This window comes from Bradyrhizobium sp. (genome assembly GCF_030654605.1).
Lineage (GTDB): Bacteria > Pseudomonadota > Alphaproteobacteria > Rhizobiales > Xanthobacteraceae > Bradyrhizobium.
In genome coordinates, this window is sequence record NZ_JAURXB010000188.1 from 1 (window position 1) to 56,788 (window position 56,788).

Here is a 56,788-nt window from a genome sequence, read left to right on the forward strand (position 1 = left end):
TATGGTCGCGCAATTCCTTCAGCTTGGCGCGCAGCTCACGCTCCTGCGCCATCAGTAGCGGAGTCGATCCCGGGGCGATGACCTCCGTGGGCTGGACCGGCACCGGCGCATCGTTGCTTCGGCTGACGCGGCCCTTCTTGCTGACGATCTGCGGCGCCATGATCGCGCGCTCGACCCTGGCGGACCCGCAAACCGGGCAGTTCACCAGCTTGCGCTTCTCCTGGCTCTCATAGGCCGACGAGCTCTGGAACCAGCTTTCGAAGCTATGGCCGCGATCACAATGCAGGCTGTACCGGATCATGCAGATGATCCCCGCACCAGATGCAGATGTTCGGGGCCGGCCTTGGGGTCGGCGACGCTGAAACGCCTGCCATGCTGCAGCGACGGCACGGTTTTCCGCGCGGTCTCCACCAAAGCGGGATCGATTTTCGCCATGATGATGCCGGTCTCGGTGCCCGAACCCTCGGCGAGGATTTCGCCCCAGGGTGCGATGATCAGCGAATGGCCGTAGCTCTGGCGTTTGCTCTCATGGGTGCCGGCCTGCGCCGCGGCGAAGACGAAGCAGCCGTTTTCGATGGCGCGAGCGCGCAGCAGCGTATGCCAGTGCGCTTCGCCGGTCCGCACCGTGAAGGCGGACGGCGCGGTCAGGAACGCGGCGCCGGTCTCGGCCAGCGCGCGGTACAGCGCCGGAAAGCGCATGTCATAGCAGATGGTCAGCCCGATGCGGCCCCACGGCAGGTCCGAGATCACGGCCGTCTCGCCCGGCTGGTAATTGGCGGATTCGCGATAGCTTTCGCCGCCGGGCAGGTCGATATCGAACATGTGGATCTTGTCGTAACTCGCCAGCACCAGGCCGTCAGGCCCGATCAGGAACGAGCGGTTGACGGCCTTCTCGGGCGAGAAGCGCAGCGCCAGTGAACCGATATGGAGATGGATTTTGAGTTCAGCCGCGAGCGCACGATAGGCTTTCAGCGACAGATCGTCTTCCTCGGACGCGAGATGCTCGAACAGCGCCTTGCGGTTGGCTTGGATCATGTTGCTGACCTCGGGGGTCTGCACATAATCGGCGCCCTCCGCGGCGGCCTGCCGGATCAGCCTGGTGCCCTGCTCGAGATTGGCCTCGGGCAACAGCCCGCTGCACATCTGCACCATTGCAGCGGTGAAGGTTGGCTCGGTGCTCATCAACTGGCCTTCTCGCCCGCGAGCAGGGAATCGAGCTTGCCCGCGCGGTCGAGGGCATAGAGCTCGTCGCAACCACCGACATGGGTCTCGCCGATCCAGATCTGCGGAAAGGTCGCGCCCATGCCGGCGCGATCCCACATCTGCTGGCGAAGCGCCGGATCGATGGCGACATCGTGTTCCGTGAACGCGGCTTTTTTGCGCGTCAGCAGCGATTTGGCGGCGGTGCAATAGCCGCAGCCCGGACGGGTATAGATTTCGATGGCAGCGGTCATGTCGCGCGCTCTGTTGTTGCAAGTAATTGCTGCAAGTAGTTGCTGCAAGTAATTGTTGCAGGTCAGCCGGCTCGAAGTATCTGATTATATGGGGGCTTTGAAGGTGTCCACAACCCGCGCGAACACCAGCACGTCGACCGAAGCAGCTTTCGCGCGCAACAGCGCCCGTGCGCAGGCATCGGTCGTCGCTCCCGTGGTCAGGACGTCGTCGATCAGCACCACGCGGCGGCCGTGAACCTCGGCGGCACGGTCGGGCGCGACCTTGAAGGCGCCCTGCACGTTGCTGGCGCGCTGCGACCGCGACAGCCCGATCTGCTGCTGGGTCGGCCGCACCCGCCGCAGCGCCTCGGACGCCAGTTTGACGCCGGTCTGCCGTTCGATCACCCGCGCCAGCGCGCCGGACTGGTTGTAGCGGCGGCTCCAGCCCCGCCGCCAATGCAGCGGCACCGGGACCAGCACGTCGGCCTCGCCGAGCAGTTCGCGGCCGGCCCGCGCCATCCAGCGGCCCATCGCCGGCGCGAGATCGGTGCGGTCCTGGTATTTCAGCGCATGCACCAGCGTGCGCGCGATGTCGTCATAGCGCACCGCGGCGCGGGCCCGCGCATAGGCCGGCGGATTGGCGATCGCCTCCATCGACAGCAGATCCGGGCCGGGATCGTAGACGAAGGGAATGCCGAGCCGCGGGCAATAAGGCGGCGCGATGAACGACAATTTGGCCCAGCATTGCGCACAGACGCCCTCGCCGTCGACCGGCTCGCGGCAGGCGACGCACAAGGTCGGCAGCGCGAGGTCGAGCGCAAGCTTTGAGGTCAGTTGCCAGGCGCCGCGGCACGCCTTCAGCGCCCCGCGCAGATGGCTGGCGATGAAGCGGGATGGGGGTGCCTGGGCGTCCATGGATGGGGAGGCTAACGTTGGCTCTATCGACTCTCAAGCAACAAAGCCGCTCGCGTGCCCCGGACGCAGCGCAGCGCGCCGCACTTGCGGCGTGGTGCGCTGCAGAGCCGGGGCCCATGCCGCATCTGGGTCCCGGCTCTGCGGAGCAGCGCAAGCGCGCCGCACCGCGTCCGGGACACGGGGCCCCATGAAGCACCCCGTTAACTACCCCCAGCGGTCCTGGTGGCGACCGTGCCCGCAACGGCGCAAAATGATCGCATCGAGGGAGTTGCGTCATGGCACAGTTCGCCGACATCGAGTGCCTGCGGCAGGCCACCAGTCTCCAGACTGAACTGGTGTGGCGCGAGGTCAGACTGGCCGAAGACGCCATCAGACGCGGCCGCATTGCCGCCATTGCAAAAGATAGCGAAGGCCGCCCCAAAACCTTGCATGTCCCCGATCGACGCCCAACCGCGGTCATCCTGCCATTTCCGCGGGGTGCTCGCCACCGCCGAGGCTGAGCGCCGGATTGCCAGAACCGACTGCTTCGGCGTACCAACCCCGCCATGGCCCCGAGCCCGACCGCAGCCCCCGTTTTGTTCGACCGCGCCTTGCTGCGGGCGCGGCAATCGCGCGCGGCTGCATTGGGCGCGGCGACGTTCCTGCTCGATCGCGTCGCCGAGGATATGTCGGAGCGGCTGCACGCGGTGCTCCGGGAGTTCAGGACGGCGGCTGATATCGGCACTGCGGGCGAACAACTCCGCAACGTGCTGGCCGGTCGCGTCGATCAGCTTACGCCCGTCGCGCTGCCCGACCTCGAATCCGAGCCGCTGCGGCTTTCGCCTGATATCCTCGATCTCGCAGTGTCCGCGCTGGCGCTGCAATTCGTCAACGATCTGCCCGGCGTGCTGGCGCAGATCCGCCGCGCGCTTAAGCCGGACGGGCTGTTGCTGGCGGCGATGATCGGCGGCGATACGCTGACCGAGCTGCGGCAAAGTTTTGCCGCCGCGGAAGCCGAATGCGAGGGCGGCGTGTCGCCCCGCGTGGCTCCATCAGCCGACCTGCGCGAGATCGGCGCGCTGCTGCAGCGTACAGGTTTCGCGCTGCCGGTCATCGACGTCGACCGTGTCGTGGTACGCTACGACAGCGCCTTCGCACTGATGGCCGATCTCAGGCGGATGGGCGCCACCAATATCCTGGTCGAGCGGCGGCGGACGCCGACCCGCCGCGCCACGCTGTTGCGGATGGCGCAGATCTACAGCGAGCGTTTTGCGGATTCCGACGGCCGCATCCGTGCCACCTTCGATGTGATCTGGCTGTCCGGCTGGGCGCCGCATGCGAGCCAGCAGCAGCCGCTGAAGCCGGGTTCGGCGAAGGCGAGCCTGGCGGAGGCGGTGAAGCGGCTTGCGCCGGAATGATCTGTCTCAGCGCAATATGAGGTATTTTGATACCCTCAACCTTACTGCGCATGGGGTTGTTTTCGAGATTTTTGTCCAGGCCCCGCTGCGCCCCGCCGATGGTACGCTTTGTCGGGTCACATCAGCAGATCGATCAGATGCGGGATCAGCGGGATGTCCGCCGGCGGCATCCGGTAGTCGCGCAGTTTGTTGGCGCGGACCCAGGCCAGTTGCTGGCCCTCGCGCGCGACCACCACGCCGTCCCAGCGCCGGCAGATGTAAAGCGGCATCAGCAGGTGAAAATCATCATACGCGTGGCTGGCGAAGGTCAGCGGCGCCAGGCAGTCCGCCTTCACGGTGATGCCGATTTCCTCGTGCAGCTCGCGGATCAGGGTCTGTTCCGGCCGCTCGCCGCGCTCGAGCTTGCCGCCGGGAAATTCCCACAGCCCCGCCAGCGCCTTGCCCTGCGGACGCTGGGCGATCAGCACGCGCTTGTCGGCATCGACCAGCGCGCAGGCGACCACGAGGGTGAGCTTGATGTCGGTCATATCAGGCGGATGCTTTGGAAAGCCGGTTCGGCGATTTGCCGCTCCTTCGGAAAGGTTTCATTAACCAGCAATGTGCTTACCGCCAACCTGTTTGTTTGCCCCGTTTTTCTGCGATCGGGATAAGCCAACCTTAATGCGCCGCGCCTAGATTTCACGGGATTTTGAACCGGTCAGGCACCCCTTCATGCGCAAGCTCCTTCGTGAAATCGGCCGCTTTCGCAGTGACAGATCCGGCAACGTCGCGGTGATCTTCACGCTGGCGCTGTTGCCGATCCTGTCGGCGATCGGCTGCGCGGTCGATTACAGCCGGGCGACGCAGCTCAGGAGCAAACTGCAATCGGCAATCGACGCCGCCAGCGTCGGATCGGTCGCCAAAAAGTCGCCAGCCTTCATTGCCGCGGGCGCGATGACCGGGGACGGCGCGATCGCGGTCGGCGTCACCGACGCGAAGGCGATCTTCGACGGCAACATGTCCGGGGTGACCGGCTATACGCTCAACAGCGTGACTCCCGCCGTGAGCAAGACCGGCATGGTCATCACCTCCACCGTGACATTCTCGGCCAATGTCCCGACGGTATTTCTCACCGTCATGGGCAAGACCACGATGACGGTCACCGGCAGCTCGACCTCGGTCTCCAAGATGCCGCAATACATCGATTTCTATCTGCTGCTCGACAATTCGCCGTCGATGGGCGTGGGCGCGACCCCGGCCGACGTTACGAAGATGGTCAACAATACGTCGGACAAGTGCGCCTTCGCCTGTCACGATGTCAATGACAACAACAACTACTATAAAAAGGCCAAGGCCCTCGGGGTGACGACGCGGATCGACGTGCTGCGCACGGCGACACAGCAATTGATGGACACCGCGTCTGCCACGCAGACCTATACCAACCAGTTCCGGATGGCGATCTACGACTTCGGCGCGTCGGCCAGCACCACCGGCCTGCGGACGTTGTTTGCGTTGTCTTCATCCTTGAGCAGCGCCAAGACCGCCGCCGGCAACATCGATCTGATGACCGTCCAGGGTCAGAACCAGAACAACGACATGGATACGCAATACACCAACATTTTTCCGGCGATGAACAGCGCGGTCACCAATCCGGGAACCGGCACCTCCGGGTCACCGCTGAAGTATCTGTTCTTCGTCTCCGACGGCGTCGCCGACGAACAAAACAGCGGCTGCCTCAAACCAAAGGCGTCGAGCAATCGATGCCAGTCGCCGATCAATCCCTTGCTCTGCAAGCAATTGAAGGACCGCGGCATCAAGGTCGCGGTGCTGTACACCACCTATCTCGATCTGCCGACCAACTCCTGGTACAATACCTGGATCAAGCCGTTCAATGCCGGGCCGTACGACCCCGCCTCGGTGAACAGCGAGATCGCGACGAAGATGGAGGAGTGCGCGTCACCGGGCTTCTACTTCGAGGTCACCCCGACCCAGGGCATCTCGGAGGCGATGAATGCGCTGTTCCAGAAGGCCATCTCCGACGCCCGCATCAGCAACTGAGGGCTGCTCGCCTGCACCATCCCCCGGCCGTCATCCCCGGGATGAACGCGATTGCGTTCACCCCTGAGGTGCGCGCCTTCTCAGGCGCGCCTCCAGCGACAACGGGAAGCCGTTGCGCGGGGATGACGGTTGTGCACCGTGTTACGACCGGTAGTCGCCGTTGATCGCGACATATTCCTTGGTGAGGTCGCAGGTCAGCACGCGGTCGCGGCCCTTGCCGAGGCCGAGCGCGATCCTGATCTGGATCTTCGGGTTCTTCATCGCCGCGGACACTTCCGCCTCGTCATAGGACGGATCGCGCGCACCGCTCCTGGCGACGCGGATGCCGTTGAACGAGATCGACAGCCTGTCGCGGTTGGCGGGCTCGCCGGCCTTGCCGACCGCCATCACTACGCGGCCCCAATTGGCGTCCTCGCCGGCGACCGCGGTCTTCACCAGCGGCGAATTCGCCACCGACATCGCGATTCTTCGCGCGGATTTCTTCGTCGTAGCACCCTCGACGATGATCTCGACCAGCTTGCGCGCGCCTTCGCCGTCGCGGGCTATCTGTTCGGCGAGATCGGCCAGCACCGCGTGGAACGCCTTGGCAAACGCCTTCAGGCGCGGGTCGCCGGCCCGGCTGATCTTCGGCGCGCCGGCGGCACTCGCGGCCCCCGTGGCGAAGGCGAGCAAGGTGTCCGACGTCGAGGTGTCGCCGTCGACGGTGACGGCATTGAAGGTGTCCCCGACGCCGCTCTTGAGCAGCGATTGCAGCGCGCCCGCGCTGAGCGGCGCGTCGGTGAACACGAAGGCCAGCATGGTCGCCATGTCGGGCGCGATCATGCCGGAGCCCTTGGCCATGCCGTTGATGGTGACCTTTGCCTTCCCGAGCTTCACGGTTGCGGTCGCGACCTTCGGAAAGGTGTCGGTGGTCATGATCGCTTTGGCGGCGGCCATCCAATCGCCCGGCGCGGCCGTTTCCGCCAGCGTGTCGAGCACCCCGTTGAATTTGCTGGCGTCGAGCGGTTCGCCGATCACGCCGGTCGAGGCGAGAAATACCTCATTGAGGCTGCATCCGGCCGCCTTGGCGGCGATCGAGGCGGTCAGCGCGGTCGACTGCCGCCCGGTCTTGCCGGTGAAGGCATTGGCGTTGCCGGAGTTCACCACCAGCGCGCGGGCAACCCCGCGGCCCAGTCTGGCCCGGCACCAGTCGACCGGCGCCGACGGGCATTTCGATTGGGTGAAGACGCCGGCAACGGCGGTGCCCTTGTCCATCAACGCCAGCAGCACGTCGGTGCGGCCCTTGTAGCGGATCCCCGCGGCAGCGGTCGCGAGCCTGACGCCCGCGATCGCGGGCATCTCGGGGACATCGGTCGGGGCGAGGGGGGAGACAGCAAGGGACATGAGGGCTTCCGGCTATGAGGCGAGGGAAGCGCTCTGTATCACTTTCACCGTTGCGACGGGAGAGGGCACGCCGCCCGATCACGTTCCGCCCGTCGTCCCGGCCTTGAGCCGGGACGACGGGAAAACTTACTTCTTCGCCGGGGGCGCCATCTTGGAGTCGGCGGGCTTGGCGGCATCCGGCTTGGCGTCGGTCTTGGTATCCGTCTTGGCCGCCTCGGCGGGCTTGTCCATGCGCTCGACCTTGGCGGCTTCGCGCAGCTTCGCCACGTACTCGGCCTGCGCCTTGCGCGTCACATAGGTCTCGATCTGGGCCTTGACCTGTTCGAACGCCGGGGCCTGCCGGTTGCGCTTTTCCTCGACCTTGATGATGTGCCAGCCGAACTGCGACTTGACGGGATCGGAGATCTTGCCGGGCTCCAGCGTGAAGGCGACGGCGGAGAATTCCGGCACCATCTGGTCCTTGGTGAAGAAACCGAGATCGCCGCCGTCGGAAGCGCCGGGATCCTTGGATTTCTTCTTGGCGAGCTCGGCAAAATCGGCGCCCTTCTTCAACTCGGCGGCGATCGCCTTGGCGTCGTCCTCGGACTCGACCAGGATATGCCGGGCGTGAACTTCCGCTTCGCCGGTGATCTGCTTGGAGGCGTCCTCATAGACCTTCTTCATGGCCTCGTCGGTGGTCGCGGCCTTGCCCTCGGTCGCCAGCAGGCTGTCCATCAGCAGCCGGTTGCGGGTAAACGCCAGCCGCTTCTTGAAGTCCTCGTTGTTTTCGACCTTCTTGTCCTCGGCGGCCTTGGCGACGATCTTCATGTCGATCAGGAAGGCCAGCACGTTTTCCCGCTTGGTCGACGGGTCCATCTGCGCGAGGCTCGGTCCCAGTTCTTCCTCGGCCAGCGTGAGGTCGCTCTGGCGGATTTCGGCGCCGTTGACCTTGGCGAGCACGGGGTTGGCGTCCTGCGCCCGCACCGGCAGGGCGGCCAGCAGCACCATGGCGAACGCGCCGGTTAACGCGGCAGTGGCGACGCTGAGACGCAGGCCGGGTTTCATTTCCGGGAACGACGTGGTCATGGAAAATCCTTATCTTCAAAGCTGGGGGCTGTTCGGGGCCGCGGGACACTCGCCCAATCGGCCAGCCTTGGCAACGCGAAAACGGTGTCAGAATGATGAAATCCTTGAGAGTTCGCGCCGTTGACAAGCCTCTGGCACAGCCATATCTCTGCAAAACCGGGTCAATGGCGATGGCGCGTATTTGGCTGCGTTTTGGCCATTGAACCTTGGATTGCTGAATTCCCACTCATTGGGCGGATGCTCCCCGGATCGGGTCCGCGCCGCGATGCGTCACGATGAGTTGATAGGCACCCCGGTGGACCATCTCACGGCGGCAACGCCGAACGGTAAAGACAGGAATTTGGCATGATCGGCGCGCTCGCCCGCAAGTTTTTCGGCTCCGCCAACGACCGGCGGATCAAGGGATATCAATCCCGCGTCGATGCCATCAACGCACTGGAACCCGAGATCGCGGCGCTCTCCGACGAGGCGCTGAAAGCCCGCACCGTCGAATTCCGCGCCCAGCTCGCCGGCGGCAAGACGCTGGACGACATTCTGGTTCCCGCCTTCGCCACCGTGCGCGAGGCGGCCAAGCGCACGCTCGGCCAGCGCCATTTCGACGTGCAGCTGATCGGCGGCATGGTGCTGCACGAGGGCGACATCGCCGAGATGAAGACCGGCGAAGGCAAGACCCTGGTCGCGACGCTCGCGGTCTACCTCAACGCGCTGGCCGGCAAGGGCGTCCATGTCGTCACCGTCAACGACTACCTCGCCAAGCGCGACTCCGAATGGATGGGCCAGATCTACGGCTTCCTCGGCCTCACCGTCGGCGTGATCGTGCATGGGCTGGATGACGGCGAGCGCAAGAACTCCTACGCCTGCGACATCACCTACGGCACCAACAACGAATACGGCTTCGACTATTTGCGCGACAACATGAAGTACCGGCTCGAGGACATGGTCCAGCGCGGCCATTCCTACGCCATCGTCGACGAAGTCGACTCGATCCTGATCGACGAGGCGCGCACGCCGCTGATCATTTCCGGTCCGCTCGACGACCGTTCGGAATTCTACAACACCATCGACACCTTCCTGCCGAAGCTCGACAAGGCCACCGACTTCGAGGTCGACGAGAAACAGCGCACGGTGACGCTGACCGAAGCCGGCATGGAAAAGATCGAGACCCTGCTGCGCGACGCCGGGCAGCTCAAGGGCGACTCGCTCTACGACGTCGAGAACGTCTCGGTGGTGCACCACATCAATCAGGCGCTGCGCGCGCACTCGCTGTTCCAGCGCGACAAGGATTACATCGTCCGCGACGACGAGGTCATCATCATCGACGAGTTCACCGGCCGCATGATGCAGGGCCGCCGCTATTCCGAAGGCCTGCACCAGGCGCTGGAAGCCAAGGAGCACGTCCAGGTCCAGCCGGAAAACCAGACGCTGGCCTCGATCACGTTCCAGAACTACTTCCGGATGTACACCAAGCTCGCCGGCATGACCGGTACGGCGCTGACCGAAGCCGACGAACTATTCGACATCTACAAGCTCGAGGTGGTGGAAATCCCGACCAACGTACAGGTCGCCCGCCTCGACGAGGACGACGAGGTTTACCGCACCCAGAACGAGAAATACGCCGCGATCCTGGCCGAGGTGGAGCGCGCCAATGCACGGCTGCAGCCGGTGCTGGTCGGCACCGCCTCGATCGAGAAGTCCGAGGTGCTCGCCGATTACCTCAAGAGCCACGGCTACAAGCAGCTCGACTTCGAAAGCCCGAAGTCGATGCAGAAACTGTACGACGCCGCCCGCGCCGGAAAACCGGCAAAACTGTTCGCGGTGCTGAACGCGCGCTTCCACGAGCAGGAAGCCTATATCGTCGCCGAGGCCGGCGTGCCCGGCGCGATCACGATCGCGACCAACATGGCCGGCCGCGGCACCGACATCAAGCTCGGCGGTTCGCTGGAAATGCGGATCCTGCACGAGACCGCCGATATTACCGACGAGGCCGAGAAGGCCGCGAAGATCGAGCAGATCAAGGCCGACGTCGAACGCTTCCGCGAGATCGTGCTGAAGGCCGAGGACGTGGTCGAGATCGAACCCGCCAAGGGCTCGAAGCCGGCCAAGACCGTTACAAAGCCCGGCGGGCTCTACATCATGGGCTCCGAGCGCCATGAATCGCGGCGCATCGACAACCAGCTGCGCGGCCGCTCCGGACGCCAGGGCGATCCCGGCCGCTCGAAATTCTTCCTGTCGCTGGAAGACGACCTGATGCGGATCTTCGGCTCCGACCGGCTCGACAGCATGCTGACGCGGCTCGGCCTGAAAGAGGGCGAGGCCATCATCCATCCCTGGATCAACAAGGCGCTGGAGAAGGCGCAGCAGAAGGTCGAGGCCCGCAACTTCGACATCCGCAAGAATCTGCTGAAGTTCGACAACGTCCAGAACGACCAGCGCAAGGTGATCTTCGAGCAGCGCGTCGAGCTGATGAAGAGCGAGAGCGTGGCCGAAATGGTCTCGGACATGCGCCGCGACTTCGTCGACGACGTCGTCGCCAAGCACGTGCCCGAGCACGCCTATGCCGAGCAGTGGGATGTCGCCGGCCTCAAGGAAGAACTGAAGCGGGTGCTCGACATCGACCTGCCGGTCGACGAATGGGCCAAAGAAGAGGGCATCGCCGACGAGGAGTTGCTGACCCGCATCGAGCAGCGCGTCGACGAGCACATGGCCGCCAAAGTGGCGCAGTGGGGCCCCGACGTGATGCGTTACGTCGAGAAGACCATCCTGCTGCAGACGCTGGATCATCTGTGGCGCGAGCATCTGGTGATGCTCGATCATCTGCGCCAGGTGATCGGCCTGCGCGGCTACGGCCAGCGCGATCCGCTGCAGGAATACAAGTCGGAAGCCTTCGCGCTGTACGAGGCCATGACCGCGCATCTGCGCGAAGCGGTGACGGCGCAGCTGATGCGCGTCGAAATCGTGCCGCCGGACGAGCAGCCGCCGCTGCCGGCGATGGAAGCGCACAAGCTCGATCCCAATACCGGTGAGGACGAGATGGCGTTCGCCGGTGCCTCGCTGGTGCCGACCGCCGCCGCCGATCGCGACCCGAAGAACCCCGCGACCTGGGGCAAGATCGGCCGCAACGAGGATTGCCCCTGCGGCAGCGGCAAGCGGTACAAGCACTGCCACGGCAAGTATGCGTGAGGCGGTAGCTTCGTGAATTCTTAGGGTGGGCAAAGGCGCTCTTGCGCCGTGCCCACCATCCCTACAATGCAAACATCACAAGGGTGGGCACGGCGCGAAGAGCGCCTTTGCCCACCCTGCGATTCTGTGCGTGTTCCTACTTCGCCGCCGAGAAGCGGCTGTCGAACGAGCTCGCCGGCACGATCGGCTGCGAACCGGCAACCATCGGGGCGGACGCTGACGTATCCGACAGCGAGGGCTTCAGCGCCGGCCTGGCGTCGGCCGGTTTTGGTGCTGCGGCGGCTTTCGGCACCGATGCTTCGGGGCGTGGCGGTTCGTGGCGCCGGGTCTCGATGACCTTCGGCTTGGCCGGTGCGGGCACGGGCGCCGGCTTGGCCGCTGGCTTGGTGGTCGCGGTGGTTTCCGCGCCGCCGATGCCGACCTTGCGGGCCAGGCTGGAGAAGAAGCCGCCGGATTTTTCGGGCGGCGCCGCCGACGCCACGCGGGTTGCCGGGGCCGGAGCGGCCTGAGCCGCCATGGAGGCTGCCAGCGGCTCTTCGGGCGACGACACCGAGCCGCGCGGCGGATTGACGTGGGCCGGAATGGTGCCGGGCGCGCGGGAAATCGCTGCCAGCGACAGGCCCTGGCCGTCGCCGCCTTCCGACAGGCCGGTCGAGGCCTCGGGCAGCTTGGCGGCGAACACCCGGTGCATGCCGCCGTCGATACCGGTATTCATCCGCGCGACCGGTGTTCCCTTCGAAATCAGCTTGGCGGTCTCGACCTGGTCATGCTGCTGCTTTTCGCGCACGGCGTCGGCGATGTCGTCGGAGATCGCGTAAACCGGGCATTTGGCCGAAGCGTCGAACACCGGATCCCGCTTGGCATCCGGCGCCTTGATGGCGTCGAACACGTATTTCCTCTCGCAGAAATCGACCTTCGGCTCCTGCCGCGTCACCTCGAAATGATCCCAGCCCTGCTTGATCATTTTCCAGAACGGCATGTTCGGGTTGTTGCGATGCTTCGCCATGTTGACCGGCGTCATCTTGAACGGATAGGCCTGCAGCTGGAACGCGCGCTGGCCGCCGAAGAAGGATTCCCGCCCCAGCGAATAGATTTCCGCGATCTGTTCGTCGGTCATGGCGTAGCAGCCGCGCGACGAGCAGTCGCCATGCACCATCAGCTGCGAGCCGGTGCGGCCCAATGCCTTGTCGAAGGCGTTGGGATAGCCGGTATTGAACGACAGGTAGAACGACGATTGCGGGTTCATCTGCGCCGGGCTGATGGAATAGAAGCCTTCCGGGGCCTGGCGGTCGCCCTCCTTGACCTTGGGTCCGAGGTCGCCCGACCAGCGGCAGATCGGATAGGTCTTCAAGAGCGCAAAGCGGCCGGAGCGATCCTGCTTCCAGACCTCGAGTTCGGCTTCCTGCTTGAAGATCCGGACCAGCATCGGCGACTGCAGGTCCATGTCCTTCGCCGTCATGTCGGCGATCAGCTTGGGCGGGACCGGCTGGTTGGCCTTGGCGTTGTTCGCCAGCGAGATCTGGTCGCTGTTGCAGCCGGCCAGCAGCACGCCAGCCGTGAGCGCGGCCGAGGTGATGAGCGCGCGAACCAGCGAGCGGTAAATCAATGCCAAGCTCCACACCCCAGCGGCCATTCAAAGCGCAATTTTCGCACCCCAAACATAGCGTACATGCCCTGAAGCCATTGACTAAAATACTACCCTTTGGGTCCCCCGGTCGCAAGCCGACGAGGGCCTCCCGGAGGGGTCCCCGTCAGGCATGGTCAATAGAGGTTAAATATCGGTGTCCGGGCCTAATTGGGGCGGAAATGGCGGAAAGTTGAAAAAGCTGGGACGTTAACGATTGGGCGGCCGCCCGGGGGCCGCTTTCTTACCCTCCAGGGGAGGGTAAGATCAGGCCAGCTTGCGGCCGATATCGAGGAACTTCTGCCGGCGCTGCTGGCGAATCATGCCGGGGTCGAGGTTGCGCAATTCGTCGAGGGCCTGCCCGATGGCGTCGCCGGTGGTCGCGATCATGGCGGCGGGATCGCGATGGGCGCCGCCGGCCGGTTCCTTCAGGATCTGGTCGATCACGCCGAAGCGCAGCATGTCCTGCGCCGTGATCTTCATGCTGGTGGCGGCTTCCTGCGCCTTGGTGCCGTCGCGCCACAGGATCGAGGACGCCGCCTCCGGCGAGATCACGCTGTAGATGGCGTGTTCGAACATCAGCACGCGGTTGGCCGTCGTGATCGCGATGGCGCCGCCCGACATGCCTTCGCCGGTGATGATCGCGACATTGGGCACGCCCAGCGCCAGGCAGGCATCGGTGGAGCGCGCGATCGCCTCGGCCTGGCCGCGCTCCTCGGCGCCGATGCCGGGATAGGCGCCGGCGGAATCGACCAGCGTCAGCACGGGAATGCCGAACCGGTCGGCCATCTCCATCAGCCGGACCGCCTTGCGGTAGCCCTCCGGGCGCGCCATGCCGAAATTGTGCTTGATGCGGGATTCGGTGGTGGCGCCCTTTTCCTGGCCGATCACGCAGATGCTCTCGCCGCGGAAGCGGCCGAATCCGCCGACCAGCGCCTCGTCCTCGCCGAACTTGCGGTCGCCCGCGAGCGGGGTGAATTCGGTGATCAGCGCGTTGATGAAATCGGTCAGATGCGGGCGCTGATGGTGCCGCGCCACCAGCGTCTTCTGCCATGGCGTCAGATTGGCATAGAGGTCGGTCAGCGCCTGCGCAGCCTTCTCCTCGATCCGCGAAATTTCTTCGCCGATGTCGCTGCCGGTGGCCGCCAGCGCGCGCAGTTCGTCGACCTTGGAGTCGAGTTCGGCGACGGGCTTTTCGAAATCGAGATAGGTGCTGCGCATGTGATCCGGCATCTGGACAATATAGGGACGAAGCGGCGTGGACGCGAAGCGGTTTCCAGGCGTGCGGAGAAAGCACGCAAATTCAATCGTTTAGCGTGCAGTCCGACGCAAATCGGGGTCCCGTTTCGCAGTTCGCGCGGAGGGGTCGCGGGCGGGAAATGGCTGTTTCGGGGGAGAAGGCGCCGAAGTCAAGGCGGGCAACGGGGCGGTCCCTGTAACCCTCCCCCACCGGCGAGGGTAAGGGTTGCATCGCCGGCAGTTGGGCATCGTCAGCACTGCCCCTAGAGTAGGCCGACGGCATTTTTTCTCCCATCCGGAAATCCCCCATGAGCGCCCTGTTTTCTCCGATCACGCTGCGCGGCCTGACGCTTTCCAATCGCATCATGGTGGCGCCGATGTGCCAGTATTCCGCCGGGAACGGCGAGGCCAATGACTGGCACTTCACGCATATCAACTCGCTGGCGCTGTCGGGGGCGGCGGTGTTCTGCATCGAGGCCACCGCGGTGGAGCCGATCGGGCGCATCACGCCGGGCTGTCTGGGCTTGTGGAACGACGCCACCGAGGCCGCGCTGAAGCCGGTGCTGGCCTCGGTGCGCAGGCATTCGAAGGCCGCCGTGGTGATGCAGCTCGCTCATGCCGGCCGCAAGGCCTCCAGCCACAAACCGTGGGACGGCGGCCAGCTGATCCCGATCGCCGAAGGCGGCTGGCTGCCCGAGGGTCCGTCCGATGTGCCGCACAAGGAGAGCGAGGCGCCGCCGCGCGCGCTCGACGTAACAGGCCTGAAACGCATCCGCGACGCCTTCGTGGCGGCGGCGCGGCGCACCGCGCGGCTCGGCATCGACGGCATCGAGGTTCATTGCGCCCACGGCTATCTCCTGCATCAGTTTCTCTCGCCGATATCCAACAAGCGCACCGACCAGTATGGCGGCTCGCTCGAAAACCGCATGCGGTTTCCGCTCGAAGTGTTCGACGCGGTGCGCGCGGCGTTTCCGAATGACAAGCCGGTCGGCTTGCGGGTCTCCGCCACCGACTGGATCGAGGGCGGCTGGGATCTTCCGCAGACCATCGAATTCGCGCATGAGCTGAAGAAGCGCGGCGTCGACTGGATCGATGTGTCCTCCGGCGGCGTGTCGCCCTTGCAGAAAATTCCGCTCGGGCCCGGCTACCAGGTGCCGCTGGCGCAGGCGGTGAAGGAAGCCACCGGCGTCACCACCATCGCGGTCGGCCTGATCACGGAAGCGAAGCAGGCCGAGGAGATCGTGGCCTCCGGCAAGGCCGACATGGTGGCGCTGGCGCGCGGCTTTCTCTACGACCCGCGCTGGGGCTGGCACGCCGCCGCCGAACTCGGCGGCGAGGTGTCGGCGCCGCCGCAATACTGGCGCTCGCAGCCCTCGACGCAAAAAGCGCTGTTCGGCGCCACCAGTTTCGGGACGCGGTAGGTACTCCGTCGTCCCCGCGAACGCGGGGACCCATAATCCCGGGCGTCCGTTGTTGCGGAAGGTATCTAACACCGGCGCCTCACTGACAGGCCGCGGCGTATGGGTCCCTGCGCCCCGTGCGCAATTGCGCACTAGGCAGGGACGACGCAAGAGTTTTTCAAGACAGCAACCACACCTCCGCCATCTCGCGGCGCGATGCGTCCGAGGTTTGCGTGCGTCGCCTCGCCCTCGATAACGAGAGGGCGCAGGGAAAGCCGGGTGCGCGCTGCACCCGCGGTCTCGTGTGCGATGGTGGAAGAAGCAGTCGGCACACGAGCATACAGGTGAAGCGGAAGCATCCGGCTTTCCCTGCGCAGTGGTTTAAGGCTTATACGTGCTCTCCTCGGTGAGCCCTGCACTTTTGCCACCGTCGCCCGCGCTGCCTTAAGCTACGAACTTGACACCTGCCATTGGGGTGTCGGGACCACACGATTTCGCCATCCGCATCAGGCGTCCTCGTCAGAAGCGCCATTCGCGTCCACCGCTTCCCCGCCCCGCGCTGGTACGTTGCGCAACGCCCCTCTCGATGGGACGGGATGCCGGGATATATAGCGCGGTTGTCGCTTCTGGAAAACAGAAATATTTTTGTCGAGGGGGCTTGACACGATTTCTGGTAATCGGAAGTGATTTGCCCGTCGGGGTGGATTTGTTGAAATGGTTCGATAATCCGGCTTTGGTGCGCCAACCGCAAAACTCCGTCGCCCCGGCCTCCGAGCCGGGGCCCATACGCCGCGGCCTCACGATGCGGCACGAAAGGCGGACACCTCGCGAAACATGTCCGCCGGTGGCTATGGGTCCCGGCTCGGGGGCCGGGACGACGGCTGTGGGTGTGCCGGACTTGCGCGCCACCCATCACGCCCCGTCGTCCTGCTTCGCATCATCGGCCAGCCCGGGAGCGGGCGGGGTCTCCAGCGGCACCGCCTCGTACCGCGCCGGCATGTTCACCGGCTGGTACGTCCTGTCCTGCGCGATCTTGTCGAGCGCGGACTGGTGGATCAGCGCGCCCTCGGGAATCAGCCGCGGCTCGCAACACGGGATGTAAAAGCCGAACATCGATTTCCGCTCCGGCCATTCCCTGTACTTGTCCTTCTTCGGGATCGCCTCGAGCGCGCGCCAGCCGGCGTTCATCGAGTCGTGCGGCTGCCAGGCGGCGGACTTAGGGTTGTCGGGATAGGGCAGGAAGTCCGGCGCGACATAGTCGAACGGGCTGCCCTTGCGCTTGCGGCCCCAGCCGAGCTGGTTGACGGTGCGGCGGTCGACTTTGAGGCCGTGCTTGACGGCTTGCTCGATCATCCACAGCAGCGGATATTTCGACAGCGCCGATTGCTTTTCCGGATAGCCGCCGCCGATATCGGAATGCACCCCGGCGAACCAGACCTGCACGCTGTCCTGGTCCGTCCATTTGGATTCCGGGGCGTAGCGGTGCGGCCGGAATTTGCCCGCGTCCCAGGGCTGCGGCCGGAACATGCGGCGCCGCTCGTCGATCGAGATCGCCTGCCGAAAAACCTCGATCGAGGGATTTTCCCGCACGAAGGCCAGCTCCTCCAGGCTCCACGGGCTGAACTGCCCCTTCAGCGGATTGATGCGGTCCCAGCGCGGCACGATCACGCTGGCGACGGTGTCCCACACGCCGACGAACTTGATGGTCGGCCACTTCACGGACAGGATGCGCGCATACTGCGCCGCCGGGTCGTCTTTCTGGTCGGGGGCGACGTGGTCGGTGGAAAACTGCTTGTAGGCGGTCAGGCCCGAGCCGGCGAGATTGTTCTGCGGCAGCGAGATCAGTCCGATCTTGTGGATCAGCGCCGCCAGCACCCGCACCGTGTAGGCGCCGCGGGAAAACCCGAACAGATAGATGTCGTCGCCCTCGCGGTGGTTCTCGACGATGAACTGGTAGGAGGCGAGCACGTTGTCGTCGAGCCCGTAGCCGAACGCCAGCCCGATCACCAGATTGAAGTTCTGCTTGAATCGATGGAACGGATCCGGCCGCTCCAGCGTGCCGACGCCCGGATCGTAGAACACCAGCTGGTTCGGATGCGTCTTCTCGGTCTTGCGCAGCGTCCGGTACAGCTTGAGGACGTTGGAAATATTTTCGGAGATTTCGTTGCCGGTGCCGTCGCAGCAGATGACGATGTGTCGCTTTTCGGGTTTGGATTCGGGTGTTTCGGTCATGGATGTGATTTCCCCTGCCTGCAGCCGGAAGTTTAGCGGGGGGAAGGGGAGATGGCGAGGGGGATTGGGGCAGCCTCAGGTTCTACACCAAACGAGCCGCGCAACGCGAACGTAAGTCTACGATTGCAGAAAGTCATAAAGGTCGACAGCGCTTCTTACGCGCTCGACCATGTCTGAAAAGGCCTCGGTCAAATCCCCTGGTGCCATATACGTCGCGATGCTCTGATATTCGCGGTGAACGGCGATCCGATTGAGGCGCCGCAATCGGATCTGCCGAAGTGCAACCATTTCTGGCCGGTCAACTCCTTCTCGCACGGCCGCTCCGAGCGTTGTCAACGCAATGGGCACCACGAGTTCCAACGGAAAAAGCGTCGCGTAGAGCTGCGGAAGGATTCCATAGAGATACGCGAACTCTGGGACAATTCGCAAAACGAATTCGCGCGCAGTTTCGCATTTCCCAAGCCGGTTTGGTGCGGTCCCGGCGAGCTGCTCTAAGGCTGCGAGCGTCGTCCCATTCATCCAGGCAGGCAGTAGGCGCTCGAACTCTCCGATGGCGTACAATCCCTTATCTTTGTCACTGTCGAGCTTCTTGTATTTGCTGCCGAAGATGCCTTCCAAGCTTTCCCGCCTTATCAGTTGGGGAATATCCTCCGCATTGGCGCGCAGCCACGCGAGCATCCATGCGCGCCAACCTTCGGTCGTAGGCGTCGTCACGCTCGCAGTGGCAAGAAGGTGTTGGGATAGCTTCGTCAGTATGCGAGCTGAAATTCCCGACGCAGCCGCAATTTGGTCAATCCAAGAATTCGTGATGTCGGGGTCGGCATTACGAAGTTGAATGGCGGCCGCCGCGCGCGACTCAATCCATTGGGCGTCACCCCGCACCCGAGCGCGGTAAGCACCGAAAGATCGTGACAATAGTTCGTTTGCTGAAGCGTCGGCCCCAGCCGGATCGGATGTGTTGCCCTGCGGCAATCGACTAAGTAGATACTTCGCCGCCGCCGATATCGGGCCGGTCGCGGCATGAACCTGATCCAACAACGATACGAACGGGTCGTCGATAACCAGACACTGATCGCTTTGTGAAAAGATTGCTTGTAGATCTGACCAGTGGCTGTGAATTTGATTGGTGCTGCTCTGGAAATCGACAACCTTACTCGGAACAATCAGGACGAATCCCTGCGACACGTCACCGGCTCGCCCAGCGCGGCCTGCTGCATTGAGAAGCTCGTGGGCCTCCAGGCGTTCCATTCGATCGGCATCTTGATTAAAGCGGCTGTCGCCCGCGATAATTACGACTTCACTAGGCAAGTTCATTCCTTGTGCCAACGTCGAGGTCGCTACTAGAACGTTTATGCCGTCAGCGCGGCGAAATAGATCTTCGTGCAATTGCCGTTCCTGCAGTATCAACAGGCCGTGGTGGCAAGCACTTGCGTCAGCAAGCTTTCCCTCCGGTGTCATTGCCAGATAGAGATACTCAGCGCCGCCAGCTTCTTCAACAGCGACACGGTAGAGCGTCTGCTCGTCGTCGGTGAGAGGAAGCGCTTGCGGTCCAGATAGCTCATTGACGGCGTCGGAGGTGCTTTTGCAGAGCGGGATGGTTTGAGCGAAGATCAGTGTCTTCAGGCGCTGCGCACCAGTAGCGGTACCGATCGCCGCGCTGACCTGATTGCCGTTCGGCGTGAGATACCAGTTTCGATCTTGCCGCGTACCGGTAGATAGCGTGATAGCCTCCTCCAGCAATGGAAGCAGTGCGTAGTCGATGCGGGCGTTAGAGACCCACGTTTGGCGAAGGCAAAAGAATCCGAAAGGTTGTGCCGTCAGACTTCGCTTAAGCGCGGCGGGGGCATCTTTGTTGGGTACTGCCCGGCGGGTCGCCCCGAGCAAAGTTCGCAGCTCACCCAATCGTTCTGAGGCGTAAACCACACAGCCGCGCACTTGACGGGTAGGCTTCCATCTGAGGTCAAGCCCCAGGCAGGTTCGATCGGTCAAATCCTGCAGCCACCCAGCCATCTCGGCGGTGTTTTTCATCATGGCCGAGAGAAGGAGGATGTCCGCAGTGCGGGCGAGTCTATTTAGGTTCAGCAGACACAGCATTGCATCGATGCTTCGGCGGCTCGTGTCCATGTTGCGCGGATGCAGTAAGTGGCATTCGTCGAAGACGATTAGACCGACGTCCTCAAAGACATCGAAACTGAAGCTGAGCATCGTAAGGCATCGCTCGGGCGTGAGCACGCTGATGCCCGGAAGCGGTTCTTTCTCGAGTGGTGAGAAGACAAGCTCTTCGGCGCGTTCGCGCTGCACCTGTGCCTGCGGGAAGGTCTTCGTAAGGGCCGTCGCTGTTTGGTCCACCAAGGCGAGCGTAGGTGCAAGAAAAATTACCTTGACGCCGCGCAAAAGCGCAGCGGCGATCTTAAGTTCCGCCAGTTTGGATTTTCCACCGCCGGTCGGAAAACTTACGGCCGCCGAGGTGCCGGTTTCAAGATAGCCAGCGTCTATGGCCTCACGATGATTTCGCCAGACGTATGGACGTTGCTTCGCCATCTCTTTGATTAAGGCGTGCCACCTTGAAGCCGAAATTCCACTCGGTGGAATGACCTGAACAAGGGCTGATGAAGGAAAGTCGCGCGCCACCGCTTTCAAAAGAGAGGCAAGGTGCAGAGGGCCGGTGAAGATGTTGTAGGGAGCATCCGTGCCAGCAGGCGCAATGCCGGTAATTCGCTCAGCCGATAACGATATCACGTTCGCAAAGATTTCTATTGCACTTTCGCCCCGCCCAGGGGGCGTTCCAAGCATCTGTTGTGCTAGCGATCTGACACCTTGCAACAACATGAAGTAAAGAGCGCGCGTTGCTGCGAGTCCGGGCTCGGCTTGAGCAAGGTCCGCTATCGATGGCAATCCACTTGCGACGATTGGACCGAGTCGCCCGATGGCCAAGTCCGAGATGCTGCTTAACAGTCGCGATTCGATGAGGCCAGCGTCAGTCGGCCGAATTCGCTTTGCGGTCTCTGCCGCATCGGCGCTTGCCTCGGCGACAAGAAATAGTAGCGCTGCCGAAACTTCCGGTGAAATGGAATCGATGCCAAGGTAACTTACTCGACCATTTTCAGTGTTCGCCGTGGCGTCCGCCAGCATGCATACATGATGCGCGGATGCCGCAACGAATGCCGCGGCGGAACGATCCTCGCGGTCGGGGAGCGTCGAAACGAATGCCTCTTGCGCAGAGGCAAGTCGCCGCATGGTCTTTATGGAATTGCGGACGGCATCCGGAAGCACTTGATCGGTTGCAAGTTCCCGCAATCGGATGCGAGCAGTAACGATCTCGGCATACACCTCGGTAAGGCTTTGTGGCAACCTCTCTAGATCAAGCCCCTCAAGCGACGGAGCTTGTGCCATTAATGCCACGGTATCGGGGTCAAACATGCGTTGTTCCCATAGCATTCAGAAAAGCGATGGCATGATTCGCGATTGAGGCCATCCATGGCCTGAGTTGATGAACGAGAAGTACCTCGCCGCGGCGTCGCGCCACGTCCCCGGTCGCGACTTCGTCGTAACCCTTGAACAGGCGTTTCCGTCCGGCAGCCGTCGAGTACGTATCGCTGACAGTAATGCTGATGCGATAACGACGAATCTGTTTCCAGATCACATTCTCAATTGCTTTGTCCGCATCAATTCCTGGGCGCGTGCTAAGTAACGAACTGACGTCGGCAGTCAGGACGTTCTCTCGATCACCGGCTTCGATCAGCAGAAACTCCGGCCAAACTTCATCCCTGATTGTCTCGCGCGGATTGTCTGTGGCTTTGTCCTCAAAGATTACCGCGGCTGATACCGCGCCGTCACCGGCATCTAGTTCCAGTTGAAGGCCGTCGAACCCCTTGTGGGCAAGGATCATGTGTGGGGCACGAATGAGAGCCGATGGATTTGCCTGCGAGGCGGCCAGCCAAGACATCGTCTGGAATAACCATCCGTCGCGATGCCACGATTCCGCACCCGGACGAACTGTAAGTAGCTTGATAGCGGCGGCACGTGTGGACGCGGTCGTACTCGGTGGAATGGCGCTGATCCCGGACAATATCTTCGCCACGTGGCGCGATTGTCCCAACGCAACGAGCGCGATGCGCTTGGCTAGCTCAACCTCGTCGGCAACGGTCCAGGCGCAACCCTGACAAAGTGTGCCCTCCGAAAAGTTGGTCAGAACAATAGCCATAATGCCGCTGGGGTGCTCGCTGGGTTGCGTACAATTCAGTATGCAGCTTTATTCTGATATCCACTAATCGCCGGCTGGCGCGAACTGGTTGTATTGCAAAAGTTGCCATTAGGCCTAAGGTTCGACACTGAGAAGTGAGGGCATCTTTGACAGCCCAGATCAGCAAAAAGCTGGATAGTTCAGAGCACGCCTGGACGTCCTCCAACCGGCCTCGCGGAGGCTCAATTGGCCTCGCCACCGACCCGTTGAACTCCGCCTGATGGAACGACGTCAAGACCGCTCCGTGCGACGCCCGCCTGACTTGGGCCATACTAGACCGCTGCGCAGTCTTGGTAGGCGTCGCGGCAACTATCGGACCCGCGATGTCCCGCCCAGTCATTTTCACGATTTCCGCAGCCTGGGATCGGGAGGCGTCGGGCTGGAGCGGGCATTGTGACGACATCCCGGCTGCCGCCGACGCGCCGACGCTTGACGAATTGCTGAACAAGATTTCCGCGATGGCGCTCGATCTCTTGCCGGATAACCAACCCGATGAGGCTCCGGAATCGCTGTTCCTGCAGATCGCGGCGCTGCCCGCACCGATTGATCGGGAGACCTGCATGACCATCGCCGACATGGTCTACAATCAGGTGAAGCTGTTGCCCGATCCGCTCGCCCGTGAAGTGCTCGACTTCGTCGGCTTGCTTCGCGAGGGGCAGGATCACCCGGAATGGCGCGACCTGATGAACGCGCAGGCAACCGGGCTTGCCGCTGTGTGGGACAACCCGGAAGATAAAGTCTGGGACGACGTTTGAGCGTGGGGGCTCCGCCCCATCCGCGAACTAACGTGAAGCCGGCCCCGGATTGCGCCATCGGGCGCGCATTCGCGCGGCCCGTTGGCTCCATCCAGGCTACAGGCCTTTCATGGTTCGAGACGCGCGGCGTTGCCGCACTCGTCACCATGACGACTTTACCCTGTGGGGAGCGGCATACGGACGATGGAGAATTTTCTTCTCCTGCCCTCCGACGCCGTGCAGTAAAAGTGCTGCGATCCCAAGCACTTCCTTTCTGTGCATGGGGTTGTTTTCGCACTTTTTGCTTTTGGCCTCTGCCGCGCGACCCAATGGCTCGCCGTTACGGTTGCGGGCCTTCCATCGCCGCGCACGCCCCAAACGAAAACGGCCGGGTCTTTCGACCCGGCCATTCAAAATTCCAGTTCGCTCAATCAGGCTTCCGCCCGCGTCCGCTCAGCTCGCCGCGGCTACCGGCGCGCCTTCGGCGATCTTCTTCTCGATGGCCTTCTTCAGCAGCAGCGCCTTTTGCGACAGCTCGGGGCCCTTGGCCTTGATCAGGAAGGCGTCGAAGCCGCCGCGGTGGTCGACCGACTTGATGGCGTTGGTCGAGACCCGCAGGCGCACGTTGCGGCCGAGCGCGTCCGAGATGAAGGTGACGTTGCACAGGTTCGGCAGGAACCGGCGCTTGGTCTTGATGTTGGAGTGGCTCACCTTGTTGCCCACCATGGGGCCCTTGGCCGTCAGTTCGCAGCGCCGGGACATCTTGCAAAATCCTCTTCCATCCCCGACCCATCCGTCAGCCCTTTTGGAGGGCGCGGCGCGGGGGTTCAAATTCACGTCCATTTCAGGAACCGCGGACGTATAGGGGCAGCCGCGCGGGGCGTCAAGGTTTTGGGGCAGCAAAAGATCGGCCAAACCGGGCGGAAAGGCTTGTTCCGCAAGCCTGTTTGGCAAGCCTGTTTGGTATGTCGTTCGGGCGGTTTCGCCATCATATAAACGGCGTATTCGCCGCCGACATCAGGGCTTCCGGGCGCGGATGCATTGTTTGCCGGATATTTTGGCCTAAATAATACCTGTGCGCCGATTTGCGCGCCGAGTTGAGGATCGCCGTTCAGTGACCACCCCCCGCATGATGTTGCCCCGGCCGGCCGGATTTCCGCTGTGGGCGCTGGGCGGGCTGTGCGCCTTGGTGCTGTCGGGCGTGCCGACCGCAGGCTTCGCGCAGGGGCGGCTGGATGCCCGCTATGAGGCGACGCTTTCGGGGATTGCCGTCGGCAAGGGCGCCTGGAACATCGAAATATCAGACGATTCGTTTTCCGCCGCCTCTTCCGGCGGCACCTCGGGGCTGTTGAAGGCCTTCTCCGGCGGCTCCGGCACCGCGGCGGCCCAGGGCAGGGTGGTGGCCGGCGCGCTGGTCGCGACCAATTACCAGGCTTCGACCACGACCGCGAAAAAGACCGAAGCCATCCGCATGGTGCTGACCTCGGGCTATATCAAGGAATACGCCATCGAGCCGGAACCGCCCGTCGATGCCGACCGGCTGCCGGTCACCGATGCGCATCGCCGCGGCGTCTACGACCCGATGACGGGATCGATGCTGCGCGTGCCCGGCAACGGCGATCCGCTGACGCCGGAGGCCTGCCGCGTCTCCGCCGGGGTGTTCGACGGCCGCATGCGCTACGACCTCAAGCTCGATTTCAAGCGCATGGAAACCGTGAAGGCCGAGAAGGGCTATCATGGCCCCGTGGTGGTCTGCGCGGTGTATTTCACGCCGGTCGCCGGCTACATCCCGGACCGCCCGGTCATCAAATACCTCGCCGCCCAGCGCAATATCGAGATCGCGTTCGCGCCGGTCGCGGGAACCCGCATCCTGGTGCCGTTCTGGATGAAGATCCCGACCCCGCTCGGCCCCGCCATGCTGGAGGCCACCCAGTTCATCACCACGGCAACGCCGCCGCGGGTCGCGAAGACGCAGTGACGTCAAATCTGCCGTCGTCCCTGCGAACGCAGGGACCCATAATCACAGGGGTTCGTTGTGAGCTTCGGTATCGACGCTCATCGCCTGAAACTGCAGGGCCGCGGCGTATGGGTCCCTGCGTTCGCAGGGACGACACCGAAATGGATGTGGCGGCGTACAACGGAGCAGCCGAATCCCCATTGACTCTCGCCCGCTTCTGATTCGACTCCGTGTTCTCCAACGCTTTAAGGATTCGACCGCCATTCGCCCGCTTCTCGCCTCGCGCCAAACCTGATCTAGTGCCGCGACGAGGTGTCGTGCCGACATGTTGCGGTGAACGTAACGACATCCGGAGTGAGTCAGCGATTCGGGCGCGATTCGTTCCGGACTCGTTCCAGAACTTAAGCCGCGACTGCAAGGCGTCGCATAATGAAACAATTAGCCTGCGCGTATTCTGATCGCAAAACCGGTACCCACTTTTGCGGAATACGCGCCCACAAACCTTCGGCGACGCAGAAACTCAATAAAACATGGCCTTTCCGTCATTCTCGTCCAACCAGGCGCATGACCGCGCTCCCGGCGCCGGCGTCACCGCGGTGCTCGGGCCGACCAACACCGGCAAGACCCACCTCGCGATCGAGCGGATGGTGGCGCATTCCTCCGGGGTGATCGGCCTGCCGCTGCGCCTGCTGGCGCGCGAGGTCTACAACAAGATCGTCGACAAGGTCGGCGTCGAGCTGGTGGCGCTGATAACAGGCGAAGAGAAGATCAAGCCGCCGAAGGCGCGCTACTGGGTTTCCACCGTGGAGGCGATGCCGCGGGATCTCGACGTCTCGTTTCTCGCGGTCGACGAAATCCAGATCGCGGCCGATCTGGAACGCGGTCATGTCTTCACCGACCGCATCCTGCACCGGCGCGGCCGCGACGAGACGCTGCTTTTGGGCGCCGCCACCATGCGCCCGATCATCGAGCGGCTGTTGCCCGGCGCCTCCATCGTCACGAGGCCGCGGCTGTCGCAACTTGAATTCTCCGGCGACCGCAAATTGACGCGGCAGCCGCGGCGCACCGCGATCGTCGCCTTCTCGGCCGACGAGGTCTATGCCATCGCCGAACTGATCAAGCGCCAGCATGGCGGCGCCGCCGTGGTGCTGGGCTCGCTGTCGCCCCGCACCCGCAATGCCCAGGTGGCGATGTTCCAGTCCGGCGACGTCGATTATCTGGTCGCGACCGACGCCGTCGGCATGGGGCTCAACCTCGACGTCGATCACGTCGCTTTCGCCTCCGACCGCAAATATGACGGCTACCAGTTCCGCAGGCTCAACCCGTCGGAATTCGCGCAGATCGCCGGCCGCGCCGGGCGCGCCACCCGTGACGGCACCTTCGGAACCACCGGCCGCTGCGCGCCGTTCGAGCCGGAACTGGTCAATGCGCTGCAGAATCACACTTTCGATAGCGTAAAAGTGCTGCAATGGCGCAATTCGAAGCTGGATTTCTCCTCGCTGGGGGCGCTGCAGGTGTCGCTGGCGCTGTCGCCGAGCCATGACGCGCTGACGCGGGCGCCGATCGCCGAAGATTTGCGCGTGCTCGATCACGCCGCGCGCGACGCCGACGTGCGCGACATGGCGCAGGGGGCCGCCGCCGTCGAGCGGCTGTGGGACGCCTGCCAGATTCCGGATTACCGCAAGATCGCGCCGGCGGCACATGCGGAACTGGTGACCAGCCTGTTCGGTTTCCTGATGAAGAAGGGCCGGATCCCGGATGCCTGGTTCGCCGCCCAGGTCGAGCAGGCCGACCGCATAACCGGCGATATCGACACATTATCGGGTCGGATCGCGCAAATCCGGACCTGGACCTTTGTGGCAAATCGGCCGGATTGGCTGGCCGATCCCGAACATTGGCAGGGAATCGCGCGAGAAGTCGAAAATAAACTGTCGGATGCCCTGCATGAACGGCTCACGGAGCGTTTCGTTGACCGTCGTACCAGTGTATTGATGCGCCGCCTGCGGGAGAACAGCGTTTTGAATACTGAAATCGGCAAGACCGGCGAAGTGATCGTAGAAGGCCATGTGATCGGCCGGCTCGACGGATTTACCTTCGCACCCGACGCCGCGGAAGCAGGCTCCGACGCCAAGGCGTTGCAGGCCACTGCGCTGAAAGCGCTGGCCGGCGAGATCGACGCGCGCGCCGAGAAACTGGCGGCCGCGCCCGACGAGCAATTCGTGCTGACGTCGGATGGCACCATCCGCTGGACCGGCGACGCGGTGGCGCGGCTGGTCGCGGCCGACGACGCGCTGCATCCGCGCCTGCGCATCATTTCCGACGACCGCCTGGCTGGTGCCGCGCGCGAGGCGGTGCAGACGAGGCTCGATCTGTGGCTGAAGACGCATGTCGAAAAGCTGCTGGGGCCGCTGTTCGACCTGCACAAGGCCGAGGACATCACCGGCATCGCGCGCGGCATCGCGTTCCAGCTGATCGAGGCGCTCGGCGTGCTGGAGCGGCAGAAGATCTCCGCCGAGATGAAGGATCTCGACCAGCCGTCGCGCGCGACCTTGCGCAAATACGGCGTGCGCTTCGGCGCCTATCACATCTACATTCCCGCGCTGCTGAAGCCGGCGGCGCGCGCGCTGGCCTCGCTGCTGTGGGCGGAAAAGCAGAGCAATGTCGACATGTCGGCCTTGTCGGGGGCGCAGCATCTCGCAGGGTCGGGCCGCACCTCGTTCCCGGTCGACAAGTCGCTCGACCGCGATGCCTATCGCGTGCTGGGCTACCGGCAATGCGGCGAACGCGCGGTGCGGGTCGATATTCTCGAGCGCCTCGCTGATCTGATTCGTCCCGCGCTGTCCTGGCGCGAGGCTTCGCCCGGCACCAAGCCGGCCGGCGCGTTTGACGGCCGCGGTTTCGTGGTGACGCAGGCGATGACCTCGTTGACCGGCTCCGCCGGTGAGGATTTCGCCTCGATCCTGCGCGCGCTCGGCTATCGCATGGAGAAGAAAGCGCCGCTGCCGCCGAAGCCTGAGGTGGTTGAAGCGCCCGTCGCGGCAGAGGCTGCAGCGGAAGCAACTTCCGAAGTGGCGACGGAGAGCACCGAAACGGCCCAGGCCGGCAGCGATGCCGCGCCGGCCACCGAAGCAGAGACCTCGCCGTCGGCAACGCTGCTGCCCGATATTGCCTTCTCGCCCGCGCCCGAACCGGCTGAGCCGGTTGCCGTCGAAGCGGCGCCGCCGGAACCGGTGGCTGTGGTGGAAGCTGGTGAAGCGCCTGCGGTGGAAGCGGTCGAAGTTTCCGTGGCGGAGGCTGTTGAAGCTCCCGTGGCGGAAGTTGTTGAAGCCGCCGCCGTGGAAGCGCCGCAGGAACAGGCCGCCGCTGAAACTGCATCGGAGGCCGCTACGGCGACTGATGCATCTGAGGATGCTGGTGTTGCCGAGGCAACCGCGCCCGAAGTCGCCGCAGCACCCGAAATGGTCGAAGTCTGGCGGCCCGGTGGCCGCTCGGAAGAGCGCCGGCCGCGTCACGACCGCAACCGTCCGCGCCATCACGACCGTCCCGCGCAAGGCGCGGACGCCGCAGCCGCTGTGCCAGGCGAAGCGGGCGACGCCGCCAAGGGCGAGCGGCATCGCCGTGGACGACGCACTCCTGATTTCCGCAGGCCCCGCACCGACGCTCCGCCCGCTGATGGCGTGACGCCGGCCGTGGCCGCCGATGGCGCCCCGGCAAGCCCGCCGCGCGAGGACCGGGGTGGCCGGCCGCCGCGCGAGCGTTTTCAGGGCAAGGGCAGGGAAGGCGACCGGCCCCAGGGAAGATCTGAAGGCAAGCCGCAGGATCGATCGCATGGTAAGCCGCCAGGCAAATTCGGCGGCGGCGACCGCGACAAGGGTGGCCGTGACAAGGGCGGGCGCGACAAGGGTGGTTTCGGTGGCAAGGGCGGTCGCGACAGCGGCCCGTCGCACCGGCAATGGGCCACCAGCGCCGCCCCGCGCGAGCGCGACCGTCCGGTCGACCCCAATTCGCCATTCGCAAAGCTGGCGGCGCTCAAGGAACAGCTCGCCGCCAACCGCAAGGACTGATCCCTTTCTCGATGGTGTTGCTTGGAGCGCCAGCGTCTCGACAAATGGCTGTGGCACGCGCGGGTGGTGAAGGCCCGCAGCAGTGCTGCTGCCCTGGTCGAGGCCGGCCATGTCCGCATCAATGGTAGCAGGGAGAAGGCGCCCGGCCACGCCGTCAAGGCCGGCGACGTGCTGACCATCGGGCTCGACAACTCGGTGCGCATCCTGAAGGTGGTCGCGTTCGCCGAACGCAGGGGCGACGCCACCGCCGCCCGCTTGCTCTACGAAGATTTGCAGGGCCGCCGGGAATGACTATCTGAAGCGCTGGCTGGAGCGGTTGAAAACGCCTCCCAAAGATGCCGTTGCTTGACTTGCGGCTACGGTGTTCCTGCGCTACGCAAACCACTGAAAATTGACCTTTTCGGAGCCCTGGATGACTTACGTCGTCACTGAAGCCTGCATCAAATGCAAATACACCGATTGCGTTGAGGTCTGCCCGGTAGACTGTTTCTACGAGGGCGAGAACATGCTGGTCATCCATCCGGACGAATGCATCGACTGCGGCGTGTGCGAACCGGAATGTCCGGCCGACGCGATCAAGCCCGACACCGAGCCCGGCCTGGAGAAGTGGCTGGAGGTGAATACCGAATACGCCAAGACGTGGCCGAACATCACCCAGAAGAAGCCCGAACCGCCGGACGCCAAGGAATTTGACGGCATGGCGGGCAAGTTCGAGAAATATTTTTCTCCGGCGCCGGGCAGCGGCGACTGATTCGAAGCGTTTGGGCTGAAATGAATTCGGGCCGGTTCGGGCCGAAAACGGCTGACGACTTAACCCTATTCCGCGTGAGATCGCCGAAACCGCCTGCCGGAGCCTCCGGACAGGGCGTAAATCATTGATTTTTCCGGAAAATGTGCTATATTCGACACAATACTAGCCGAATCCAGCCATGCGTACCTGTGGCCCTCGGGTTCCCGTGAAAAACATCCAACAGGGGCGTGGCAGTTTCCGCGCGCAGGCTGTGTCACAGAAAACGCGTAAAAAGAGTGCTTCAAAGACCACGAAAAAAGCCGCTGCGGTGAGCCGCAGTGCAACCAAAGGCCGTGCCCGGACTTCCCTCAAGGAGCCCCGAAAGGCCCCGGCTGCCAAATCCTCGAATAACAAAAGAAGCGCAATGCCAAACAAGACTGCAAAAACTGCCGCGAAAGCGACTGTGACGAAGGCCACTGCTTCGAAGGTCGCCCCCAAAAATGTCGTTCTTCCCCCGAAAACTGCGGCCAAGGCGCCTGTGGTGTTGAAGGCTGCCGCGAAGCCGGTTGCCGCCGCCGCCAAGCCGGTGGCTGCCGCTCCCCGGGTCGAGGAGCCGAAGAAGGTTCTGACCCAGCGCCAGGGCTTCAAGACCAATGAATTCGTGGTGTACCCCGCGCACGGCGTTGGCCAGATCCTGGCCATCGAAGAGCAGGAGATCGCCGGCGCCAGGCTCGAGCTGTTCGTGATCAATTTCATGAAGGACAAGATGACGCTGCGGGTGCCGACGGCGAAGGTCGCCAATGTCGGCATGCGCAAGCTGTCGGAGCCGGCGCTGGTCAAGCGCGCGCTGGAAACCCTCAAGGGCCGCGCCCGCGTCAAGCGCACGATGTGGTCGCGCCGTGCCCAGGAGTACGAAGCCAAGATCAATTCCGGAGATATCGTCGCGATCGCCGAAGTGGTGCGCGATCTCTATCGTTCGGATTCGCAGCCCGAGCAGTCCTACAGCGAACGCCAGCTGTATGAAGCAGCGCTCGACCGGTTGTCGCGCGAAATCGCCGTGGTGCAGCATTCGACCGAGACCGAAGCGGTCAAGGAAATCGAAGGCCAGCTCGCCAAGAGCCCGCGCCGCGGCGCCAAGGCCGAGACCGAAGCCGCCGACGGTGATGCGGATGCCGACGCCGATGGCGACGACGCGGCGGTGGCGGACGAGGCGGCGTAACGCGGCTTCGCTGATTTGAGAATTGAAAAGCCCGGTCGAGAGACCGGGCTTTTTTGTTGATCGTCGTCCCGGACAAGTGAGCGTTGGCGAGCGCCGATCCGGGACCCATACGCCGTGCATGCGCGTGATGGGACGGAGGTAGAGACCTTCCGCAACAATGGACATCGGTGGTTATGGATCCCGGATCGGCGCTCGCTGGTCCGGGACGACACCGAACATGCGGATCGAGATTCCCGGTTCGCGCTAAGCGCGCCCTCAGATGCGCAATTGCGCATCGCGGATGAGGCGCTTTCGCGCGTCAATCCACCACGATCTTGACGCGGTCCCGCGCCTTCACCTGGGCATTGGCATCGAGCCCGTTCAGGATGCGAAAACGCTGGGCCGGGCGGTCGACACCGGACATGCGGTGAGACAGCGATTCCACGGTGTCGCCGGGCTGCGCGGTGATGATCTTGATGCGCAGCGGCCGGGCGGCCTGGATTTCCTCCAGCGTCAGGCGGCGGAACGAGCCGACGGTTTCGCGCGCGTTGCGGTCGCTCTCGGTGGTCTTCTGCTTGGAGGCAAAGATGAAGCGGTAGACGTCGCTGCCGAAGCGCAGCGCATAGACCTTGAACTGCCATTGATCGCCGCGCGCGGTGGCGGACGCCGCCGGAAAGCCGTTGATGGTCAATTCCTCCGCCGAGCCCTTCTCGACGTTCTCCATCCACCCGGAATTGAGATAGTCGACGAGCGTCTGCTCCGACGGCACCCGAACTACGTCGAAGCGCATCGCCTGGGTGCCGCCCTCGCGCACGCCGATCACGGCCTGCGCGGTATTGTCCAGCGTGAAGGTCTCCGGCGCTGCGAAGGAGAAGCCGAGCTTCGGATGCAGGAAACGGCGACCGCGCACGAAACCTTCGCTGGGGTCTTCGCCATAGACGATGTTGTCGATTGCGGCGAGATAGGTTTCGCGGTCGCGTTCGCCGCCTTCCGGCGAGGAAAACTGCCGCGCCGAATTCTGAGCGTTCTGTACCCGCTCGGGCGTCGCCGGATGCGACGACAGAAAGTCCTGCGCGCGCGGATCGAGCGAAGTTTTGCCGGCCTTGAGCGCGGCGTTGCGCTCCATCGCGGTCAGGAAGCGCGCCGCGCCATAGGGGTCGAATCTGGCGCGCGCGGAAATGCCGACGCCGATGCCGTCCGCCTCGAACTCCTGGGCGCGGGAAAAGCTCGCCATCGTCAGTTTTGTCTTGGCCAGCGCCAGCGCGGTCAGATCGGGATCGTTGCCCATGTCGGTGACGACGCGGGTGACGACGGCGGCCTGGCGCGCCTGGTCCTCGCGGATCGTGGCGTGTTTTGCCAGCACATGCGCCATCTCGTGTGACAGCACCGAGGACAGTTCCGAGGTGTCGCTGGCGAGCGCGATCAGGCCGCGGGTGACGTAGAGCTGGCCGGTCGGCAGCGCGAAGGCATTGACCGCGCCGGAATTGAGAATGGTCACCTTGTAGGCCTGATCGGGACGATCCGACGCCGCCACCAGCCGGTCGACCGTCTTGCCGATCAGGGCTTCCAGCCGCGGATCGTCATAGGCGCCGCCATAGGAGGAGAGAATGCGTTCATGCTCGCGCTCGGTGGCAGGGGTCTGCGCCACCGTGCGCGCCGGCTTGGCCGGGCCGCCCGCCGAAGGCGGGGCGGTGGTGAAGCGATCGACACCGCCGCAGGCGGAAAGCGTCAGGATCGCGCACAGCAGCGGACCCGCCGCCCAAAGCCGGCGGCCTGTCCCCCTGTCGCGCCGTCCCGCACACCCCGTCACGTCAGTACTCGTATCTGGCCGGCGGGCTAATTCCCGCCAAGCATTTCAATCTGCCCCACAAGGAGCACTTCGATTCGCGGGCCGCCCCGCGCCTCGACCCAGCCACGGACCCGAATCCGCCGATTCTCCAGGGACTTAAGGACGATCCCGGCCGCCGCATGCGCCGCCGCCGCCCGCCTTGAAATAGTCACGGCAAAGTCGCGTGTCCAGTTCCGGCCGAAATTCAGGTAAGTCGTTGCCCCGGCCTGCCTGACCGACAAAACCTTTCCCTCGACCAGTGTAAAGCGCCCGATCCCGGTCAAAATATCGCCCGGACTTTCCGCGTTTTTTATGGCTGCCGGATCGGCCCAGGTTCCCCGTTTGGCCCGCCGCGCTTCCGCCTCGGCGGCCAACAGGGTCGCGGCGCAACCCTTGTCGGCGACGTCGGCCGATACCAGCGCCTCGCCCTGCGCCAGCAGCAGGCTTTGCACCGGCACCTCGGAGCCGGCGAGATGGACGAACGCGGGCTGCCGGCCGTAGCGATCGGGGCTGTCGTCGTCGCCCGACAAACTCACCTCGCGACCCGCGATGAGGGCTGACAACGCCGCTGTCCGGCTGGCCTTCGTGCCGGCTACCGGCTCGATGCCGGCGAGCCTGATCTCACGGCCGTCCGTTAGCCGAAACGTGCGCGCATCGATCACGGCGGAGACGCGGCCCTCGCCCTGCGGTTCGAACGCGCAGCCCGCCGGGTGAGCGGGGGCGACAGTTAAAAGTAGCCAGGTCAAGGCCATGGCCCATCCGGCGCAATGCGCCCGCGTGGCGGTCACCGGTTGCACGACGCTGCCTGGGATCGGATCCATTCCTGTATGCTTGCCGCGATCGGCGGATTAACTTTAGCCGAAATCGGTTTGTCGACGAAGGGGAGAGACGATGGAAGTCAACGGCATCGCGCATATTTTTCTCACCGCATCGAATTTCGAACGCTCCCGCGCGTTCTATCGCCAGCTGCTGCCTTTCCTCGGGCTGAAGCCGGTGATGGATACCGAGACGACCTACTACTGCGTCGGCGGCCGCACCGCGGTCGGCATCCGCGCACCATCGCCGGAGCACGAGGGCGCAGCCTTCGAGCAAGAGCGTGTCGGCCTGCACCATCTCTGCTTCCGGGCCCGCGAGCGCGCCGACGTCGATGAGTTGCACGCCTTCCTGGGAACGCTCAGCGACGTGAAGATCATCCGCGCGCCGCGCGAGGATCAATGGGCGCCGGGCTATTACTCGCTGCTATTCGAGGATCCCGATGGCATCAGGCTGGAGCTGAACCATGTGCCGGGGAAGGGGCTGTTGGGGTAGCCATTCGCTTTGCGTTAGACCCATCGTTGTCGTCCCGGCCAAGTGAGCGAAGCGAACGCTGAGCCGGGACCCATAACCCCGGTGATCTATTGTAAGAGCGAGACGCTTCAACAAGGCCACTTCCCGTAACCATCAACGGCACGGCGTATGGGTCCCTGCGTTCGCAGGGACGACCCGTTGATAGAGTCTCTTGCGACCATTCCGTTTTGCGGAAAATGCCCGCGCCGCAAAGCTCCAGCATGCCTGCCGCGCCGCTCCGTGCCTTGCCGGTGCTGACACCTTCCGGCATGATTGCGGCAACAGAAGTGAGGTCGCAGCGAATGCGGCCCTTCGCAGGGAGGCTTTGATGAGACGGGTGTTTTCGGGTGTTCTGGCATCGGCGCTGGCGTTGTCGGCAGGTGTCGCCCTCGCGCAGACAAAACCTCCGTTAAAACTCGGCGGCATCCTCGACATGTCCGGGCTCTATGCCGACATCACCGGGGCGGGCAGCGAGGCCGCGGCGAAGATGGCGGTGGAGGATTTTGGCGGCGAGGTGCTGGGCCGCAAGGTAGAGATCGTCGTCGCCGACCATCTCAACAAGGCCGACGTCTCGGCCAGCCTCGCGCGCGACATGCTCGACAACCAGGGCGTCGAAATGATCTTCGATGTCGCGGCTTCCGCAACGGCGCTTGCCGCGGGCGAGATCGCAAAGGCGCGCAACAAGCTCATCATTTTCAATGGACCGGCCACGGTTGCGCTTACCAATGAGGCGTGCGGTCCCTACACCGTGCACTACACCTACGACACGTATGGGCAGGCCAATGTGACGGGGCTTGCGGCGGTCAAGTCCGGCCTCGACACCTGGTTTTTCCTGACCGCCGACTATGCCTTCGGACAAGCGCTGGAAAGGGACACCACCAATGTGGTGGTGAAGAATGGCGGCAAGGTGCTGGGCAGCGTCCGCCATCCCCTCAATACATCTGATTTCTCGTCCTTCCTGCTGCAGGCGCAGGCGTCGAAGGCCAAGGTGATCGGTCTGGCGAATGCCGGCGGCGACACCATCAACGCGATCAAGCAGGCCGCCGAGTTCGGCCTGATGAAGGGCGGGCAGAAGGCCTCGCCGCTGCTCGTCTTCATCACCGACATCGACAGCATCGGCCTTGAAATCGCGCAAAACCTGCTGCTGTCCGAAGCCTTCTACTGGGACCTCAACGATGAGACGCGTGCGTTTTCAAAGCGTTTCACGGAACGCAGGAAGCGGCCGCCGACCACTGCCCAGGCCGGCGTGTATTCCTCGGTCTCGCATTATCTGAAGGCGGTGAAGGCCGCCGGCACCACCGACGCGGCGGCTGTGATCAAGATGATGAAGGAGACGCCGATCAACGACATGTTCGCCAAAAACGGAAAGATCCGCGACGACGGCCGCATGGTGCACGACATGTACCTGTTCGAGGTCAAGAAGCCGTCGGAATCCAGGGGGCGCTGGGACTATTACAAGCTGGTCGGCACGGTTTCCGGCAAAGATGCATTCCAGCCGTTGGAAGCGTCGCGCTGCCCGCTGGTGAAGAAGTGACGGCCATCGTCGTCCCCGCGAACGCGGGGACCCATACGCCGCGGCCCATCGGTTGACGGGCGGATGTAGACGGTTTGGCAACGACTGATGACCGGGATTATGGGTCCCTGCGTTCGCAGGGACGACGAGATCGAATAACGACCCAGGGAAACAACAATGAACAACGAAATCGTCCTGCAGCATCTCGACCAGGGCCTGCTCACCATCACCATGAACCGGCCGGACCGGCGCAACGCGCTCAATCCCGAGATGACGCTGGGGCTGGTGGCGGCGGCGCGGCGCGCGGCGGAGGATCACGAGGTTCGCGCCGTGCTGCTGAAGGGCGCCGGCGGCACTTTCTGCGTCGGCGGCGACGTCAAATCGATGGCGGAGGGGCGGGCGCCGCTGCCGTTCGAGGCCAAGAAGACCAATCTGCGGCGCGGCATGGAAGTCTCGCGCATCCTGCACGAGATGCAGAAGCCCGTGGTGGCGCAGGTCGACGGCGCGGCCGCCGGCGCCGGGCTGTCGATCGCGCTGGCCTGCGATCTCCGCGTCGCCTCGGCATCGGTCAAGATCACCACGGCGTTTGCCAAGGTTGGCCTGTCAGGCGATTACGGCGGCACCTATTTCCTGACGCAGATGCTCGGCAGCGCCCGCGCCCGCGAGCTCTATCTGATGTCGCCGGTGCTGTCGGCGCAGGAGGCGCTGGCGCTCGGCCTGGTAACGAAGGTCGTGCCCGACGGCGAGGTCGAGTCGGCGGCACATGAACTGGCGATGTCGCTGGCGCAGGGGCCCTCGATCACGCTCGGCTACATCAAGAAGAACATCAACAACGCCGAACACATGTCGCTGGAAGCCTGCTTCGACGCGGAAGCCATGCATCACTCGCGCTCGGGCGAGACCGCCGACCACAAGGAAGCGGCGAAAGCCTTCGTCGAGAAGCGCAAGCCCGTGTTTCAGAACCATTGATCGAGGGGGCATGAGATGGCTGGTTTCATGAGGCTGCGGCAGATCTGCCTGGTGGCGCCGGCCATCGAGCCCGCGGTCGGCGATATCGCCGCCATCATGGGGCTGAACATCTGTTACCGCGACGGTAACGTCGCCAAGTATGGCCTGGAGAACGCGCTGCTGCCGGTCGATACGATCCTGCTCGAAGTGGTGGCGCCGTTCCAGCCCGGCACCGCGGCGGGGCGCTTCATCGAGAAGACCGGCGGTCGCGGCGGCTACATGGCGATCTTCTGCTGCGACGATCCCGACGAACGCGGCGCGCACGCGGCGAAAATGGGCGTGCGCACCGCCAATGTCATCGACCACGCGCCGTATCACGGCGTGCAGCTACACCCCCGCGATTGCCGCGCCGCCTTCATCGAATTCAACCACACCGCGGGCAGCGACAATATTCTGGGGCCGTATCCGCCGGCCGGACCGGACTGGCAAAAGTCGATTCGCAAGGATGTGACGCAGGCGCTGACCGGCGTGGAGATGGAAAGCCCGGAGCCCGAGGTGCTGGCCGCGCATTGGGGCAGGATCATCGGGATTCCCGTGAGCACGGGCGAAGCCGGCGAACCGGAGCTGAAGCTGCCCAATGCCAGTTTCCGTTTCGTGGATGGTGCCGGCGACATCATGAGCGGGCTGACTTTCAGGGTGGGGGATGTTGCGAAAGTGCGCGACGCCGCCAAGGCCAGGGGCTATGCGGTGTCGGGCGATTCGTTTGAACTCGGTGGCGTGACGTTCCGGCTGGTGGGGTGAGCGCGCAGGCTCCATCGGGGCTATGCTCCGACCTCTCAACGTCATTGCGAGGAGCCCTTGCGACGAAGCAATCCATTCTTTCTTTACTTGGCGAGTATGGATTGCTTCGCTGCGCTCGCAATGACGTTTCAAGAGCCACGCTTAATTCAATGAACGTCGCGCGCTGAACAAGACCAAGGGACCATTCTCCATGCCCCATCCGCTCGACACCTTCTTCGCGCCCGACAGCATCGCGCTGATCGGGGCGTCGCGCGACCTGGAGAAAATTCCGGGGCGGCTGTTGTCGATGCTGCGCAAGAACGAGTATCCGGGCCAGATCTATCCGATCAATCCCAACTACGGCGATATCGACGGGCTCAAATGCTACAAATCGATATCAGACGTAGGCCAGCCGATCGATCTCGCCATCGTCATCATTCCCGCCCGCGCCGTGCTCGCGGTACTCGAGCAATGCGCCGCGGCCGGCGTGAAAAATGCCGTCATCATTTCCTCCGGCTTTGCGGAGGAGGGCGGCGACAGCGCCGCGATGCAGGATGCCATCGTGGCGCTGGCGAAGCGGACGGGGATGCGGATTTCCGGTCCCAACGCCGAGGGCTTCCTGAGCGAGGTGCAGAAAGTCGCGGCGACCTTCAGCCCGACCGTCGACGTCAAGCCGGGCCATGTGCCGCTGGTCGCGACGAAACGCCGGGCTGCCATCGTCGCGCAATCGGGCGGCATCGGCTTTGCCATCAAGCATCGCGCGAAAGCGCTGGGGGTGGCGATCAGCTATTGCGTCAGTGCCGGCAATGAATCCGATCTGGGCGCCGGTGAATTCCTCGACTACATGGTGCAGGATGCCTCCACCGACGTGATCCTGCTGTTCATCGAGGGCATCCGCGACGTCGACAAGTTCCTCGCCGCGGCACGCCGCGCGGCGGAGTCGGGAAAGCCCGTCATCGTCACAAAGGTCGGCCGCTCCGGCGCCGGCGAGCGCGCCGCCGCCTCGCATACCGCCAGCATGGCCGGCTGGTCCGCCGCCTATGATGCGGTGTTCGCAAAATACGGTTTTATCGTCTCCAACGATCTCGACGAGGCCGTCGCCATCGCGGCGGTGCTCACCACCAACCCGCTGCCGAAAGGCGACCGCGTCGCCGTGCTCACGGTGTCGGGCGGGGCCGGGATCTGGGGCGCGGATACCGTCGCGCTGCAGGGCTTGCAGGTGCCGGAACTGTCACCGGCGATCCAGACGGAAATCAAGAAGCTGCTGCCGTCCTATGGCGCCGCGGGCAATCCGATCGACGTCACCGCGCAGGGCGTGCACTCCGGTGGTCTGCAGAACAGCATCGACCTGCTCAGCGCGTCCGGGGAGGTCGACGCCATCCTGGTGGTGCTGTCGCTGTCGAGCGACACACGGGTGCCGTTCAAGCAGGCCGAGTTGAGGCCGGTGATATCAGCACAGCACAAGCCGATCGTGTTCTATTCCTACACGCTGCCGTCGGCCTTCGCGCGCAGCGAGTTCGCGGCCTGCGGCGCCGTGGTGCTGTCGGGACTGACGCATGCCGGCGTCGCGATGCGGCGGATGGTGGAGCGCGCCCGGTTCAAACTTGCACCGAAGGTCGACGCAACGGCGCCGCCGTGCGATCTCTCGGCGCATCTGAAGTCCGCGACGCTTTCCGAGCATGACAGCAAGGCGCTGCTGCGCGCGGCCGGCATTGCGGTACCGGATGAAGTGCTGGTGACGGAGAAGAGCGGGCTCGATGCCGCGATCGTCCAATTGGGCTTTCCGCTGGTGGCAAAAATCCAGTCGCGCGACATCCCGCACAAGAGCGAGGTCGGTGGCGTGCGTGTCGGCATCGCGAGCAAGGGCGAGGTGTTTCTGGCCTATGAAGCATTGCTGAACAACGCGCGGCGGCACCGGCCGGATGCCGGGATCCAGGGCGTGCTGATCGGGTCGATGGCGAAAAAGGGCGTCGAGATCATCGTCGGCACCATGCTGGACGCAACGTTCGGCCCGATGATCATGGTCGGCCTCGGCGGGGTCACCACGGAATTGTTCAGGGATGTGGTCTACCGCCCGGCGCCGGTGAGCACGGTGGAAGCCGGCGCGATGCTCGCTGAACTGAAGGCAGCGCCCCTGCTCAACGGGTTTCGCGGGGCCGCGCAGGCCGACGTTCCCGCGCTGTCGCAATTGATCGCACAGGTCTCGGTGCTGGCCGCGCAGCAGGCGCGCGAGATTTCCGAGATCGAGCTCAATCCGGTGCTGGTGCATCCGGAAGGGCAGGGCGTCACGATCGTCGATGCGCTGGTGGTGAGGAAAACGTAGCCAGAAGCCCGGATGAAGCTAGCGGGTCGGCGCGCAGCGCCGCGCCGTTGGCGCAAGCCGGGACCGCCTCGCGTGAAGCATGTTGCCCAGGTGCGCGAGGCGGCGAAGGCGAAGGGATGCAAGATCGGGGACGACAACTTTGATCTGTGCGGGGGCAAATCTCAGACCGGTTGCCTGAGCCTGCCGAAGTCGATCCACATTGGAGGCGGACACGAGAGTTCGGGCCTCCGGCTTTCTCGCCTACCTCAGCTCTTGCTGGGCGAGAGCAGTTGTTTGGCCAAATCGCTTTGGGCTTCCGGAAGCTTGCCGGGATTTGCCTGAATGAATTTGACGGTGGCATCGATGAGGCTTTGCGCAGGGATGTACCGGTCCACCTCGGTTGTCTTGTCCCTGGTCTTGTAGAACAGCTGATAGACGTAAATATTGGGGCTGCTGTTGCCCAGCTCCTTCCTGAGGTCGTCAAGCTGCGCAAGCGCATCTTTTTCCTTGCCGACAAGTATCCTGTTGAGCGCCTTGAAGAAAGACGCGTCAGTGAGGAAATTCGTATTCGGAAAATCTCCGTTCTTCGACCGCTTTATGAAGTTCGTGAACGCGGTGTCGGATTTGGGGATACTGTCAGAAAAGTTGTTTTGGATGAAACCAACGCGCGTCCAGTATTGCCCGATATAGTAGGCGGAACTGGATGCATATCGGCTTTTTGGGAAACTGTCGGCCATGCGCTGGAATTTCGCCGCAGTCGCTACGGGATTCGAGACGTTGTCGCTGTTGAAATCGTTGATGCCATCGAGATACAGGCCCTTCGCATTGGATAGTGCGTCATCCAGATATCGTCCCAGGCTGGGGTCCTTCGTCTCCAGGTACAGCTTGTACAGGGCGGCGACCTGGTCGTCGTGGTTGCTGGCTTCCCAGGGCGATTTCAATTTGGCCAAAGCCAGGGCCGTCGCCGCCTTTTCCATGGGGTCGGAAGCTGCTTGTATTTTCTTGAGCAATTCATCCGTTGCGGCGATTCTCTCGGGAGCCGGCGAAAGTTCGAATTGCTTCTGAATGATATCGCGTGCTCCCGACTTCGCACCCGAATCCTTCGCGACCAGACCCATGATATTGGGCCTCACGCTCTCAAACAGGCCGGCCGACGCAGGCGGCGTCGTTACGAGCATGGAGGCCACCAAAAGGATTGCCTGCGGTCTCATTGCTGATCTCCTCGAGCGTTGCCCCCCTCAAGCTTTACATACAAGAACAATTTGCGAGTCTTGTTCCAGAGCGGAACCCCGCGCTCGGCATAGTTGACCTTCACCACCTGCAGCACGGGAAGCGCACGGTTACCCGCCCATCGCGGCGGCAAATTGGCTTCATCGAGAATGAGGCCGATCTGGGGTGGCTCGCCCAGATCGTGCTGCTGAATTCGGAAGAACCCTTCGTCATCGGACTGCAATGTCCGTGGTTGACCGGAGGGCGTGCGCTTTTTCGGTACATACTGCAAATTGACGAAGCTCACGGGGCCCCCCCACTCATCGAGCGTCTTGATCGAGAGTTCGTCGTCGGCCACCAGCATGAAGATAGCGCCAAACAGGATGATGCAAGCCGCAAGGCCTGCGAAGAATTTCGCTTGCGCCGACACAAACTGACCGCCTTTCCTCAGCCATCCGAACGGTCTGCTGTTGAGTACGAACGCTACGCGACTGGGCTTCTGTGCCAACAAGGCGTCCAGGAACGGTACATTCGCGTTGCCTGGAAATTTGTCGCGGGTGGCCTGGACCGCTGCGCGAACCTTGCCGGATTTCGCCAGCTGCTCGAGTAATTCTCTCCAGACCGCCAATGGCGCGAGTCCGTCCGCTATATCGAGCTGATCGACCCCGAAACTTGCGGCAAACGTTACTGCCTTGTCTTGATCGGGATAGATCCCGGCCATGACGCGCTGCAGCTCTGCGCCGCTCTGGTCAGAAAAGGGAAATGGAGACTCGTCGATGATCGACATCTGATTGATCTCAGCTCTGCCTTGATCGCATGATCCATCCTAGCGGACTACACATTAACTTCGCCATGGTCCCGGGAGACGATTCCGCCGATTTCCGGGATTCACATCAAAATGTTGTTAGTGCTCAACCGCTCGGCGACGCGGCTGATGCGGATTCCTTCGTTCTTTGCCACGGGAGGCTTGCCGGCAACCTCGACCGGGCGACCGCCGGCATGGTGCAACGCAATCAGCCGCCCCGCCGTGTCGAAGACCGGTGCTCCCGACGAACCGGGCTCTGTATCCGTGAGGTAGCGGACCACGCCGTCCTTGACGTCGCTGATCGTGTTGCGAACGAAGCCGAGCCGTTTTTGATGGCCGCCCGGATGCTGCAGGATATAGGTGAGGTCGCCAACCTGCGGAGTGAGGCCGGCATCAAGCGGCAGTATCGGCCATTCCGGGAGCATATTGGCGATCTCTATCACCGCCCAGTCATCCGGCATCTCGCCCTTGATGGTGCCTACGTCTCCTGCACGCGAAATAACAGCAAGCGCGGCGCCGTCGGCCGCGACGTCGAACCCAAAATCCGCCTGCACCCTGGTGGCAACGCTGTTGCCGGGAAACAGCACATGATGGTTGGTAAGAATTAGCTCCGGGCTGATGCGAAAGCCGGTGCCGAAATACGATCCGAACGGATTCTGCACCCGCAGCAGGCACACCGCCGGCGCCATCGCCGTCACCTTGGTCAGAGTGGCGATCAGATTCACGACGTGGCCCACGGGGATGGTCAGGTCGTCGAAAAACAGCAACGCTTCCGGCTCGGTGACGCTATCATTGAAAGCGACCGAATCCCCTTCCTTGGGCATGGGTTCGGCGCTGACAGGTGCGGTCGCATTGGCGAGCAACGCATTGAGAAACGCGACGTGGGGATTCTTCGGAAATTTATCACGCGCCGCGAGAACGACCTGACGTACCGTCCCCTGCACGGCGAGCTTGCGGAGCAGATCGTACCAGAGGTCGAATGGGCTCAGTCCGGGCGGGACGTCGAGTTCATCGATTCCGAACGGAGAGGTGAATGGCACCGCCTCCCGTTCGGTCCGGAACATTCCCGCCAGCACGCGGACCAATTCCAGCGCCATGGGTTTCCCGACTGGAAACGGCGACTCGTCAATGATTGCCATCTTGCGTTCGCCGTCAGGTTACACGAACCGGATCTGCTCCAGCGCCTCCAGCGGTGCCCGCGATCCGCCGCCTCCCAATCCCTCCTCGCTGCCGCCCAGCGGATCGACGCTGGCGAGCCTGCCGAAGCTGATGCCGCTGCGCGCCTCGATCGAGCGGATCGACACCTGGGTTGCGATCTTGAGCTGCGGCGAGGTGAACGCGCCGAACACGAATTCCTCCTCGGGCTGCAGCGTGGTTTCCTGGTTCATCTCGTACCCGGTAGCGCACAGCTTGCCGGTCTCGTCGTGGATGAAGGCGATGATCTTCCAGAACGCCAGCGGAATCCGCACGCCGTACATTTCGGGGTCCTGATGGTCGAAATACGGGCCGGTGAACACCGAGATCTGCATCTTGTCTTCCCGGGCGTGACCGAGCGCGTAATCCTCCAGCGCCAGCCAGATCGGCGCGTTGAAGGCCTGCATCTGCGGCGTCGCATTGGTGACGTGCATCGAGTCCTCGTTGCCGCGTTTGGCGGTTTCCTTGCGCTCGCCCCAGCCCGGATCTTCCCGCCGGGTCATGTGACCGCGGCTGAACTTCGGCGGGCTGCCGTAGCATTCGTCCTTGATCTGCTGCGCCTTGGGAATCCGTGGGTCCCATTTCCATCCGACCCGCGGGCTCTTCTTCGACAGATTGCCGTCGATGTTCACCGCGCTGAAGAAGCACATCCGGCGGCTGCGGCTCATCACTACCGAATAGTGTTCGTATTTGAGTTCGGTCTCGGATTTGCCGTCGATCTCGAAATCGAGCACGTCGTCCTCGGCGCGGTCGACCGAAGGCAGGTCGATCTTCATCTTGCCGTCGCCCAGAAACTCCGGCTGATATCCCTCGCGATCGCGATAGCTTTCGGCGACGGCTTCCTCGCCTCCCGCCATGCCACCGCCGGCGTCGATCAATGGCAAGGGCGCGGGCCGCGGACGCCGCGCCGCCGGCGCGGCCGGGTCTCCGAGCGACACCGTGACGGTCAGCGGGATCGTAAAGCTGGTGGCGCCGCCGGCACTTCGCGTAACCGCCGCGGCAGGCGCGGAGGCGACACGTGCCGCGGGACCCACGGCGGGGGCCGGCGTCGGCTTTCGCGCTTCGGAACGGGTTACGCGACCGCTGCGAACCTGGTCAAGCAGCCGCTTTACGATGTCGGCGGGTACCGCGTAGTTGGTGGCGAGGAAGCTGCCGCTGAAATGCAGACCGAGCGCCTTGCCGCTGTCGAGATCGACGACGGCCGAACCGGAATTGCCGCCGAGCGTAGTGCAATTGTGCAGCAGTAGCGTCGACTTGACCTCGGTAATGCCTCCCGGTGCAAGCCGCTTCTTATTGTACGTCCTGCCGAAAATATCTTCCATCAGGCTGGGTTCGGGAATCCGGCTGTCAAAGGCCGGGTAACCAATGGTAGCCACGTTCTGGGTGACCCCGATTTCAGTTGCGAGCGCGATCGGCTCAGCCAGTCGGTTGTCGCCGCTACTGACTTCGATCTCGAAAAACGACACGTCGGGGCCAGGCTCGTCCTCGATGTGCAACGGCCGGATCAGCTTGAAGATCAGCGTGCCCGAACCCTTGATCTCCTGAAGGAAATCAGCATTGGCGCTCATGGGGCCATCCAGGCCGACCTGGAACGTGTAGCCACCGCCTTTTCGGACGGCAAACTCGCGCGCCACATGACGATTGGTGACCATGATGTTGGGGGCGACGAGCCAGCCCGTGCCCACCCAATCGAGCCGCGCGCCCTGCAAATTGATGCGGCCGACGGCGCGTATGGCCTTGTCGAGAAATGGCTTGGCCTTCGTCAGGCGGTCCGTCCAGATGGCACTGTCAGCCTGGTCTGCGAATTTGAGGATCGTTTCGCTGTCGCGAATTTCGAGAACCGGACGCGTCGTCCTGAGGATGATACTTTCCAGGGCGACGTCCGGGGCGGCTGCATCCGCTGACGCCGCCTCGAGCGTCGGCGTACTCCGCGCGACATCGACGCCCTCCTGGCCGAGCTTCGGATCGAGTCCGCGGATGAATGCGTTATAGCTGCGCAGGCGTTCAAGCTTGGATTGGGAAGAGTTCATCATCTGTCCCTTCAACTTCATCAAATTGAAATAAAAAATTCAGCCCGGGAGGGCGAAGAAATAAGGTAGGCATATCCTCTTGTGAATCATCTAAAGTTGCAAGCGTTTTTGCGCCGAGGCATTTGGCCGCGCCATGACCGCTGGCACGCAGGCCTGTTGTTGGATGCGCAATGACTCGGCCGAAGGGGCGGCTTCCATGGACGGTCGCCGGGATCGAAAACCGGCCGACCTGCAGCCAACGGCGAAAGCTGGCTATGTGGTGTAGACCTACCGCCCCTTGAAATTCGCCACGCGGCGCTCGGCGGTCGCCTTGACGCCTTCCTTGAAATCCTCGGTGGCGCGGAGGCGACTTTGTTCGGCGAGTTCATGGTTGGTGGCGGCGAGCACGCGGTCGGCGAGGCCGGCGCGCATGGTGGCGCGGGTCGAGAGCAGGCCGAGCGGCGAACATTCGGCGATCTCCTGTGCGAGCCTCATCGCCTCGGCGCGGACCTGGTCCTGCGGCACGCACACATTGGCGAGGCCCATTTTCGTGGCTTCCTCGCCGGTGACGCGGCGGCTGGTGTAGAAAATCAGTTCGGCGTTGTTCTTGCCGACCAGTTCGGGAAGCGTCGTGGTCAGCCCGAAGCCGGGATGGAAGCCGAGTTTGGTGAAGTTGGCGGAGAAGCGGGCCTCGGGGCAGGTGACGCGGAAATCAGCTGACACCGCGAGGCCGAGGCCGCCGCCGATGGCGGCGCCCTGCACGGCGGCGACAACAGGCTTTTTGGCGCGGAAGATGCGCACCGCGTGGAGATAGAGACTGTTGATCGAGCCGAGGCTGTCGGCCGGATCGCCCTTCTTGGCAGCATTGGCCTCGGCCGCCTCCTGCGCCTGCCGCGCCGGATCGCTGAAATTGGCGCCGGCGCAGAACGCCTTGCCCTGGGCGGCGAGCACCGAGGCGCGGATCTCGATATCCCTGTCGAACTCCTCCAGCGCGTCGGCGATCTGGTTGATCAGCGAGATGTCGAAGAAGTTCAGCGGCGGCCGCCGGATTTCGATCAGGCCGACGTGGCCGTGCTTCTCGACGCCGATATCTGTGAATTTGGTCATGGATGGTCCTCGATTGGATTGAATTGGGTCAGCGCAGCCCGAGCCCGCGGGCGATGATGCCGCGCAGCACTTCGGTGGTGCCGCCCTGGATGGTCAGTTTCGGCGCGGTCTTGATCGCGAACGACAACTGGTTCTCCAGCGTCTCGCGGTTGGTGGCGTTCTCCTCGACGAAGGCGGCGAGATCGCGCACCCGGTGCGGCAATTGCTGCTCCCAGATGGTGCCGATGTCCTTGACGATGGAGGCTTCCACCACAGGCTCCTTGCCGGCCTGCAGCATGCCCGCCACCGACACCGACATCCGGCGCATGGTATGCAACTGCGCGACGAGGCGTCCGATGCCCTCGGCGCTGCGGGTGTCCGGATTCGGTCCAACCGCGCGAACCAGTTCGGTCAGCACATAATAGGTTTCCAGGAACCGTTCCGGTCCGGAGCGCTCGTAGGCGAGTTCTGATGTCGCCTGCTTCCAGGCGCCGTCGATTTCACCCAGCATATGATCGTCGGGAACGAAGTAGTCGGTGAACACCACCTCGTTGAACTCGAACTGGCCGGTGATCTGGCCGATCGGGTTCACCTGGATGCCCGGCTGCTTCATCTTGACCAGGAATTGCGTGAGGCCGTGGCGACGGTTTTCTTTCGTCGGCGGCGAGGTACGAAAGATCGCGATCATGTAGTCGGCGATGTGCGCCGACGAGGTCCAGATCTTGGTGCCGTTGATCAGGAAGCCGCCGTCGGTTTTGGTCGCCTTGGTCTTGGCGGCGAACAGGTCGGAGCCGGAGTTCGGCTCGCTCATGCCGATGGCGAAGCAGACCTCGCCGCGGCAGATCCGCGGCAGGATGTCCATTTTGATATGCTCGGGCGCGTATTTCAGAAGCACCGGGCCGCTCTGGCGGTCGGCGACGAAGAAGCGGCGCGTCGGTGCGTTGGCGACGCGCATTTCCTCGGTCACCACATAGCGCTCCAGAAATGAGCGCTCGTGGCCGCCATATTTCTTCGGCCAGGTCATGCCGAGCCAGCCGCGCTCGCCGACCCTGCGGGAAAATTCCGGCGCGTCGGTATCCTCGCGGTTGGGCTGATGCGGGTCGAAAGTGCCGGCGGCGATTTCGTCGGCGAGAAACTGGCGTACTTCCTTGCGCAGCTGCTCGCATTCGGGCGGCAGGCGGATCGGATCGAAACGGAGGGCTGCGGTCATGGCTCAGGTCTTTCGTGCAGACGAATTTTATCGGGTATCAGCGCGACGCTACCAGCGGCCACAGCTCGTCGGCGCCGCGGTCGGCGACCAGTTTGCCGAGTTCGACCGCCCAGTAGCTCTCGGAGCCGAAATCGTCACGCCAGGCCAGCGCGCGCAGGGAATAGCGGTGCAAAATGTGCTCGACCGTGAAGCCGATGGCGCCATGCACCTGATGGGCGATGGCGGCGCCCTTTTCGGCGGCTTCGGAACAGCGGATCTTGGCCGATGCGGCTTCCAGAAAGAACGCGTCGTCGAACGAGGTGCTGTTGGCGATGGCGTCCGCCGCTGAAGTCGCAGCCGCCAAGGCTGCTGCCGACTCGCCGGCGAGCTTGGCCAGATTGTGCTGCACCGCCTGGAATTTCGAGATCTTCTTCTCGAACGCGACGCGCTCGTTGGAATAGCGCACGCTGATGTCGAGCATCGATTCCAGCGCGCCGGCGATCTGCAGGCTGCGCGCCACGCCGCCCATCAGCATCAGCGCGGTCTGGTCGAAACCCTTCGGCGTCGGCTTGATGGCGATCGGCGTAACATTGGTCAATGTGACGGTGTCGCTGGCGTCGCCGCCGAGCCCGAGGCCCGCCTCGATCCTGACGGCGGCGGCATCGACCAACGCGACCGACAAGCCATTGGCGCCGTCGGCAAGCACGGCGATATGCTTTGCGGCCTTGGCGAAAGGCACGCCGCGGGCGCGACCTGACAAGGTGCCGTCGGCGTTGAGCGTGATGCGATCCCGGGGGCTCGCGGGCGCCACCGTCATCTCGCCCTCGGGAGAGGCGATCTTCGCCTGCGCCAGCAGCCATCCCGCCAGCATGGTCTCGGCAAGCGGTACGGCAAGCGCAAAGCGCCCGGCCGAACTCAGCACACTAAAACCTTCGGCGAGGCTGGCGCCGGAGCCGCCCAAATCGTCAGGCACCCAGGACAGCGGCAGGCCGGATTCGGTCAGCGCCTGCCACAGTGGCGCTTTCCAGCTGCCGTTCTTGTCGCTGTTGATGGTCTGGGCGTCGGCGAGATCCGCGAAAATCTTCTCGGCGGTCTCGGCAACGATGTTCTCACTCTCCGCCACAGCGTTTCCTCGTTTTGAATTGGCACCGTGCCCGGCAGTTCCGCCGGGCCCTGAGTGCGATCTTTTCTTGCACCGCATGATGAGAAAAAGCCACTGCTAAGACAAGCGCCTGCCGCAGGGCCGCCTGCGGGGCCGGCATGCAGCAATGGCTACCGGGCCCACGAATTCCGCCCAATGGAGTTTGGTGGATTTGCGGGTATTTGCCCGCGCGATATGGTAGATCGCGGCCCGGATCGGATAGTCAAGAAAAGGAAGTTTCGGATGTCCAGGGATGTTTTGTGCGCAGTCGTCACCGGTTCGGCGTCCGGCCTGGGGGCCGCGACCGCGGCCATTCTGGCCAAGGGCGGTGCGCGCATCGTGGTCAACTATTCCTCCAGCGCCGGGGAAGCCGAGGCCACCGCCGATCTCTGTCGTGCCGCCGGCGCCGAAGTGGTGGTGGTGCAGGGCGACGTCTCGAAAGACGAGGACTGCAAGAAGATCGTCGCGGCCGCGGCCCCCTGGGGCCGGATCGACGCGCTGATCAACAATGCCGGAATTACCAAGCATGTCCCGCATGCCGATCTCGACGGATTGTCAGCGGAGGATTTTCAGCGGCTGTTCGGCGTCAACACCATCGGACCGTTCCAGATGGTCCGCGCCGCGCGCGGCCTGCTGGAGGCTGGCGCCAAGGCCTCGGGCCGGGCGTCATCCGTCGTCAACATCTCGTCGGTCGCCGGCATCAGCGGCGTCGGCTCGTCGATTGCCTATGCCGCGAGCAAGGGCGCGCTCAACACCATCACCTATTCGCTGGCGCGCGCGCTGGCGCCGCTGATCCGCGTCAACACGGTATGCCCCGGCTATATCGACACGCCCTGGTTCACCAAGGGCCGCGGCGAGGCCGGTGCCAAGGCGGTGCGTGACAGCGTGATCGCGCGGGTGCCGCTCAAGGTCGCCTCATCGGCGGAAGATATCGCCTCGCTGGTGTGTTTTCTGGCGACGCCGGCGTCGAGCAACATGACCGGCGAGATCGTGCGAATGGATGCGGGGCTGCATCTGATTACGTGAGGATATCGAAAAGCAGGGTGGGCAAAGGCGGGCTTGCGCCGTGCCCACCATTCCCCGGCTTGTTCGATCGTAGATGGTGGGCACGGCGCGAAGAGCGCGCCTTTGCCCACCCTACGGTACTACGCCCTACTTCGCGCCCGGATCCGAAATCACCCGGCTCGCCACCAGCCGGTTCCAGATGAACAGCACCACCACCGCGCCGATTGTCGCGGTGATGAAGCCGGCGCCCTGGTTCGGGCCGTAATGGCCGATGGCCTGGCCGATGAAGGTCGCCAGAAACGCGCCGGCGATGCCGAGCACGGTGGTCAGGATGAAGCCGCCCGGTGTGTTTGGGCCCGGCGACAGCCATCGCGCGATGAGGCCGGCGACAAAGCCGACCAGAATGATCCAGAGGATGCCGCTCATTTGTGTCGTCCTTTTCCAGAATGCAGGCTGGCAGGCGAAGCCTGCGTCAGATCCATTTCGACAATTCGCTTTCGGTCGGCAGCCGTCCGTCCGGCGTCAACTGGTCGATTACGCCGGGCAATTGCCGGCTCAGTCCATCAAGCAACTCGTCGCGAGATAAACCCGTTTGCGACGTCAGCGCATTGATCTGATCGACGCCCAGGGCCTTGCCGAGATCGCCGGGCGCAATCGACTTGTTCTCGCCCTTGCCGACCCATGAATCAGCCACCTCGCCCTGGCCATGCTGCTGGAATTGCTTGAGCAGGTCGCCGAGCCCGCCCGAGATCACGGTGCCGGCGGCAGCACCCCCGAGCAGGCCGCCGAGGCCGCCCTTCAGCAGGTCGCCGAGACCGCCGCCCATGCCGCCGCCGGGCAGCCCGGCATTGATGGTGTTGGGTGAGGGCGCCGGTGCGGGAGCAGTCTGCGGTTTGCCGCCGCCGCCGATGTGCTTGACCGCCTTGTAGGCCAGCAACGCCAGGATCGCCATGGTGATGGGCGACATGCCGCCCTTGTCCTGCGCGTTCGGATTGCTCGGGCCGCGCGGGCCGTTCTGCATGCCGTTGAGTACGTCGAGTAAACCCATTGTCGTCTCCTGCCGCGTACCAGCCCCGCGACAAACATAACGGCGCGCCATGACGGTTACAAGGCGCGGGGCCGGCGGCGGCGGCGCGTTCGCACGGCGTCGGGGCAGATACGAGACGCCCCGATGGGTTGAGATGATGATTGTTGCTGGGTAGCCCGGATTGCGCCATCGGGCGGCGCCTTGCGCCGACCGGCTGGCTCCATCCGGGCTACGCTCGTTTCCGTCATTGCGAGCGAAGCAAAGCAATCCATCTTGCGGCAAGCAAGAAAGCCGGATTGCTTCGTCGCATCCGCCTTCGCCCGAAGGCGGGCTTTGGCGGACAGGAGTGCTCCTCGCAATGACCGCGGCGAGGTATGCGGCGTTCCGCGAATCTCAGCTCCGCTTCGGCTTGCTAGGCGACGGGTTGAACAGCCTCTTGATATCCTTGATGCCTTCGGAGAGTCGCGGCCACTCGCAGGAGAAGGAATCCCTGGCGCAATTGGTGGCCCTGGTCCGTGACCTCACCTCGCCAGACCTCGCCTCGCCGGACTTCACCTCGCCAGATCTGGGCTCGCTTGTGGCGGCGGCCTGTTGTTGTCGCGCCGGATTCCCCCTGGGCACCGGGACCTTTTCAACTTCGCTTTTCAGCGAGACCTGCTGCACTTGCCGCTGTCGGGCCGTGAAGGCGGCGGCGATGGTGGAGCGCCGCTCCTGCTCCAGATAGGCAATATACTCTTCGTCGATTTTCTTCTGCTCTTCCGGCGTCGGGTTCGGTCCCGCGATGTCGAAATGCCGGTTCTGCATGAAATCGAAATAGGTGTAGCCGCCGCCGGGCTTGCGCCGGCCTGCGAATTTCGAATGGCAGTCGCCGAGCCTGGATGTCTTTTCTTCCTTGGTCGATGCCTTCTCGGCGGTGTCGGCGCATGACTCGAAATCGGCCGGCTTGCTGCTCCACCACTGCGCCTGCGCGCACGGCGGCGTCAGCACGACGCCGGCAGCGAACGTTGCGATCAGCAAGGTGGATGTACGTGACGCCATCACCGACGATTTTCCGAAATTTTCAAGACCAGGTTCCCGCGACGCAACCTACACCAATTGTCGCCATTATCGGGACGCTTGTCACCCCGGAACTGGGCGTTTTTCCGGCACTCATTCTGACGTATTGGGTTCGCCGTGAAGGTCGATAATTCAGCATCGCACTGAAATTGCAGAGAATATGCCGATAGCGCTGGCAGGCAGCGATTGGCGCCCCCGGCTGTTGCCGAATATAGTCGCCGCTGGCCGATCTCGATTTCCACTTTCCTGCCGGAGACATCAGATGAATCTTTTCAGCAAGCTGCGCGAGCGCGAGGCATCCGGCCGGCCGCTCCGGGTAGGCTTGATCGGCGCCGGCAAATTCGGGTCGATGTATCTGGCGCAGGTGCCGCGCACGCCGGGCATTCATCTGGTCGGGATCGCTGATCTTTCGCCGGCCAATGCAAGAGCCAATCTCGCCCGCGTCGATTGGCCTGCGGAGCGCTTTTCGGCGTGCTCGCTCGATGACGCGGTGAAGACGAGAACAACCCATGTCGGCGACGACTGGCAGGCGCTGGTGGCGCATCCGGAAATCGAGATCATCATCGAATGCACCGGAAATCCGCCCGCAGCGGTGGAGCATGCGCTGGCGGCGTTCCGCCACGGCAAGCATGTCATCAACGTCACGGTGGAGGCGGATGCGTTCTGCGGGCCGCTGCTGGCGCACAAGGCCGCCCGGGCCGGCGTGATCTACAGCCTGGCCTATGGCGATCAGCCGGGGCTCGCCTGCGAGCTGGTGGATTGGGCGCGGACCGCCGGCTTTTCGGTGGTCGCCGCCGGCCGCGGCCACAAGTGGTTGCCGCAATATCGGGAGTCGACCCCCGATACGGTCTGGACCCATTGGGGCCTGACGGCGGAACAGGCCAAAGAGGGCGGTCTCAATCCAAAAATGTTCAATGCGTTCCTCGACGGTTCGAAGCCGGCGATCGAGAGTGCGGCGATCGCCAATGCGACCGGCCTCGAGGCATCCGACGCGGGACTGGGTTTTCCGCCGGGCTCGATCGACGACATCCCCACCCTGATGCGGCCGAAAAGCGAAGGCGGTATCCTCGACCGCAAGGGACTGGTCGAGGTGGTTTCATGCCTGACATCCGATGGCGTGCAGATCCCTTACGACATTCGCAAGGGTGTCTGGGTCTGCATCGAGGCCGACACGGATTACATCCGGCGCTGCTTCAAGGAGTACAGCGTCGTCACCGATCCCAGCGGGCGCTACATGAGCATGTACCGGCGCTGGCACATGATCGGGCTGGAACTCGGCATCTCCGTCGCCTCGGTGGGACTGCGCAACGAACCGACGGGCGTGGCAACCTGCTTCAACGCCGACGTGGTGGCCACCGCCAAGCGCGACCTCGCGCCGGGCGAAATGCTGGATGGCGAGGGCGGCTACACCGTGTTCGGCAAGCTCGTCCCCTCGGCACGCTCGCTCGCGCAGGGCGGTCTTCCGCTGGGGCTTGCTCACCAGCTCAGGCTGGTGAGGCCGGTCGCCAAGGACCAGTTGCTGAACTGGAGCGACGTCGCCATCGACGAGAATCAGCCGGCGGTCAAAGCGCGGAGGGAAATGGAGACACTATTTGCGCCCCGCGGCGCCGTCGTCAGCGCGGCATAGGTACGATGGTTTCCTGAATATCAGCTATTGAAGGATTGGTTCAGGGCGTAACTTGACCTCACCACGATACAGGCTGCAGATGTCGCGCCGGAGGCGGTATGCGAGCGCAGACCATGCCGCAGCCGCTCCCGGAACGCGCGCCGGAATGCGCCGAATTACCAAAGGAACCAGCCAGATGAGCGTCACCACGGCCATGACGAGCGTGCCGAAGCCCGCCGCCGATCTGATCGAGGCATTCAGGAACGCGCCGACCTGCATCATCAGCGACAATCTGGCCCGGCTGCCGGGCGCGGTGGGACTGCGCCAGTTCCATCGCTCTGGCCGGCTGGTGGGTACCGCGTTCACCGTTCGCACCCGGCCGGGCGACAATCTGGCCATTCACAAGGCGCTCGAACTGGTCGGGCCGGGCGATGTCATCGTCGTCGATGGCGGCGGCGACGAGACCCGGGCGCTGGTCGGCGAGATCATGAAGAACATCGCGGAGCACAGGGGTGCCGCGGGCTACGTGATCGACGGCGCGATCCGCGACGTCGCCGCCTTCGCCGCATCCGACTTTCCATGCTTCGCCCGCGCCGTGATTCACCGCGGGCCCTACAAGAGCGGTCCGGGCGAAATCAACGTGCCGGTGTCGATCGGCGGCTCGGTGATTTCGCCCGGTGACATCGTGGTGGGCGACGAGGACGGCGTGGTGTCGTTTCCCGCCGCCATCGCAACCACCTTGCTGGAAGCGGTGCGGGCCCAGATCGCGCGCGAAGAGGAAACCCTCACCGCGATCCGCGAGGGCCGCTACCAGGGCTCCTACGCCAAATCCTGATCGCAAATCCTGATCGCAAATCCTGATCGCAAATCCTGATCGCAAATTCTGATCGCAAATTCTGATCGCAAATTCTGATCGACAGACATTGAGGACGCCACGATGAGTCAGAAGGACGAATTTCACAATCTGGATAATCCGGATGACGGCCTGTTTCGCGAGCTCGCGGCGGGCGTCACCACGCGGATTTTCGCCGGCGAGCATGCCATGCTCTCGGTGGTGACGCTGGCGCCGAACGCGGAAGGCACGCGGCATCATCATCCCGAAGAGCAATGGGGCGTGTTGCTCGACGGCTCGGCGATCCGGTTTCAGGGCGATGAGCAGATCGAGGTGAAGAAGGGCGATTTCTGGCGTACCCCGGGCCACGTGCCGCACACCATGCGCGCCGGGCCGGAAGGCGCGCGGGTGCTCGATATTTTCAGCCCGCCGCGGCCGGAATACAAGAAGCCCGGATCTGGCTTCGGCAATTCTTGACTCTGCGAATAATACGAACAAAGCGCAGCAACAATCACCAGAGGAAGCGACATGCGGAAGATCACGAGACGTACCATGCTGGCGGCGTCGGCCGCTTTCGCCGTCACGCCGGCGCTGGCACAGCAGGCCAAGAACCTGACGCTGGTGGTGCCGTTTCCGCCGGGAGGTTCCACCGACGCGCTGGCGCGGCTGCTGCAGGCGCATCTGCAAACCAGGCTCGGCCGTACCGTGCTGGTCGAGAACAAGTCCGGCGCCGCCGGTTCGCTCGGCGCCGCCCAGGTCGCCAAGAGCGCGCCTGACGGCATGACGTTTCTCGTGACCTTCGACTCGCACGCGGTGATTCCCGCCATTCTGGAAAAGCCGCAGCTCGACGTCGAGAAGGATCTGGAGCCGGTGTTTCTGGTCGGCACCGCGCCCTATGTGATCGCGACCAACGCCAGCCGGCCGTTCAAGACCTTTGCCGACGTCATCGCGGCGTCGAAGGCAAAGCCGGGCTCGATCCAGTACGCCTCGGTCGGCATCGGCACCCTCGGCCATCTCGCCATGACGATGCTGGCCAAGCAGGCCGGCGTGGAAATCACCCATGTGCCGTATCGCGGCGGCGGGCCTGCCATGAACGACGTGCTCGGCGGCCATGTCGACCTGATCGCGGGATCGGCGGCGCTGGTGACGGCGCAGCTCGGGCCCAACCTCCGGCCCCTGCTGCAGCTGGGACGTCAGCGGCTGCCGTCGCTGAAGGATACCCAGACGGGCATCGAAGCAGGCTTCCCGGATTCCGAGACGCTGGCCTGGTGGGGCATCTTCGCTCCCACCGGCACGCCTGCCGACGTCACTGCCAGCATGGCGAAATCGGTCAAGGAGATCCTGAGCGAGCCCGCGATCGCGGCGCAGCTGCGCGATACCCAGCAGATGTCGCTGCTGCTGGCCGACGGCAAGGAGTTCGGCGCTTTCTTCGCCAGGCAGGTCAGCCTCTGGGGCAAGGTGGTGCGCGAGAACAACATCAAGGCGTAGCGCCTTCCGGATCGAAGCCATCCGCCACGCTTTCGCTTTGATGCGTTGTCAGGACATCAACAGGCAGCCCCCGCGCATCGAGCGCGGGGCCGGCAGTATGTGACATCGGTGGCGAGGCGACGCGAACGTAATGAAAGTCCTGTTCGCTATTGTTCTCTCCTTGCCGCTGAGCCTTGGCAGCGCTGCATCCGCGGAACCGTCGCCCGCATCGCTGATCTCGGAATTCCGTGCGAAGCAAGGTGAAGGCAGTGTCGTCATCGACGCGACCCTGAACCGGATCGCCCTGGACCAGGCCAGGGCCATGGCCGCCAGGGACAGGCTCGATCACGACGTCCTCGGGCCGTTCAATTCGCGCATGGCGCCGGCAAAGGCGGGGCGCGCCGCCGAGAATATCGCGTATGGCTACGAGGATTTCAAAAGGACGCTCGACCAGTGGATCAACTCGGCGGGCCATCGCAAGAATCTGCTGCTCCCGAAAGCCTCCCGCGTCGGCATCGCCAGCGCCCGGAGCGCCACCTCCAAAACCTATTGGGCGATGGTGATCGCCGGCGACTATGAGAAGCCGAAGCCGGCAGCGGGCAAGAAAGCCGCTTCGAAGACCGGAAAAACGATGCCGGCTCGATCGTGCCGAATGACGGTGCTCGGTATCTGCTTTTGAAGCCCTGTCATACGCCACGCCGGAACCGGGCGTCAGGCAGGGCTTCGTCCGAAAACGCCATGGCCACGACCGCCGGAGGGCTGGCGATCACCCGCCCGCTTTGATATGAAAGCGCCCAGGCCTCCGCCGTATCGCGCGGGGCTTCGGTCCCGTAGCTCAGCCGGATAGAGCGACGGTTTCCTAAACCGTAGGTCGCATGTTCGAGTCATGCCGGGATCGCCAGCACATACCGGACAAGGGCAATAGCGTCGGGCGCTTCTTTCGCGTATTCGCCTTGTTGGAAGAGCGACACCGCCAAGTCACTTCCCCGCGGCAATCGCCCGTTCGACCGTATGCGCGGCGTCGAGCAGGGTGTCGGCCACTTCCGCCTCGCGCCGCGGGTTGAGCCGGTGGCGGACCGCCGAGATGGTAATGGCCGCCGCGGGCGCGCCGTCCGGACCCCTGATCCAGGCCGAGAGGGACTTCGTTCCCGGCACCAGGCCGATGTCGCGCAGTTCATAGCCCCGGTGCCGCGCCGCCTGAATCTGGCCGAGCACCGCCGGCAAGCTGGTGCGGTAGGCCTTGAACCTCACCTGGTTGGCCGCGACGATTTTTCGCGCGTCATGCGCCGGCAATGCGGCGAGGATGGCGACGCCGGCGCTGCTGACGCCGAGCGGGCGCCGCGCGCCGACTTCGATCGACAGCACCTGGATCGGATAGGAGCCGATCCGGCGCGCGACGCACAGCGTATCGAGCCCGGTCCGCACCGTCAGGAACAACGTATCCCCGAGCTGTGCGGAGACCTTCGCCAGATAGGGTTCGGCCGCGACCAGCAGCGGGGAGCGCGACTGCCGCGCCAATGCCAGTTCGGACACCTGACGGCCGATGACGTAACGGCCGCTCTTGTCGCTGCGCTCGGCAATGCCCTCCTCGACCAGCACGTGCACGATGCGGTGCACGGTGGGCCGGGTCAGGG

48 protein-coding genes and 1 tRNA gene (1 of these 49 cut by a window edge) are annotated in these 56,788 nt (G+C 63.8%); 23 read left to right on the forward strand and 26 right to left on the reverse strand.

Translation table 11 applies throughout. The annotated features are described in order from the left end of the window. From Q7U29_RS17120 to Q7U29_RS17135, 4 genes are all read right to left on the reverse strand, one after another. Positions 1-301 (reverse strand): DUF1178 family protein (locus tag Q7U29_RS17120; RefSeq protein WP_304743451.1); only part of this gene is annotated, 301 nt, incomplete at its 3' end. Beyond that, positions 298-1,182, reverse strand: a complete 885-nt coding sequence (locus tag Q7U29_RS17125) for a carbon-nitrogen hydrolase family protein (protein ID WP_304743453.1) — start codon at positions 1,180-1,182, stop codon at positions 298-300. The genes Q7U29_RS17125 and Q7U29_RS17120, both read right to left, overlap by 4 nt. Then, complete coding sequence (grxC, locus tag Q7U29_RS17130; protein WP_304743454.1) at positions 1,182-1,454, reverse strand: glutaredoxin 3; 273 nt, start codon at positions 1,452-1,454, stop codon at positions 1,182-1,184. The genes Q7U29_RS17125 and grxC overlap by 1 nt, the downstream gene beginning before the upstream one ends. Positions 1,455-1,538: 84 nt before the next feature. Further along, positions 1,539-2,348 (reverse strand): ComF family protein, encoded by an 810-nt coding sequence (locus Q7U29_RS17135; protein WP_304743455.1) that lies wholly within the window; start codon positions 2,346-2,348, stop codon positions 1,539-1,541. A gap of 275 nt (positions 2,349-2,623) precedes the next feature. Here Q7U29_RS17135 and Q7U29_RS17140 point away from each other — a divergent pair, with 275 nt between their 5' ends. Further along, positions 2,624-2,848: a hypothetical protein gene (locus Q7U29_RS17140; RefSeq protein ID WP_304743457.1), complete on the forward strand. Its 225-nt coding sequence runs from the start codon at positions 2,624-2,626 to the stop codon at positions 2,846-2,848. A 45-nt stretch (positions 2,849-2,893) separates the two neighbouring features. Next, positions 2,894-3,745, forward strand: a complete 852-nt coding sequence (locus tag Q7U29_RS17145; RefSeq protein ID WP_304743458.1) for a methyltransferase domain-containing protein — start codon at positions 2,894-2,896, stop codon at positions 3,743-3,745. 116 nt (positions 3,746-3,861) lie between these two features. Here the strand turns inward: Q7U29_RS17145 and mutT are convergent, their stop codons facing one another. Then, the gene (gene mutT / locus Q7U29_RS17150; RefSeq protein WP_304743460.1) at positions 3,862-4,272 is read right to left on the reverse strand and encodes an 8-oxo-dGTP diphosphatase MutT; all 411 of its coding nucleotides are present in this window, start codon (positions 4,270-4,272) and stop codon (positions 3,862-3,864) included. Between the two features lie 184 nt (positions 4,273-4,456). On the opposite strand from mutT, the gene Q7U29_RS17155 reads away from it, so the two are divergent. Beyond that, positions 4,457-5,782, forward strand: a complete 1,326-nt coding sequence (locus Q7U29_RS17155; RefSeq protein WP_304743462.1) for a TadE/TadG family type IV pilus assembly protein — start codon at positions 4,457-4,459, stop codon at positions 5,780-5,782. Positions 5,783-5,923: 141 nt separating this feature from the next. Here the strand turns inward: Q7U29_RS17155 and argJ are convergent, their stop codons facing one another. Both argJ and Q7U29_RS17165 read right to left on the reverse strand, forming a co-directional pair. Further along, positions 5,924-7,165, reverse strand: a complete 1,242-nt coding sequence (gene argJ, locus Q7U29_RS17160; protein ID WP_304743463.1) for a bifunctional glutamate N-acetyltransferase/amino-acid acetyltransferase ArgJ — start codon at positions 7,163-7,165, stop codon at positions 5,924-5,926. Between the two features lie 126 nt (positions 7,166-7,291). Next, positions 7,292-8,230 carry a peptidylprolyl isomerase gene (locus Q7U29_RS17165; RefSeq protein WP_304743465.1) on the reverse strand — a complete coding sequence of 313 codons (939 nt, stop codon included), beginning with the start codon at positions 8,228-8,230 and terminating at the stop codon, positions 7,292-7,294. Positions 8,231-8,575: 345 nt separating this feature from the next. Here Q7U29_RS17165 and secA point away from each other — a divergent pair, with 345 nt between their 5' ends. Next, on the forward strand, positions 8,576-11,410 hold the full coding sequence (gene secA, locus Q7U29_RS17170; protein WP_304743467.1) for a preprotein translocase subunit SecA: 2,835 nt from the start codon (positions 8,576-8,578) through the stop codon (positions 11,408-11,410). 136 nt (positions 11,411-11,546) lie between these two features. On the opposite strand, the gene Q7U29_RS17175 is transcribed toward secA, so the two are convergent. Together Q7U29_RS17175 and Q7U29_RS17180 are read right to left on the reverse strand one after the other, a co-directional pair. Then, positions 11,547-13,016, reverse strand: a complete 1,470-nt coding sequence (locus Q7U29_RS17175; protein ID WP_304743556.1) for a murein L,D-transpeptidase family protein — start codon at positions 13,014-13,016, stop codon at positions 11,547-11,549. Between the two features lie 285 nt (positions 13,017-13,301). Further along, entirely contained in the window at positions 13,302-14,267 is a 966-nt protein-coding gene (locus tag Q7U29_RS17180) for an acetyl-CoA carboxylase carboxyltransferase subunit alpha (RefSeq protein WP_304743469.1), read from the reverse strand. A 314-nt stretch (positions 14,268-14,581) separates the two neighbouring features. Here Q7U29_RS17180 and Q7U29_RS17185 point away from each other — a divergent pair, with 314 nt between their 5' ends. Beyond that, positions 14,582-15,694 carry an NADH:flavin oxidoreductase/NADH oxidase gene (locus Q7U29_RS17185; protein WP_304743470.1) on the forward strand — a complete coding sequence of 371 codons (1,113 nt, stop codon included), beginning with the start codon at positions 14,582-14,584 and terminating at the stop codon, positions 15,692-15,694. Positions 15,695-16,585: 891 nt separating this feature from the next. Here the strand turns inward: Q7U29_RS17185 and Q7U29_RS17190 are convergent. The 3 genes from Q7U29_RS17190 to Q7U29_RS17200 form a co-directional block, all read right to left on the reverse strand. Beyond that, positions 16,586-17,905: a DUF2235 domain-containing protein gene (locus tag Q7U29_RS17190; protein WP_304743472.1), complete on the reverse strand. Its 1,320-nt coding sequence runs from the start codon at positions 17,903-17,905 to the stop codon at positions 16,586-16,588. A gap of 117 nt (positions 17,906-18,022) precedes the next feature. Continuing rightward, entirely contained in the window at positions 18,023-21,325 is a 3,303-nt protein-coding gene (locus Q7U29_RS17195; protein ID WP_304743474.1) for a DEAD/DEAH box helicase, read from the reverse strand. After that, positions 21,318-22,109: a hypothetical protein gene (locus tag Q7U29_RS17200; protein WP_304743476.1), complete on the reverse strand. Its 792-nt coding sequence runs from the start codon at positions 22,107-22,109 to the stop codon at positions 21,318-21,320. Before Q7U29_RS17200 ends, Q7U29_RS17195 begins: the two co-directional genes overlap by 8 nt. A gap of 329 nt (positions 22,110-22,438) precedes the next feature. On the opposite strand from Q7U29_RS17200, the gene Q7U29_RS17205 reads away from it, so the two are divergent. Next, positions 22,439-22,903 (forward strand): DUF1902 domain-containing protein, encoded by a 465-nt coding sequence (locus Q7U29_RS17205; protein ID WP_304743477.1) that lies wholly within the window; start codon positions 22,439-22,441, stop codon positions 22,901-22,903. A gap of 432 nt (positions 22,904-23,335) precedes the next feature. Here the strand turns inward: Q7U29_RS17205 and rpmB are convergent, their stop codons facing one another. Further along, entirely contained in the window at positions 23,336-23,644 is a 309-nt protein-coding gene (rpmB, locus tag Q7U29_RS17210; RefSeq protein ID WP_304743479.1) for a 50S ribosomal protein L28, read from the reverse strand. Positions 23,645-24,014: 370 nt separating this feature from the next. Here rpmB and Q7U29_RS17215 point away from each other — a divergent pair, with 370 nt between their 5' ends. The 5 genes from Q7U29_RS17215 to Q7U29_RS17235 all read left to right on the forward strand — a co-directional run bounded on the left by Q7U29_RS17215 (position 24,015) and on the right by Q7U29_RS17235 (position 30,852). Next, complete coding sequence (locus tag Q7U29_RS17215) at positions 24,015-24,860, forward strand: DUF3108 domain-containing protein (protein ID WP_370691773.1); 846 nt, start codon at positions 24,015-24,017, stop codon at positions 24,858-24,860. Positions 24,861-25,369: 509 nt separating this feature from the next. Further along, positions 25,370-28,903 carry a helicase-related protein gene (locus Q7U29_RS17220; protein WP_304743483.1) on the forward strand — a complete coding sequence of 1,178 codons (3,534 nt, stop codon included), beginning with the start codon at positions 25,370-25,372 and terminating at the stop codon, positions 28,901-28,903. Positions 28,904-28,924: 21 nt separating this feature from the next. Then, positions 28,925-29,194, forward strand: coding sequence for an RNA-binding S4 domain-containing protein (locus tag Q7U29_RS17225; RefSeq protein WP_304743484.1), 270 nt, complete (start codon positions 28,925-28,927; stop codon positions 29,192-29,194). A gap of 121 nt (positions 29,195-29,315) precedes the next feature. After that, positions 29,316-29,654: a ferredoxin FdxA gene (gene fdxA, locus Q7U29_RS17230; RefSeq protein WP_304743486.1), complete on the forward strand. Its 339-nt coding sequence runs from the start codon at positions 29,316-29,318 to the stop codon at positions 29,652-29,654. A 178-nt stretch (positions 29,655-29,832) separates the two neighbouring features. Further along, on the forward strand, positions 29,833-30,852 hold the full coding sequence (locus Q7U29_RS17235; RefSeq protein WP_304743488.1) for a CarD family transcriptional regulator: 1,020 nt from the start codon (positions 29,833-29,835) through the stop codon (positions 30,850-30,852). Positions 30,853-31,150: 298 nt separating this feature from the next. Here Q7U29_RS17235 and Q7U29_RS17240 read toward each other — a convergent pair whose 3' ends face one another. Continuing rightward, on the reverse strand, positions 31,151-32,641 hold the full coding sequence (locus tag Q7U29_RS17240; RefSeq protein WP_304743489.1) for a M48 family metalloprotease: 1,491 nt from the start codon (positions 32,639-32,641) through the stop codon (positions 31,151-31,153). A gap of 26 nt (positions 32,642-32,667) precedes the next feature. Next, the gene (locus Q7U29_RS17245) at positions 32,668-33,411 is read right to left on the reverse strand and encodes a thermonuclease family protein (RefSeq protein ID WP_304743491.1); all 744 of its coding nucleotides are present in this window, start codon (positions 33,409-33,411) and stop codon (positions 32,668-32,670) included. Between the two features lie 139 nt (positions 33,412-33,550). Here Q7U29_RS17245 and Q7U29_RS17250 point away from each other — a divergent pair, with 139 nt between their 5' ends. The 5 genes from Q7U29_RS17250 (at position 33,551) to Q7U29_RS17270 (ending at position 39,549) form a co-directional block, all read left to right on the forward strand. Next, positions 33,551-33,967, forward strand: coding sequence for a VOC family protein (locus tag Q7U29_RS17250; protein ID WP_304743492.1), 417 nt, complete (start codon positions 33,551-33,553; stop codon positions 33,965-33,967). 346 nt (positions 33,968-34,313) lie between these two features. Then, entirely contained in the window at positions 34,314-35,519 is a 1,206-nt protein-coding gene (locus tag Q7U29_RS17255; RefSeq protein WP_304743494.1) for an ABC transporter substrate-binding protein, read from the forward strand. A gap of 156 nt (positions 35,520-35,675) precedes the next feature. Next, the gene (locus tag Q7U29_RS17260) at positions 35,676-36,467 is read left to right on the forward strand and encodes an enoyl-CoA hydratase (RefSeq protein WP_304743496.1); all 792 of its coding nucleotides are present in this window, start codon (positions 35,676-35,678) and stop codon (positions 36,465-36,467) included. Between the two features lie 15 nt (positions 36,468-36,482). Beyond that, positions 36,483-37,247, forward strand: a complete 765-nt coding sequence (locus Q7U29_RS17265; RefSeq protein ID WP_304743497.1) for a hypothetical protein — start codon at positions 36,483-36,485, stop codon at positions 37,245-37,247. Positions 37,248-37,437: 190 nt separating this feature from the next. Next, the gene (locus tag Q7U29_RS17270; protein WP_304743498.1) at positions 37,438-39,549 is read left to right on the forward strand and encodes an acetate--CoA ligase family protein; all 2,112 of its coding nucleotides are present in this window, start codon (positions 37,438-37,440) and stop codon (positions 39,547-39,549) included. 245 nt (positions 39,550-39,794) lie between these two features. Here Q7U29_RS17270 and Q7U29_RS17275 read toward each other — a convergent pair whose 3' ends face one another. The 7 genes from Q7U29_RS17275 to Q7U29_RS17305 all read right to left on the reverse strand — a co-directional run bounded on the left by Q7U29_RS17275 (position 39,795) and on the right by Q7U29_RS17305 (position 48,143). After that, entirely contained in the window at positions 39,795-40,739 is a 945-nt protein-coding gene (locus tag Q7U29_RS17275) for a tol-pal system YbgF family protein (protein ID WP_304743500.1), read from the reverse strand. Further along, positions 40,736-41,524, reverse strand: a complete 789-nt coding sequence (locus Q7U29_RS17280; RefSeq protein WP_304743502.1) for an effector-associated domain EAD1-containing protein — start codon at positions 41,522-41,524, stop codon at positions 40,736-40,738. The genes Q7U29_RS17275 and Q7U29_RS17280 overlap by 4 nt, the downstream gene beginning before the upstream one ends. Before the next feature lie 101 nt (positions 41,525-41,625). Further along, the gene (locus Q7U29_RS17285; protein WP_304743503.1) at positions 41,626-42,681 is read right to left on the reverse strand and encodes a trypsin-like peptidase domain-containing protein; all 1,056 of its coding nucleotides are present in this window, start codon (positions 42,679-42,681) and stop codon (positions 41,626-41,628) included. Between the two features lie 18 nt (positions 42,682-42,699). Then, entirely contained in the window at positions 42,700-44,766 is a 2,067-nt protein-coding gene (locus tag Q7U29_RS17290; protein ID WP_304743505.1) for a DNA/RNA non-specific endonuclease, read from the reverse strand. 267 nt (positions 44,767-45,033) lie between these two features. Beyond that, positions 45,034-45,852, reverse strand: a complete 819-nt coding sequence (locus Q7U29_RS17295; protein WP_304743506.1) for an enoyl-CoA hydratase/isomerase family protein — start codon at positions 45,850-45,852, stop codon at positions 45,034-45,036. 28 nt (positions 45,853-45,880) lie between these two features. After that, positions 45,881-47,041: an acyl-CoA dehydrogenase family protein gene (locus tag Q7U29_RS17300; protein WP_304743508.1), complete on the reverse strand. Its 1,161-nt coding sequence runs from the start codon at positions 47,039-47,041 to the stop codon at positions 45,881-45,883. Between the two features lie 37 nt (positions 47,042-47,078). Beyond that, positions 47,079-48,143, reverse strand: a complete 1,065-nt coding sequence (locus Q7U29_RS17305; RefSeq protein WP_304743510.1) for an acyl-CoA dehydrogenase family protein — start codon at positions 48,141-48,143, stop codon at positions 47,079-47,081. 261 nt (positions 48,144-48,404) lie between these two features. Between Q7U29_RS17305 and Q7U29_RS17310 the strand changes: the two genes are divergently transcribed. Continuing rightward, the gene (locus tag Q7U29_RS17310) at positions 48,405-49,187 is read left to right on the forward strand and encodes an SDR family NAD(P)-dependent oxidoreductase (protein ID WP_304743511.1); all 783 of its coding nucleotides are present in this window, start codon (positions 48,405-48,407) and stop codon (positions 49,185-49,187) included. A gap of 126 nt (positions 49,188-49,313) precedes the next feature. Here the strand turns inward: Q7U29_RS17310 and Q7U29_RS17315 are convergent, their stop codons facing one another. The 3 genes from Q7U29_RS17315 to Q7U29_RS17325 all read right to left on the reverse strand — a co-directional run bounded on the left by Q7U29_RS17315 (position 49,314) and on the right by Q7U29_RS17325 (position 51,231). Continuing rightward, positions 49,314-49,592: a GlsB/YeaQ/YmgE family stress response membrane protein gene (locus Q7U29_RS17315; RefSeq protein ID WP_304743513.1), complete on the reverse strand. Its 279-nt coding sequence runs from the start codon at positions 49,590-49,592 to the stop codon at positions 49,314-49,316. Between the two features lie 46 nt (positions 49,593-49,638). Beyond that, a complete protein-coding gene (locus tag Q7U29_RS17320; protein ID WP_304743515.1) occupies positions 49,639-50,214 on the reverse strand; it encodes a YidB family protein in 576 nt (191 codons plus the stop codon). Positions 50,215-50,586: 372 nt separating this feature from the next. After that, positions 50,587-51,231, reverse strand: a complete 645-nt coding sequence (locus tag Q7U29_RS17325; protein ID WP_304743516.1) for a hypothetical protein — start codon at positions 51,229-51,231, stop codon at positions 50,587-50,589. A 280-nt stretch (positions 51,232-51,511) separates the two neighbouring features. Between Q7U29_RS17325 and Q7U29_RS17330 the strand changes: the two genes are divergently transcribed. From Q7U29_RS17330 to Q7U29_RS17355, 6 genes are all read left to right on the forward strand, one after another. After that, entirely contained in the window at positions 51,512-52,876 is a 1,365-nt protein-coding gene (locus tag Q7U29_RS17330; RefSeq protein WP_304743518.1) for an NAD(P)H-dependent oxidoreductase, read from the forward strand. Positions 52,877-53,051: 175 nt separating this feature from the next. Beyond that, positions 53,052-53,690, forward strand: a complete 639-nt coding sequence (locus tag Q7U29_RS17335) for an RraA family protein (protein WP_304743520.1) — start codon at positions 53,052-53,054, stop codon at positions 53,688-53,690. Between the two features lie 102 nt (positions 53,691-53,792). Further along, positions 53,793-54,164: a cupin domain-containing protein gene (locus Q7U29_RS17340; protein WP_304743521.1), complete on the forward strand. Its 372-nt coding sequence runs from the start codon at positions 53,793-53,795 to the stop codon at positions 54,162-54,164. 51 nt (positions 54,165-54,215) lie between these two features. After that, positions 54,216-55,175 carry a tripartite tricarboxylate transporter substrate binding protein gene (locus tag Q7U29_RS17345; RefSeq protein WP_304743522.1) on the forward strand — a complete coding sequence of 320 codons (960 nt, stop codon included), beginning with the start codon at positions 54,216-54,218 and terminating at the stop codon, positions 55,173-55,175. A 130-nt stretch (positions 55,176-55,305) separates the two neighbouring features. After that, positions 55,306-55,833: a CAP domain-containing protein gene (locus tag Q7U29_RS17350; protein WP_304743523.1), complete on the forward strand. Its 528-nt coding sequence runs from the start codon at positions 55,306-55,308 to the stop codon at positions 55,831-55,833. A gap of 145 nt (positions 55,834-55,978) precedes the next feature. Next, positions 55,979-56,055: transfer RNA gene (locus Q7U29_RS17355), tRNA-Arg, on the forward strand. 77 nt (positions 56,056-56,132) lie between these two features. Here the strand turns inward: Q7U29_RS17355 and Q7U29_RS17360 are convergent. Then, positions 56,133-56,788 carry the 3' portion of an IclR family transcriptional regulator gene (locus Q7U29_RS17360; RefSeq protein WP_304743558.1) on the reverse strand. The gene runs 148 nt beyond the window's last position, so only the last 656 of its 804 coding nucleotides appear in the window; its start codon lies off the right edge, out of view; it ends in the stop codon at positions 56,133-56,135.

What these genes read in the sequence shown, in the direction of transcription:
- Q7U29_RS17125 (WP_304743453.1), bottom strand. Translation starts at nt 1,182, where the DNA reads ATGAGCACCGAGCCAACCTTCACCGCTGCAATGGTGCAGATGTGCAGC.
- grxC (WP_304743454.1), bottom strand. Translation starts at nt 1,454, where the DNA reads ATGACCGCTGCCATCGAAATCTATACCCGTCCGGGCTGCGGCTATTGC.
- Q7U29_RS17135 (WP_304743455.1), bottom strand. Translation starts at nt 2,348, where the DNA reads ATGGACGCCCAGGCACCCCCATCCCGCTTCATCGCCAGCCATCTGCGC.
- Q7U29_RS17140 (WP_304743457.1), top strand. Translation starts at nt 2,624, where the DNA reads ATGGCACAGTTCGCCGACATCGAGTGCCTGCGGCAGGCCACCAGTCTC.
- Q7U29_RS17145 (WP_304743458.1), top strand. Translation starts at nt 2,894, where the DNA reads ATGGCCCCGAGCCCGACCGCAGCCCCCGTTTTGTTCGACCGCGCCTTG.
- mutT (WP_304743460.1), bottom strand. Translation starts at nt 4,272, where the DNA reads ATGACCGACATCAAGCTCACCCTCGTGGTCGCCTGCGCGCTGGTCGAT.
- Q7U29_RS17155 (WP_304743462.1), top strand. Translation starts at nt 4,457, where the DNA reads ATGCGCAAGCTCCTTCGTGAAATCGGCCGCTTTCGCAGTGACAGATCC.
- argJ (WP_304743463.1), bottom strand. Translation starts at nt 7,165, where the DNA reads ATGTCCCTTGCTGTCTCCCCCCTCGCCCCGACCGATGTCCCCGAGATG.
- Q7U29_RS17165 (WP_304743465.1), bottom strand. Translation starts at nt 8,230, where the DNA reads ATGACCACGTCGTTCCCGGAAATGAAACCCGGCCTGCGTCTCAGCGTC.
- secA (WP_304743467.1), top strand. Translation starts at nt 8,576, where the DNA reads ATGATCGGCGCGCTCGCCCGCAAGTTTTTCGGCTCCGCCAACGACCGG.
- Q7U29_RS17180 (WP_304743469.1), bottom strand. Translation starts at nt 14,267, where the DNA reads ATGCCGGATCACATGCGCAGCACCTATCTCGATTTCGAAAAGCCCGTC.
- Q7U29_RS17185 (WP_304743470.1), top strand. Translation starts at nt 14,582, where the DNA reads ATGAGCGCCCTGTTTTCTCCGATCACGCTGCGCGGCCTGACGCTTTCC.
- Q7U29_RS17190 (WP_304743472.1), bottom strand. Translation starts at nt 17,905, where the DNA reads ATGACCGAAACACCCGAATCCAAACCCGAAAAGCGACACATCGTCATC.
- Q7U29_RS17195 (WP_304743474.1), bottom strand. Translation starts at nt 21,325, where the DNA reads ATGTTTGACCCCGATACCGTGGCATTAATGGCACAAGCTCCGTCGCTT.
- Q7U29_RS17200 (WP_304743476.1), bottom strand. Translation starts at nt 22,109, where the DNA reads ATGGCTATTGTTCTGACCAACTTTTCGGAGGGCACACTTTGTCAGGGT.
- rpmB (WP_304743479.1), bottom strand. Translation starts at nt 23,644, where the DNA reads ATGTCCCGGCGCTGCGAACTGACGGCCAAGGGCCCCATGGTGGGCAAC.
- Q7U29_RS17215 (WP_370691773.1), top strand. Translation starts at nt 24,015, where the DNA reads ATGTTGCCCCGGCCGGCCGGATTTCCGCTGTGGGCGCTGGGCGGGCTG.
- Q7U29_RS17220 (WP_304743483.1), top strand. Translation starts at nt 25,370, where the DNA reads ATGGCCTTTCCGTCATTCTCGTCCAACCAGGCGCATGACCGCGCTCCC.
- fdxA (WP_304743486.1), top strand. Translation starts at nt 29,316, where the DNA reads ATGACTTACGTCGTCACTGAAGCCTGCATCAAATGCAAATACACCGAT.
- Q7U29_RS17235 (WP_304743488.1), top strand. Translation starts at nt 29,833, where the DNA reads ATGCGTACCTGTGGCCCTCGGGTTCCCGTGAAAAACATCCAACAGGGG.
- Q7U29_RS17245 (WP_304743491.1), bottom strand. Translation starts at nt 33,411, where the DNA reads ATGGCCTTGACCTGGCTACTTTTAACTGTCGCCCCCGCTCACCCGGCG.
- Q7U29_RS17250 (WP_304743492.1), top strand. Translation starts at nt 33,551, where the DNA reads ATGGAAGTCAACGGCATCGCGCATATTTTTCTCACCGCATCGAATTTC.
- Q7U29_RS17255 (WP_304743494.1), top strand. Translation starts at nt 34,314, where the DNA reads ATGAGACGGGTGTTTTCGGGTGTTCTGGCATCGGCGCTGGCGTTGTCG.
- Q7U29_RS17260 (WP_304743496.1), top strand. Translation starts at nt 35,676, where the DNA reads ATGAACAACGAAATCGTCCTGCAGCATCTCGACCAGGGCCTGCTCACC.
- Q7U29_RS17265 (WP_304743497.1), top strand. Translation starts at nt 36,483, where the DNA reads ATGGCTGGTTTCATGAGGCTGCGGCAGATCTGCCTGGTGGCGCCGGCC.
- Q7U29_RS17270 (WP_304743498.1), top strand. Translation starts at nt 37,438, where the DNA reads ATGCCCCATCCGCTCGACACCTTCTTCGCGCCCGACAGCATCGCGCTG.
- Q7U29_RS17275 (WP_304743500.1), bottom strand. Translation starts at nt 40,739, where the DNA reads ATGAGACCGCAGGCAATCCTTTTGGTGGCCTCCATGCTCGTAACGACG.
- Q7U29_RS17280 (WP_304743502.1), bottom strand. Translation starts at nt 41,524, where the DNA reads ATGTCGATCATCGACGAGTCTCCATTTCCCTTTTCTGACCAGAGCGGC.
- Q7U29_RS17285 (WP_304743503.1), bottom strand. Translation starts at nt 42,681, where the DNA reads ATGGCAATCATTGACGAGTCGCCGTTTCCAGTCGGGAAACCCATGGCG.
- Q7U29_RS17290 (WP_304743505.1), bottom strand. Translation starts at nt 44,766, where the DNA reads ATGAACTCTTCCCAATCCAAGCTTGAACGCCTGCGCAGCTATAACGCA.
- Q7U29_RS17295 (WP_304743506.1), bottom strand. Translation starts at nt 45,852, where the DNA reads ATGACCAAATTCACAGATATCGGCGTCGAGAAGCACGGCCACGTCGGC.
- Q7U29_RS17300 (WP_304743508.1), bottom strand. Translation starts at nt 47,041, where the DNA reads ATGACCGCAGCCCTCCGTTTCGATCCGATCCGCCTGCCGCCCGAATGC.
- Q7U29_RS17310 (WP_304743511.1), top strand. Translation starts at nt 48,405, where the DNA reads ATGTCCAGGGATGTTTTGTGCGCAGTCGTCACCGGTTCGGCGTCCGGC.
- Q7U29_RS17315 (WP_304743513.1), bottom strand. Translation starts at nt 49,592, where the DNA reads ATGAGCGGCATCCTCTGGATCATTCTGGTCGGCTTTGTCGCCGGCCTC.
- Q7U29_RS17320 (WP_304743515.1), bottom strand. Translation starts at nt 50,214, where the DNA reads ATGGGTTTACTCGACGTACTCAACGGCATGCAGAACGGCCCGCGCGGC.
- Q7U29_RS17325 (WP_304743516.1), bottom strand. Translation starts at nt 51,231, where the DNA reads ATGGCGTCACGTACATCCACCTTGCTGATCGCAACGTTCGCTGCCGGC.
- Q7U29_RS17330 (WP_304743518.1), top strand. Translation starts at nt 51,512, where the DNA reads ATGAATCTTTTCAGCAAGCTGCGCGAGCGCGAGGCATCCGGCCGGCCG.
- Q7U29_RS17335 (WP_304743520.1), top strand. Translation starts at nt 53,052, where the DNA reads ATGAGCGTCACCACGGCCATGACGAGCGTGCCGAAGCCCGCCGCCGAT.
- Q7U29_RS17340 (WP_304743521.1), top strand. Translation starts at nt 53,793, where the DNA reads ATGAGTCAGAAGGACGAATTTCACAATCTGGATAATCCGGATGACGGC.
- Q7U29_RS17345 (WP_304743522.1), top strand. Translation starts at nt 54,216, where the DNA reads ATGCGGAAGATCACGAGACGTACCATGCTGGCGGCGTCGGCCGCTTTC.
- Q7U29_RS17350 (WP_304743523.1), top strand. Translation starts at nt 55,306, where the DNA reads ATGAAAGTCCTGTTCGCTATTGTTCTCTCCTTGCCGCTGAGCCTTGGC.